Below are 56322 nucleotides of genomic sequence, written 5' to 3'. Positions count from 1 at the left end.
GATCGACTATGTCGCCAAGAGCTATGGCGCCGAGTCCGATGCCAACGCGCTCTACACCGCCAATGTCATCGCCAACAAGGAAATCGAGATCAACGGCAAGAAGGTCGACGCCTCGAAGCTGTCGCCGGAGTTCCTCTCCGGCACGCTGCAGGAGGCCGGCGGCATCGAAGCCAATGTCGCGACCGGCTATCACGCCATCGAATTCCTGCTCTGGGGCCAGGACCTGCATGGTACCGGCCCTGGCGCCGGCGAGCGTCCCTACACCGACTATGACCTGAAGAACTGCACCGGCGGCAATTGCGATCGCCGCGCAGAGTATCTGAAGTCGGCCAGCGACCTGCTGGTCTCCGACCTGCAGGAGATGGTCGGCAACTGGAAGGAAGACGGCGCCGCCCGCAAGAACCTCGTCGACGGCCAGCCGAACACCGCCATCTCGGTGATCTTCACCGGCATGGGCTCGCTGTCCTACGGCGAACTGGCCGGCGAGCGCATGAAGCTCGGCCTGTTGCTGCACGATCCGGAAGAGGAGCACGACTGTTTCTCCGACAACACCTACAACTCGCATCTCTATGACGCGATCGGCATCCGCGCCGCCTATCTCGCCACCTACACCCGCCTCGACGGCACCGTCGTTTCGGGCCCGTCGGTGCACGATATGGTCAAGGCAGCCGATCCGGCGATCGACAAGGAACTGTCCGACAAGCTCGACGTCACCGTCGCCAAGATGGAGGCGATCAAGGCGCGGGCCTTGGCCGGCGAGGCCTATGACCAGCAGATCGCCGAGGGCAACACCGAAGGCAACGCCACCGTGCAGGCAGCGATCGATGCGCTGGTCGACCAGACCAAGTCGGTCGAACGCGCCGTCGGCGCGCTGAAGCTCAGCAACATTGCCTTCGAGGGGTCCGACAGCCTCGACGCACCGGACAAGGTGTTCAAGTAGCACCCCAACCAACCACCAGCCAAACGGCGCGGAGGAGGCGCCGTCAGCCAGAGCCAATCCATGCTGATCTGCCATTGCAACATCATCACTGAAAGGGAGATTGAGCAGACGATCGTCGATCTGCTGGATCAGGATCCCTGGCAGCTCATCGTGCCGGCGAAGGTCTATCACACCATGCAAAAGCGCGGTCGCTGTTGCGGCTGCTTCCCAAATGTGGTCGAAACGATCATTCGGGTTACCGAAAATTACCACACCCGCTCGGAGGCGAGCGGCGCGGACATCGTTTCACATCTGGATCGCGTCAGAGGCCTGCGCGTCCAATACGGGAGCAGAACCCATGAAAGGCGAAAAGCAGATCATCGAGCGGCTTAACGAGGCCCTTTTTCTGGAGCTCGGCGCCGTCAATCAATATTGGGTGCATTTCCGTCTGCTGGAGGACTGGGGATACGCCAAGCTGGCAAAGAAGGAACGCGCCGAATCGATCGAGGAGATGCACCATGCCGACCGGCTGGTGGCCCGTATCATCTTCCTCGAAGGGCATCCCAACCTGCAGTCCGTGGCGCCGTTGCGCATTGGCCAGAACGTCAAGGAAGTGCTCGAATCCGATCTTGCCGGCGAGTATGACGCGCGCACCGCTTACAAGCGTTCGCGCGAGATTTGTGAAGAAGCAGGCGACTACGTGACAATGAAGCTGTTCGAGGAATTGCTGTCGGACGAGGAAGGTCACATCGACTTCCTCGAGACGCAGCTCGACCTGCTGGCTTCGATCGGCGAGGAAAAGTACGGCCAGCTCAACGCCGCATCGGCGGACGAGGCGGAATAGGACCATGCAGGAATGCGGCGCCCCCTAGATCTTCTGCGCCGCTTGCGGCGGGCCAACGGCCCGCTGCCCCTCAAAAACCCGCGATATCAGGCGTTTCGTGGGTTTGTGCTCGTAATCCTCGCGATAATTTCTGCCCCTTCCATGGCCGGCTCGCCGGAACCGGTTGGCCTCGCCACCAACCGCACCGACCTGACGCCGAAGGACCAGGGCCGCGTCCTCGCCGTAACTCGGCCGACCACGGATTTCTCGAAGCCCGAATCCTTCGAAACGATGCAAGGCGGCGCCGGCACGTCGAGAAAGGACGTCAACCGCGACGCCTTCTCGCAGCCCTCTGAAAACATCACCTTCGAGGAACAGGGCACTTTCAAGCTCGGCAATGCGCTGTTTCGCAAGAACTGGGTGTCGTCGCCGTCCTCGACCCAAGCCTCGGATGGCCTGGGGCCGCTGTTCAACGAGCGCGCCTGCCAGAATTGCCATCTGAAGGATGGCCGCGGCCGGCCGCCGACACCAGACAGCCGCACCACGTCGATGTTCCTGCGGCTGGCGCGCGATGCGAGCACGGCTGAGGAGAAGGCAGAGATTGCCGGACACAAGGTGCTGAACTTCCCCGATCCGGTCTACGGCACGCAATTGCAGGAACTGGCGGTCCCCGGCCTCAACGGCGAAGGCCGCATGCATGTCGACTATGGCGACGAGAAGGTCACACTTGGCGACGGCAGCACCGTTTCGCTGCGCAAGCCGAGCTATTCGGTCGACGGCCTTGGCTACGGCCCGCTTGACCCTCGCACCACACTGTCGCCGCGCCTGACGCCGCCGATGATCGGGCTTGGCCTGATCGAACAGATCGTGCCGGCCGACATTCTCGCCCATGCCGATCCGGACGACCGTGACGGCGACGGCATTTCCGGCCGGCTCAACATCGTGCGCGACGGCACGAGCGGCGAACTGACGCTCGGCCGTTTCGGCTGGAAGGCGCAGACCGCGTCGATCCGCCAGCAGGCGGCGGATGCCTTTGCCGGCGATATCGGCATTTCGACGACGGAAGAGCCCAACCATTGGGGCGATTGCACCGCAGCCGAAAAGGCCTGCCTGGCCATGCCGAATGGCGTCCAGAAGCGGCTTGGCCCGGTCGAAGCGCCGCCGCCTGTGATGGACCTCGTCACCTTCTATTCGCAGAACCTTGCCGTGCCGGCGCGGCGCGATGTGGCTGCGCCCGATGTGCTCGCCGGTAAAAAACTCTTCTATGAGATGGGCTGCATTGCCTGCCACACGCCGAAATTCGTCACCATGCGCGGTACGCCGAACAAGGCGCAGGCCTTCCAGCTGATCTGGCCTTATTCCGACTTTCTGCTGCACGACATGGGGCCTGGTCTCGCCGATGGCCAGGTTGTGGGGGATGCCACCGGCAGCGAGTGGCGTACCCCGCCGCTCTGGGGCATCGGGCTTACCAAGACGGTCAACGGCAACAGCTTCTTCCTGCATGACGGGCGTGCGCGTACGCTTACCGAAGCGATCCTCTGGCATGGCGGCGAGGGGCAGAAGGCGCGGGATCGCTTTGCCGCCGCCGATTCCGCCGACCGCGATGCTCTCATCAAATTCCTGGAGTCACTCTGATGCTGAAGCGCTTCCTGCCTGCCCTCGCTCTGGCGCTGGCCATGTCCTCCCCGGCATCGGCATCGGTGACGGCCTCCGATGTCATCCAGCGCGCGATCGACGGCTTTGTCCGCCCCGCCTATGCCAGCCTGCATGACCATGCCGGCGGCCTGGCCAAGGCCATGGACACGCTTTGCCAGGCGCCCTCGCAGGGCAATCTCGATGCGGCACATGCGGAATTCTCGGCCACGGTCGCAGCCTGGTCGTCGGCCGAAATCATCGGCTTCGGGCCGATCAAGGAGAACAACCGGCTGGAACGCATGCTCTACTGGCCGGACCGCAAGAGCATCGGCCTGAAGCAGGTGCAGGCCGCGCTCGCCGGCAGGGATCCGACCGCCACCGATCCGGCGCAGCTGGCCGGCAAGAGCGTCGCCATGCAGGGGTTAGGGGCGCTGGAGTTCGTGCTTTATGGCGACGGCTCCGAGGCGCTGGCCGGTAAGGACGATCCCTATCGCTGCGCCTATGGCGCGGCAGTCGCCAAGAATATCGCGACGATGGCGGCCGACGTCAACGCGGCCTGGAAAAAGCCGGACGGTTTTGCCGCCCTGTGGGCCAATCCGGGACCCGGTAACGCGCTCTACCGCGACGGCGCCGAGGCGGTGACCGAACTGCTCGGCGTCTTCATCAATGAGTTGGAGATGGTCCGCGACGTGCGCCTCAAAGGCTTGCTCGGCGCCAAGCCGGATGCCGACAAGCCAAGGCAGGCAATCTACTGGCGCTCGCAAAACACCGCTGCGTCGCTGGCTGGAAATCTCTCGGGCATCGATACGCTGTTCCAGGCCTCGAAGCTCGGCGACGCGCTGCCCGAGGATGCGCGCTGGATGGCGGAATCGATCCATATCCAGCTCACCAATGGCGTCGCCACCGCCAGGTCCATCCAAGGTCCGATCGACAAGGCGCTCGCCGATCCGGCTGAGCGCGAAAAGCTCGACCATTTCGCGCTGATCACATCCAGCCTGTCGGGCCTGATCGGCGCCAGGCTTACAGCCGAATTCGGCCTGACCGCCGGCTTCTCCTCGCTCGACGGAGACTGATCATGAGGACGCCGCTGATCGACCGCCGCGACTTTCTGAGGGCTGCCGGCGCCGGCTTCGTCGCGGCTATGGCGCCTCAGGCCTGGGCGGACACGCTTGCCGCGGATGCGGTCTTTGCCACAGCCTTCGTCAAGCGCGACGGCAGCTTTGGCGCGGCGGTGTTGTCGGAAGCCGGCAAAGTACTGCATGCGATCGATCTGCCTGATCGCGGTCACGACGTCACCTTCGATTCGGTATCGAAGCGCTCGGTGGTCTTCGCCCGGCAGCCCGGCACTTTCGCCGTGGTCTTCGACCACACCGGCCGCGAAGCGCCGCTGACCATCGCCAGCATCACCGGCCGGCATTTCTTCGGCCATGGCGTCTTCTCCACGGACGGGGCGCTGCTTTATGCCACCGAGAATGACTTCGACAATGCCGCCGGCGTTGTCGGCGTCTATGATGCGCGTGCCAAATTCAGCCGGGTCGGAGAGTTCCCGACCTATGGCATGGGGCCGCACGAACTCCTGCTGCTCGGTGACGGCAGGACGATCGCCATCGCCAATGGCGGCATCGAGACCCATCCCGACTATGGCCGCGCCGAACTCAACATCGCGACGATGAAGCCGTCTTATGTGCTGGTCGACCGCATCACCGGCGATCTGATCGAAAAGCACGAACTGCCGGCGTCTCTGCACCAGCTGTCGATCCGCCACATGGATGCCGATCCGTCCGGCGCCATCTGGTTCGGCTGCCAGTATCGCGGGCCGGGCACCGACCGTCCGTTGCTGGTCGGCCGGGCCGCGCGCGGCAAGGAATTGCAGCTGCTCGACATGCCACAGGACGTGCTTTCCGGCTTTAGAAACTATATCGGCTCGGTTGCCGCCAATCCGGTCGCCGGAACCATCGCGGTGTCTTCGCCGGAAGGCAATTCGCTGGCCGTGATCGATGCCGCCAGCGGCAAGATCGTCGCCACCAAGGCGGTGGTCGAGGTCTGCGGCCTGGCGCCCGACGGCCCGGGCTTCATGGCGACAACGGGTGCAGGCGAGATCATCGAAGGCAGCGGCACGACGCGCTCCGAGCCCGACTATGTCTGGGACAACCACATGCTGCGCATAGCGCAGACGGCATAGGCCCGAAGCGAAGCCGCTTAACAATTTACGCGCTGGCTCTTGCGGCGACGCGCCGTGGCGGGCAGAGGGAGACTGTTTTTCGAACCGGTCGCCCATGAAACTGCTCGCCATCGACTGTGCCGCCAATCTTTGCGCCGCCTGCGTCTACGATGCAGTGGCTGGCAAGGAACTCGGCCGCTCCGTGCGCGACCTCGGCAAGGGCCATGCCGAACACCTGATGGCCGTCATCGACGAGGCGCTGAAGGCGGGCGGAACCGACTATGCCGGCCTTGGCGCAGTCGCGGTCTCCGTAGGCCCGGGCTCGTTCACCGGTCTGCGCGTCGGCGTCTCGGCGGCGCGCGGCCTGGCGCTGGCGCTGAAGATCTCGGCAATCGGGGTGACGACGCTGGACGCGCTGGCAGCCGAGGCGAGGGCGGCATTCCCCGGCCGCCCGGTCCTGGCCGCGCTCGATGCCGGCCGCGAGGAGATCCATGCCGCGTTTTACGATGCGGAAGCGATTTTGCGCTATGGTCCGGCGGTGACCACACTTGCGCAAGCCGCGGGAATGGCGGCGGACAATCTTCCGGTGCTAGCCGGCACTGCCGCCATGCAAATTGCGACCGCGACTGGACGCCACCTCGATATCGGCCCGACCTCGGCCACTGCCGACATTGCGATCTATGCCCGTTTGGCCTCTGCCAAGGGCGAGGGGGAGAAGCCGAAACCGCTTTATCTGCGCGGCGCTGACGCCAAACCGCAGGCGGGTTTCATTCTTTCACGGCAGGAAAAGTAATGCGCATTCCTTTCCTCCAGCCGCGCCGCAGGGACTATGCGCTCGAACCGCTGACCATCGCCGACAGCCCGGCGGTGTCGGCGCTGCATCGCGAGGATTTCGTCCGGCCGTGGACCGATGGCGAATTCGCCTCGCTGCTCGAGCAGGACACGGTGTTCGGCTATGCCGCGCGTGAGATCGGCCAGGGCGCCAAGCCGCCGGTCGGCTTCGTGCTGGCCAGGCTCGCCGCCGGCGAGGGCGAGATCCTGACCGTGGCGGTGGCGCGCTCGCATCGCCGCCAGGGGCTCGGCTGGCAGTTGATGGACGCGGTGCTGCGCGAACTGCATGCGCAGCGCGCCGAGGCGCTTTTCCTCGAGGTCGACGAGACCAATGTCGCTGCGATCGCACTCTATCGCAGGCTCGGCTTCCGCCAGGTCGGGCACCGCGCCAATTATTACCGCTCGACCGAACATGGCCCGACCGGCGCGCTTGTCATGCGCCGCGATCTTCGCTAGCCAAAGTTTTGAGGCAGGGCCAAGCCGCATGATCGGAAAAATCAGGATTTTCCTGGCGCTGAGCCTCGTTGTCGTCGGCTCCCTGGTCTTTGTGCCGTTGCAGCTCCTGTCGATGAAGACCGGCATCTGGCGCGAGACGGTCATTCTGAAGGTCTGGCACAAGCTCATCGTGCGGACGCTCGGACTGCGCATTCATGTCAAAGGCGCGCTGTCCAGCCGGCGCCCGCTGCTGGTCGCCTCGAATCACATCTCCTGGACCGACATCATGGTGCTCGGCTCCTTTGCCGATGTGACGTTCATCGCCAGGGCGGATATGGAAGGATGGCCGCTGATCGGCTGGCTGTCGAAACTACAGCGCACGGTCTTTATCGAACGCGAGCGTAAGCGCACTGCAGGCGATCAGGCCAGCGAGATTGCCAGCCGCATGGCCAAGGGCGACGCCATGGTGCTGTTCGCCGAGGGCTCGACCGGCGACGGCAACACCATCCTGCCGTTCAAGAGCACTTTGTTCGGTGCCGCCTCGATGGCAATCTCGGAAGGTGCGGCCGAGCAGGTCTTCATCCAGCCGCTGGCGATCGCCTACACACGGGTGCATGGCGTGCCGCTCGGCCGCCGGCACCGGCCGCTTGCTGCGTGGATCGGCGATCAGGACCTGATGCCGCATCTCAAGGTGCTGATGGCCGAAGGCGCGCTAGACGTCGAAGTGCATTTCGGCGAGCCAATCGCCTTCTCCAAAGGCTCGAACCGCAAGGAAACGTCGAAGCTGATGGAAAGCCAGGTGCGCGCGATGATGCAGGCCGCGCTCGCCGACCCCCGCCCGAGCAGCTAGGCCGCGGCCAGAATCGTCTGTTTTTTGTCACGGAAAGGCGTTAGAAGCCGCCGGATGGATTTAAACACGATAGAGCGGAACGACGCCGATAGTGCCGCGCAAAGCGTTGGCGTGGCGTCTGCCCCGGCCAAAAAGGTCTTCGTCAAGACCTATGGCTGCCAGATGAATGTCTATGACTCCCAGCGTATGACCGATGCGCTGGCCGCCGACGGCTATACCGCGACCGACGCCATCGCCGAGGCCGATCTGGTTCTGCTCAACACCTGCCACATCAGGGAAAAGGCGGCGGAAAAGGTCTATTCCGAGCTTGGCCGCATCCGCGACATGAAAGCAGAACGCGCGGCAGCCGGGCGCGAAATGCTGATCGGCGTCGCCGGCTGCGTCGCGCAGGCCGAAGGTGCTGAAATCATCCGCCGTTCGCCGGCTGTCGACCTTGTCATCGGCCCGCAGACCTATCACCGGCTGCCGGATGTACTGGCGCGGGTGCGCGGCGGCGAGAAGATCGTCGAGACCGAATACGCCGTCGAGGACAAGTTCGAGCATCTGCCGCAGCCGAAGCGCGCCGAAGTGATCAAGCGCGGCGTCACCGCCTTCCTCACGGTGCAGGAAGGCTGCGACAAGTTCTGCACCTTCTGTGTCGTGCCCTATACCAGGGGATCGGAAGTGTCGCGGCCGGTGGCGCAGATCGTGGCTGAAGCCGAGCGGCTGGCCGATGCCGGCGTGCGCGAGGTGACGCTGCTTGGCCAGAACGTCAACGCCTGGCACGGCAAGGGCGAGGACGGCACGGAATGGGGCCTTGGCCGGCTGCTGTTCCGTCTGGCCGAAATCCCCGGCCTGGCGCGATTGCGCTACACCACCAGCCACCCGCGCGACATGGACGACGAGTTGATCGCTGCCCATCGCGACCTGCCGGCATTGATGCCTTATCTGCATCTGCCGGTGCAGTCGGGGTCTGACCGTATCCTCAAGGTGATGAACCGCAGGCACACCGCCAGGGACTATCTGGCGCTGCTCGAGCGCATCCGCGCTGCCCGTGCTGACATCGCGCTGTCCGGCGACTTCATCGTCGGCTTCCCCGGCGAGACCGAAGAGGATTTCGAGGCGACGATGGAGCTGGTGCGCCAGGTGAACTACGCCTCGGCCTTTTCGTTCAAATATTCGCCGCGTCCCGGCACGCCGGGCGCCGAGATGCCCGATCATGTGCCGGAGGCAGTCAAGGATGAGCGCCTGCAGCGCCTGCAGGCCCTGCTGCTCAAACAGCAGCAGGATTTCGGCCTGAGCCTGGTCGGCAACACCATCGATACGCTGATCGAGAAGCCAGGCCGTCAGGCCGGCCAGAAGGTCGGCCGCTCGCCCTGGCTGCAGCCGGTTATTGTTGATGAAAAGGCCGGCGAAATCGGTGACATTATCCGGGTGCGAATCACGAAGACGGGCTACAATAGCCTGTTCGCCGAGTTGGCCTGATGCATGTCGCTCAAAGTGGTCCCGGTTTTGGGACGACGACATGCATAGCAACAGACCTCGGCAGATGAGGAGAGACGGTTGAGCGCTGCTGAAGTGAAGACTCTGCCCCAGAACCAGACATCCGGGGCCTCTGACATGGCGCACATCGTTCTGACTTTCGACAACAACAAGCTTGCCAGCGCCCTGTACGGCCAATTCGACGAGAACTTGGCCCGGCTCGAGCAGAAGCTCGGCGTCGACATCCGCTCGCGCGGCAACCAGCTGACCATCAAGGGCTCGGCCTCCGCGGCCGAGCAGGCGCGCCGTGCGCTCGACAATCTCTATGGCATTCTCCAGAAGGGCACCGATATCGGCCAGTCCGACGTCGATGGCGCCGTGCGGATGGCCATCGCCGCCGACGACCAACTGACGCTGCCGACGCTGGAACGCAAGGGCAAGGTCTCTGCCGCCCAGATATCCACTCGCAAGAAGACCATCTATGCCCGTTCGCTCAACCAGGACGCCTATATGCGGGCGCTGGAGCGTTCGGAACTGGTGTTCGGCATCGGCCCGGCCGGCACCGGTAAGACCTATCTGGCGGTGGCGCATGCGGCGATGCTGCTCGAACGCGGCATGGTCGAACGCATCATCCTGTCGCGCCCGGCGGTCGAGGCCGGCGAGCGGCTCGGCTTCCTGCCCGGCGACATGAAGGAGAAGGTCGATCCGTATCTGCGGCCGCTCTACGATGCCCTCTACGACATGATGCCGGCCGACAAGGTCGAGCGTGCTATCGCTGCCGAAGTCATCGAAATCGCGCCGCTCGCCTTCATGCGCGGCCGCACGCTGGCGCACGCCGCCGTCATCCTCGACGAGGCGCAGAACACCACGCCGATGCAGATGAAGATGTTTTTGACCCGCCTCGGCGAGAATTCGCGCATGATCGTCACCGGCGATCCGACGCAGATCGATCTGCCTCCAAGCACCAAATCGGGCCTGGTCGAAGCCTTGCGCGTCCTTGACGGTGTGGCCGGCGCGGTAACCGTGCGCTTCAACGATGTTGACGTCGTGCGCCACCCGCTGGTGGCGGAAATCGTCCGGGCCTATGACCGCGACGCCAAGCTGGCGCGCGGCCTCGGCGCCGAGAACTGATGTGACGATGCGGGCTCATGCCTGAGGATATGAAAGCTGGCGGCGGGGACAGTTCGATCCCCGTCGAGATCGACCTGTCGGTGGAGGCCGGCGATTGGCCCGACAAGACGGCGCTGACGCTGCTGGTCGACCGCGCCGTATCGGCTGCCTTTGCCGAAACCGGCGTTGCGGGCCATTCCGAACTCAGCATCGTTTTTTCCGACGATGCCCATATCCGCACCCTCAATGCCGGCTGGCGCGGCAAGGACAAGCCGACCAACGTCTTGTCTTTCCCGGCTTTTCCGTTCCCCAAGGGGGGCAAGCTGCCGCCGATGCTCGGCGATATCGTGCTCGCGTCCGAGACGGTGACGCGCGAAGCGGCCCTGGAAGAGAAGCCCTTCGAGAACCATATCACCCATCTCGTCATCCACGGCCTGCTGCATTTGCTGGGCTACGATCACGAGACCGATGCAGAGGCCGAGGAGATGGAAGCCATCGAGCGCGCAGCGCTTGCAAGGCTTGCCATTCCCGATCCCTACACGTAATGACAAAAGACCAATTGACCGGACGACGATGAACGACAAACCAGAAACTGCCGCCCGCCCCGAGGCTGGCAGTGCGACCAAGCCTTCCGATACGACGGAAGAGGGATCGAGTCCGAGTACCAGTTCCGGCAGCCCCGTTTCTGGCAACATTGCCAGCGAGCTATCGCCTGCCGGTCCGTCTTTGTTCGACCGCGTTTTGGGCCTGTTCCGGCAGCGCAACGGCACCAGCCTGCGCGAGGAGATCGCTGGCGCGCTTGCCGAAACGACAAGCGATGCCGGTGCTTTTTCGCCCGGCGAACGCGCCATGCTCAACAACATATTGCGCCTGCGCGAGGTGCGCGTCGAGGACGTCATGGTGCCGCGCGCCGACATCGAGGCGGTCGAGATCACCACGACTTTGGGCGATCTGCTCGGTCTGTTCGAGCAGTCCGGCCATTCCCGTATGCCGGTCTATTCCGAGACGCTCGACGATCCGCGCGGCATGGTCCACATCCGCGACGTGCTGGCCCACATCACCAAGGTCGCTCGCGTCAAGAAGGGCAGGACATCGAGGAAGACGCCGGCAACGACGCTTCTCGATCTCGCCCAGGTCGATCTCAGACGCACCATTGGCGACCTCAATCTGATCCGCCCGGTGCTGTTCGTGCCGCCCTCCATGCTTGCCTCCGATCTGATGGGCCGCATGCAGACGACGCGCACCCAGATGGCGCTGGTCATCGACGAATATGGCGGCACCGATGGCCTGGCTTCGCTGGAAGACATCGTCGAGATGGTCGTCGGTGACATCGAGGACGAACATGACGAGGACGAACCGCTGATCACCCAGACCGGCGAGGGCGTCTTCGTCGTCGACGGCAAGGCCGAGATCGACGAGGTCGCCAAGATGATCGGCGAGGATTTTACCGCCGGCGAGCATGGCGAATATGTCGATACGATCGGCGGTATGATCTTCAACACGCTGGGCCGCGTGCCGGCGCGTGGCGAAGTGGTGCAGGCCATACCAGGCTTCGAGTTCCACGTGCTCGACGCCGATCCGCGCCGCGTCAAGCGGGTGCGCATCGTCCAGAACCAGAAGGGCGAGCGCCGCCGCCGCGCAACCGCGCGCACCGAGCAGGCCTGATTTCGCGCCGCATGACGGTCGACGACCCGTTCAAGCACGCCGCTTTCGGTTCCGGGGTTTTCTATCGGAATCCAAGGGCGGCGTTGATCTGGCTTGAAGCGGCCTTCGGTTTCGAACCGGGCATGGTGGTCAGCGACGCCGACGGACGGCTGGTCCATGCCGAAATGCGTTTCGGCGACGGCTACATCATCGTCGATTCCGAATGGGCCGATCACGTCGCCAGCCCGGCAACCGTCGGCGGCAAGAACACCCAGTCGGTCTGTGTGCGGCTGAAAGACGGCCTGGACGCGCATTGCGAACAGGCGAGGGCGGCCGGAGCCGAGATTGTCGAGGAACCCGCCGACCAGTTTTACGGTGAGCGGCAATATCGCGCCCGCGATCCTGAAGGTCATGTCTGGACCTTCACCCAGACCTTGCGCGCCGTTCCGCGCGAGGAGGCCGAGCAGCTGAGCGGCCTCAGCATAGAAGGCTGGCACCGGTAACATCAGATTGCGCTTATCGATGTTTGGAGCACGGCGCGCGGCCTGATAAATCTTGGCTCCTGATTCGCACGACTTGGGAAGTCTGCATGGAGCGCCTGGCCGGCCGGATAATTCTGCTTTGGGGCTGGCGGCGTGCGCTGGTGGCGTTTCTCGCCGGCGCGCTGGCGGTGCTCGCCCAGGCGCCTTACGATTTCTTCGCCGTTTGTTTCGTCTCGTTTCCGTTGCTGGTCTGGCTGCTCGACGGCGCCACCGGCGAGGCCTCCGACAGCTGGCTCAGGCGCCTGCGGCCGGCTTTCGCCATCGGCTGGTGGTTCGGCTTCGGCTATTTCCTTGCCGGCCTGTGGTGGATCGGCGAGGCGCTTCTGGTCGAAGCCGACAGTTTCGCCTGGGCCTTGCCGTTCGCGGTCGTCGGCATTCCTTTGGCGCTGGCGTTTTTCTACGGCTTCGCCACGGTCGTCGCCCGGCTGTTGTGGACCAACGACATTGGCCGCATCGCCGCTCTTGCCTTTGCTTTCGGCCTGACGGAATGGCTGCGCGGTTTCCTGTTCACCGGCTTTCCCTGGAATGCCGTCGGCTATGCGGCAATGCCCGTGCCGCTGTTGATGCAAAGCGTGTCGGTGACCGGCATGATCGGCATGAACGCGTTGGCGGTGTTTGTCTTCGCCATGCCGGCTTTGCTCGCCGCGCGCCGGCATCTGCGCCTCGGGCTGGTATTGCTTGCCGCTCTCGTCGCGGCCCATGCCGGCTTCGGCTATTTCAGGCTGGCAACCCCCGACAGGCCGGCAACGCAAAATCTCGATGTCCGCATCGTGCAGCCGGATGTCGATCTCAGCGAGAAGTGGGACGCTTCGGTGCGCGACCGCATCTTCGCCACCATGATGGGCCTGTCGGCCGCGGCACCTGATCCTGGTCACAACAAACCGCAGTTGATCCTGTGGCCGGAGACCTCGGTGCCGTTCCTGTTCACCGAGCGCCCGGACGCGTTGACGGCGCTCGGCGACATGCTGCAGCCCGGGCAGATGCTGATTGCCGGCGTCGTGCGCGAGGAAGGCGGATCGGGAGCGGATGCCGGCAGCCGCTATTACAATTCCGTGGTGGCGATCGACGACAAGGGCGAGATTGCCGACGCCGTCGACAAGGTCCATCTGGTGCCCTTCGGCGAGTATCTGCCGTTTTCCGGCCTGCTCAGCCGCTTCGGCATCGAACAGCTGGTCGCCGGGCCGATGAACTTCGCCGCCGGCAATGAACGCCACCCGATTGTCTTGCCCGGCGGTATCAGCGCCTTGCCGTTTATTTGCTACGAGGTGATCTTTCCCGATCTGGTTGCAGTTGACGCTACGTCATCCCAGCTTATTGTAAATGTCACAAACGACGCCTGGTTCGGCGACACGCCCGGGCCGTACCAGCATTTCAGGCAGGCACAGATTCGCGCGGTGGAAAATGGATTGCCCCTGTTGCGCGCAGCCAACAACGGCATTTCGGCCGTTGTCGATACGCGCGGACGCATCGTTGACGCGCTGGCGGTCGATGCGCGCGGCGCCATCGACGTGCGGGTGCCCATCTCCGGCCAGGCCTTCATCTCCGCCGCTCAACGGCGCATTAACGGAATGCTGATCATGTTCCTGTTTGCCGCGATCGCCTTCAGCTTGAACGTAAGGCAACGGCTACGGGTGAATTGACAGTCGACACATTAGAAACTCATACTGTTATCGCCTAATTTTCTCGAAGTCGGTTGGTGTTTCTGTTGGGGCAGGTGGCTCCGGCTTCGTTTGGGCGAGAAAAATAGAAAAGGCCGGAAAAATTCGGCGAGGAAAAAATGACAGAAGAAAACAAGAAAAAACCGAATCCTATCGACATCCATGTCGGAAGTCGCGTCCGGCTTCGGCGCAATATGCTTGGAATGAGCCAGGAAAAGCTGGGTGAAAATCTCGGTATTACGTTTCAGCAGATCCAAAAATATGAAAAGGGAACGAACCGCGTCGGCGCCAGCCGTCTGCAGGCAATAGCCTCGATACTCAGCGTGCCTGTCGCCTTCTTTTTCGAGGATGCGCCAGGGCAGGAGCCGGTGGGTAACAGAGGATTTGCCGAGGACGCTTCGATGGCTTTCGCCGTCGAATTCTGCGGCAGTCCGGAAGGACTTCAGCTCAACCGCGCCTTCGTCAAGATCGCGGACGTAAAGGTGCGCCGCCGAATCATCGATCTGGTGAAATCCCTTTCTGCCGAAGGTGCGGAGTGATCCGCTGGGTCGATTGACGCATTGGCCCGAGTAGCCCCAGAGGCTCGACCGCCGGCGGCGCCAAAGCCGCCGGTGGTACAAGATATATTGCTGCGACATTCATGCCAGAACCGCGGCACCGCTTGACGAGCGGCGCCCGGCACCGTTAACACGTGGCGCGCCAAAATCGGCAGCCCTGCCGATCGTTTTTTCAAGAGGGGACACCCGTGACGCGGCAGAACTACTTCTTCACCTCGGAATCCGTTGCCGAGGGCCATCCCGACAAGGTTTGTGACCGCATCTCCGACGAGATCGTCGATCTGGTCTATCGCGAGGCCAAGAAGACCGGCATGGACCCGTGGAAAGTCCGCGTCGCCTGCGAGACGCTCGCAACCACCAATCGCGTTGTCATTGCCGGCGAGGTGCGGGTTCCCGAGACGCTGCTGAAGAAAGACAAGGCCGGCAAGATCCTGATGGATGCCGCCGGTCATCCGGTCGTCAATCCGGCCAAGTTCAAGTCGGTCGCCCGCAAGGCGATCCGCGAAATCGGCTACGAGCAGGCCGGCTTCCACTGGAAGACGGCAAAGATCGAGGTTCTCCTGCACGGCCAGTCGCCCGACATCGGCCAGGGCGTCGACAACGCCGCCGATCGCCAGGGCGAGGAAGGCGCCGGCGACCAGGGCATCATGTTCGGCTATGCCTGCCGCGAGACGCCGGACCTGATGCCGGCGCCGATCTACTACAGCCACAAGATCCTCGAACTGCTGGCCGCTGCCCGTCACGAAAACAACGGCGAGGCTGGCAAGCTCGGACCCGACGCCAAGAGCCAGGTCACAGTCCGCTACATCGACGGCAAGGCGGCCGAGGCGACGCAGATCGTGCTGTCGACCCAGCACCTCGATTCAAGCTGGGACTCCAAGAAGGTCCGCAAGGTCGTCGAACCCTACATTCGCGAGGCGCTCGGCGATCTCAAGATCGCCGACGACTGCATGTGGTACATCAACCCGACCGGCAAGTTCGTCATCGGTGGCCCGGACGGCGACGCCGGCCTTACCGGCCGCAAGATCATCGTCGACACCTATGGCGGTGCGGCCCCGCATGGCGGCGGCGCTTTCTCCGGCAAGGACACCACCAAGGTCGACCGCTCCGCCGCTTATGCGGCGCGCTACCTCGCCAAGAACGTCGTGGCGGCGAAGCTCGCCGACCGCTGCACCATCCAGCTTTCCTATGCTATCGGCGTCGCCCAGCCGCTGTCGGTCTATGTCGACCTGCACGGCACCGGCAAGGTCGATGAAGCCAAGCTCGAGGAAGCGCTGCGAACCGTGATGGACCTTTCGCCGTCCGGCATTCGCCGTCATCTCGACCTCAACAAGCCGATCTATGCCAAGACCTCGTCCTACGGCCATTTCGGCCGCAAGGCCGGTCGCGACGGGTCCTTCTCCTGGGAGAAGACTGATCTGGCCAAGGCGCTCAGGGACGCGGTCGCCGCCTAAGGGCGGCGCGCGACCCGGCCATGGACCCACAGGACAGGCGGAGCCGCGCGACCGAAGGGTTCTTCGGCCGCCGGCACGGCAAGACCATTCGCCCGCAGCAGGCGGCGGCGCTGGAAAGCGGTCTTGGGGCCTATGGCCTCGACCTCTCCAATGAGGCGCCGGCAGAATTGCGCACCCTGTTCAGCGCGGATGTTTCAACGGTTCGGCTGGAAATCGGCTTCGGCGGCGGTGAGCATCTGCTGCATCGGGCCACGGAGGCCCCGGCGGCCGGCTTCATCGGCGTAGAACCGTTCGTCAACGGCATGGCCAAGCTGATGATGGCGGTGCGGGAAAAGCCGCTCGCCAATCTTCGCGTTCACAATGACGACGCCACGCGCCTGCTTGATTGGTTGCCGCAGGCCTCGCTCGACGGCATCGACCTGCTCTATCCCGATCCCTGGCCGAAGAAAAAGCACTGGAAGCGGCGCTTTGTCAGCCCGCTCAACCTCGATCGCTTCGCGCGGGTGCTGAAGCCGGGCGGAAAATTCCGCTTCGCTTCCGATATCGACACCTATGTGAACTGGACCTTGTTGCACTGCCGGGCGCATGGCGCGCTCCTATGGCAGGCGCAAGATGCGGCCGATTGGCATCGGCCCTATGAAGGCTGGCCGAGCACGCGCTACGAGGCAAAAGCCATTCGCGAGGGCCGGCGGCCGGCCTATCTCACCTTCATCAGAAAATGACCGGACACGGGACCAAGAGGTCCCGCATCGTCAGTTTGTCCGGCTTTAGAAACGGCCGATCCTGTTGAAGACGGCTGGATCCATACCGAGCCGGCGCAAATCGTTGGCGCGCGGCTTGCGGCCGGCTTCGACGGCTCGCGAGGCGGCAACGGCGCTGCCGAACAGGGCAAAGGCGTCGCCTATGGCGGAAAACACGGTACGGTTGCTCATTGTCTTGACCTTTCGCGCGCCACCGCGCGCCATCTCTGTTTGTGCGGTGCAACATAGATAGGGATGCGATGTCCGAGATCACAGGGCCGTTGCCGCATAGGCGGCATGCGCTCCACGCAATGCAACTTGTCCATTGACGAACCGGGTTGGTTCTACCACATTCGACATGAACCAAATTGGTTTCAACCGGACCGGAATGGAGGCGCCGATGGCTGCTTTTACGGTAAGACTCTCTGATGAGACGGCAGCCAAGCTCGACCACTTGGCGGGTAAAGTTGACCGCTCCCGCTCCTACGTCGCGGCTCAGGCGATCGAAGACTACGTTGCCAGGGAAGAATGGCAACTTGCAGAGATCGAGGCTGGGCTAAGCGAGGCCGACCGCGGTGAATTTGCAAGCGAAAAAGAGTTGGCCGATGTGGTGGCGAAATACGTCAAGCCGTCTCTCGGCCGATGAGCCGGGTCCGCTGGACGATCCGCGCACTGCGACGGCTCGATCAGATTGGCGCCTTTATAGAAAAGGATAACCCCAACGCCGCCGCACGGGTCGTTGCCCGCATCGTTTCTGCGGCGGACAACCTTGCCCAACAACCGGCAATGGGACGCATCGGGCGAATAAGAGGCACGCGAGAGCTTGTGCTGACCGATATCCCGTACCTCATTCCGTATCGGGTGGTCGGTCGCGAGATCGAGATCATCGCAGTCATGCATGCATCCCAGAAGTGGCCGCGGCAGCTATAAGCATCGGCCGTCACGATCGGCGCTGGCATCGAGACTTGAAACACCGGCCGGGATCGTCTATATCAGCGTCAAATTCTTGGTCGGTATGACGAAGAGTGGGTCCACCCGGTCCCGCTCTTTTTTATTACCTGCCGGTCAGCCATCTGAGCATGATCCCGAAAAGTGGGAACCGGTTTTCGGAAAAGATCATGCTCCAGCAAGATAGACCAGAATGACGACCGAACGTCATCCTGATCTGTAGAACGACAGGAACCGCATGACTGCAACGGCAAGCGAAGCCGACGACCGCATCATCCGCGAAAGCGGCATCGATGCGCGCATCGCGCTGATCGTTCAGCCGGTGTTGCGCGGCATCGGTTTCCGCCTCGTGCGGGTGCATCTGTCGGGCCAGAACGGCCTGACGCTGCAGATCATGGCCGAACGCGAGGACGGCACCATGACCGTCGAGGACTGCGAAGAGGTCAGCCGCGCCGTGTCGCCGGCGCTCGACGTCGATGATCCGATCGAAAAGGCCTATCACCTCGAAGTGTCGTCGCCAGGCATCGACCGGCCGCTGGTGCGCAAGTCGGATTTCGTCACCTGGACCGGCCATCTGGTGAAGATGGAAACCTCGGTGCCGGTCGCCGACCGCAAGCGCTTCAAGGGCAAGATCGCCGAAGCCGGTGAAGACGATATTCTGCTCGAGCGCGACAAGGCCGCCTATGGCGAAGAGCCGACGGTCCGCATTCCTTATGACACGATCGCCGATGTGCGGCTGATCCTCACCGACGACCTCATCCGCGACGCCCTGTCGAAGGACAATAGGGAACGCAAGGAAGCCAAGAAACGCCGCGGCGAGCCGGAAGACGATGTTTCCGAAGACGCCACGGAAGAACACGAACAGGAATAACGATTGAGCTGCCGGGCCAAAGCTCCGGCACCCAGTTCGGGAGATAAAGACATGGTTGTAAGCGCCAACAGACTTGAACTGCTGCAGATCGCCGACGCGGTCGCGCGTGAAAAGTCGATCGACAAGTCGATCGTCATCGCCGCCATGGCCGATGCGATCCAGAAGGCCGCGCGCTCGCGCTACGGCCAGGAAACCAACATCCGCGCCGACATCAACGCCACCACCGGCGAGATGAAACTGCAGCGGCTGATGGAAGTGGTCGAGAAGGTCGACGACTACGCCACCCAGATCGCCATTTCCTCGGCGCGCGAGCGCAATCCCGACGCCCAGCTCGGCGACTTCATCGCCGAACAGCTGCCGCCGATGGATTTCGGCCGCATTGCCGCCCAGTCGGCCAAGCAGGTCATCGTGCAGAAGGTGCGCGAAGCCGAGCGTGACCGCCAGTATGACGAATACAAGGACCGCATCGGCGAGATCGTCAACGGCACGGTCAAGCGCGTCGAGTATGGCAACGTCATCGTCGATCTCGGCCGTGGCGAGGCCATCATCCGCCGCGACGAGCTGATCCCGCGCGAAAACTACAAATACGGTGACCGCGTCCGCGCCTATGTCTACGACGTGCGCCGCGAACAGCGCGGCCCGCAGATCTTCCTGTCGCGCACCCATCCGCAGTTCATGGCCAAGCTCTTCACCATGGAAGTGCCGGAAATCTATGACGGCATCATCGAGATCAAGTCGGTTGCCCGCGATCCGGGCTCGCGCGCCAAGATAGCCGTCATTTCGCGTGACTCGTCCATCGATCCGGTCGGTGCCTGCGTCGGTATGCGCGGCAGCCGCGTTCAGGCCGTGGTCGGCGAATTGCAGGGCGAAAAGATCGACATCATTCCGTGGTCGCCTTCGGCCGCCTCCTTCATCGTCAACGCACTGCAGCCGGCGGAAGTCGCCAAGGTCGTGCTCGACGAGGATGCCGAGCGCATCGAGGTGGTGGTTCCCGACGACCAGCTGTCGCTGGCCATCGGCCGCCGCGGCCAGAACGTGCGTCTTGCCTCGCAACTCACCGGCTGGGACATCGACATCCTGACCGAGGCCGAGGAGTCCGAGCGCCGCCAGAAGGAATTCGTCGAACGTTCGTCGCTGTTCATGGAAGCGCTCGATGTCGACGAGATGGTCGGCCAGGTGCTGGCCTCCGAAGGCTTCACCAGCGTCGAGGAAGTCGCCTATGTCGATTCGGGCGAGATCGCCTCGATCGACGGCTTCGACGAAGACACCGCTTCGGAAATCCAGACCCGCGCCCGCGAATATCTGGAGAAGATCGAAGCCGAGCATGACGACAAGCGCAAGGCGCTGGGCGTCACCGACGAGCTGCGCGAAATCCCCGGCGTCACCACCGCCATGATGGTGACGCTCGGCGAGGACGGCGTGAAGACGATCGAGGACTTCGCCGGCTATGCCGCCGACGACCTCACCGGCTGGAAGGAACGCAAGGACGGCGAGACCAAGGTCTATCCGGGTGTGCTGGCCAATCACGGCGTGTCGCGCACTGACGCCGAGCAGATGGTTCTGGCAGCCCGCCTCAAGGCCGGCTGGATCACCGAAGACGAGCTTGCAGCCGAACAAGTCCCGGCCGACGAAGCCGTTGGTGCGTGAGGTGAAACCGCATCGCACACAACCCGCCCCAGGACGAGATGAACGATCGCACCTGCATCGTCACCCGCAAGCAAGCCGAGCCGGATGAGCTGATCCGTTTCGTCGTCGGCCCGGATTCGGCCGTCGTTCCTGACATCAAGAGAAACCTGCCCGGCCGTGGTTGTTGGGTGAGCGCCGACCGCCTACATATTGAGAAGGCGGCGGCGAAGAACCTGTATGCCCGCGCCTTCAAGGCGCAAGTGACCGTGCCGCCCGATCTTGGCGGCATGGTCGACGGACTGCTTTCACGATCCGCTTTGGGCATGCTCGGCCTTGCCCGCAAGGCCGGCGCGATCGCTCTCGGCGCCACCAAGGTCGAGAGCGCGGTGCGCAGTGGACTGGCGCTTTTCGTGCTCCACGCGACCGAAGCGTCCGACGATGGCGTGCGCAAGATCAGCCAGGCGCGGCGGGCAACTGTCCACCTCGGCGGGCCTGCAGTCCTTGCCTACAAACTTTTCCCCGAGGCCGAGTTGAGCTTGGCATTGGGGGGCACAAATGTGATACATGCTGCCGTTCTCGCGGGAGACGCGGGCAAGGCGGTTGAGAAGCGCATGGTTGCGCTCGACCGATATCGGGGCGGAACCCCCGACGATCTGGCAATGCTTGCGGCCGTTGCTGACGAAGATGATGCTGCAGAGGATATGGAATGAGCGATACGAAATCGGGCGACGACAAGACGTTGAGTGTTACACCGAAGAAGACCTTGACGCTGAAGCGCCCCGGTACCGAGCAGAGCGTCGTGCGCCAGAATTTCTCGCATGGCCGCACCAAGCAGGTCCAGGTCGAGATCAAGAAGCGCAAATTCTCCATGCCCGGCGACAAGCCGGAGCCGGTGGCTGCACCCGTTTTGACGCCCAAGCCCGCGGTTGTGGCAGCCCCCGTCGTGCAGGAAGCGCCCAAGGCGCCGCCTCCGCCGCCGCCGGTCGAACGCAGCGGCATGGTGCTGAACGAATTGTCGCGTGGCGAGATGGAAGCCCGGCGCAGGGCGCTTGAAGGCTCCAAGGTGCGCGAAGTCGAGGATCGCCAGCGCGCCGCCGAAGACGCCAAGCGCCGCGCCGAGGATGAGGAACGCCGCAAGCGCGAGCGCGAGGACTCCGCGCGCCGTCAGGCCGAGGAAGAAGCCCGTCTGCAGACCGAGGCCGAGTCCCGCCGCCGTGCCGAGGAAGAGGCGCGCCGTCGCGCGCCGCTGGCCGCCGAACTGGCGACGGTCGACGACGAGGAAGAGGCCAAGCCGAAGCGCCCCGGCGCCGGCGCCCCGGTTCGCCGTCCGGTCACGCCCGAAGTGGCGCGTCCGGCCAAACCGACCAAGGCCGAGGAAGACCGTCGTCGCGGCAAGCTGACCCTCAATACGGCGCTTTCCGACGAGGATGCGCGCGCCCGCTCGCTGTCGTCGATGCGTCGCCGCCAGGAAAAATTCAAGCGCGCGATGCACAATGAGCCGCGCGAGAAGGTTATGCGCGAAGTGATCCTGCCCGAGACCATCACCATCCAGGAACTGGCGCAGCGCATGTCCGAGCGCGCCGTCGATGTGGTCAAGTACTTCATGAAGCAGGGCCAGATCCTGAAGCCGGGCGACATCATCGACGCCGACACGGCCGAGCTGGTCGCCACCGAATTCGGCCACACGGTCCGCCGCGTCGCCGAGTCCGACATCGAGGAAGGCCTGTTCAACATCGCCGATAACGCCGAGGACCTGGTGTCGCGGCCGCCGGTCGTGACCATCATGGGCCATGTCGACCACGGCAAGACCTCGCTGCTCGACGCCATCCGCAATGCCAATGTCGTCTCCGGCGAGGCCGGCGGCATCACCCAGCATATCGGCGCCTACCAGGTCGAGAAGAACGGTCAGAAGATCACCTTCATCGACACGCCCGGCCACGCCGCCTTCACGGCGATGCGCGCCCGCGGCGCCCAGGCCACCGACATCGCCATCTTGGTGGTGGCGGCCGACGACAGCGTCATGCCGCAGACGATCGAATCGATCAGCCATGCCAAGGCAGCCGGCGTTCCGATCATCGTGGCGATCAACAAGATCGACAAGCACGATGCCGATCCGCAGAAGGTGCGCTCGGAACTGCTGCGCCATGAGGTGTTCGTCGAATCGATGGGCGGCGAAGTGCTGGACGTCGAAGTGTCGGCAACCAAGGGCACCAATCTCGACAAGCTGCTGGAAGCGATCCTGCTGCAGGCCGAAATCCTCGACCTCAAGGCCAATCCGGACCGTACCGCCGAGGGCGTCGTCATCGAAGCCCAGCTCGACAAGGGCCGCGGCCCTGTCGCCACCGTGCTGGTGCAGACCGGCACGCTGATGCCGGGCGACATTCTCGTCGCCGGCAACGAGTGGGGCCGGGTGCGCGCGCTGGTCAACGACCGTGGCGAACAGGTCAAGGAAGCCCCGCCGGCAATGCCGGTCGAGGTGCTTGGCCTGCAAGGCACGCCTCAGGCCGGCGACCGCTTCGCGGTCGTCAACAACGAGGCTCGCGCCCGCGAGATCACCGAGTATCGTCAGCGTCTGGCGCGCGAGAAGGCGGTGGCAAAGCATGCCGGCCAGCGCGGCTCGCTCGAACAGATGATGTCGCAGTTGCAGACGAGCGGGCTGAAGGAATTCCCGCTGGTCATCAAGGGCGACGTGCAGGGTTCGATCGAGGCGATCAACGCGGCGCTCGACAAGCTCGGCACCGACGAGGTGCGTGCGCGCATCGTTCATGCCGGCGCCGGCGCCATCACCGAAAGCGACGTGTCGCTGGCGGAGACCTCGGGCGCCGCCATCATCGGCTTCAATGTCCGCGCCAATGCGCAGGCACGTGCCGCCGCCGTCGCTGCCGGTATCGAGATCCGCTACTACTCGATCATCTACAACCTCGTCGATGACGTGAAGGCGGCGCTCTCGGGCCTGCTTTCGCCGGAACGCCGCGAGACCTTCATCGGCAATGCCGAGATCCTCGAGATCTTCGACATCACCAAGGTCGGCAAGATCGCCGGCTGCCGTGTCACCGAAGGCAAGGTCGAGCGTGGCGCGGGCGTGCGCCTGATCCGCGACAACGTCGTCATCCACGAAGGCACGCTGAAGACGCTCAAGCGCTTCAAGGACGAAGTTGCGGAAGTCCCAGGCGGCCAGGAATGCGGCATGGCCTTCCAGAACTACGAAGACATGCGCGTCGGCGACATCATCGAGTGCTTCCGCGTCGAGATGGTGACCCGGACGCTCTGAGTTCGTATACTGTCGATACGACCGGGCGGTGGTCGAAAGACCGCCGCCCAAATTTAATGCCTGTCGCCCAAAAGTGCGTAGCGGTTTTGGGATAAACGACATGCATAGAACAAGTATGAGACGTGCGGCACGGTCCCATCCCGCGCCTCACGCTTTCAGGATTGAGAAAAATGCCCCGTCCAACCGTCTCCAGCCCATCCCAGCGCATGCTGCGCGTCGCCGAACAGGTGCGCCATGCGCTGTCCGAAACCTTGCAGCGCGGCGAGATCATCGATCCGCTGATCGAAAATACTGTGGTGTCGGTCTCCGAAGTGCGCATGTCGCCTGACCTGAGGGTTGCCACCGCTTTCGTGTCGCCGCTCGGCGCCAAGGATACCGGCGCGGTGATCGATGCGTTGAACAAGCATGCGAAATTCGTCCGCGGCCGCGTCTCAGGGGCGCTGCGGCAGATGAAGTTCATGCCGGAGTTCCGCTTCAAGCTCGACACTTCGTTCGACAATTTCGCCAGGATCAACGATTTGCTGAAATCGCCCGAAGTCGCGCGAGACTTGGGTGCCGATGGCGAAGACAACGACAAGGACGAGAAATAGTGGGGCGCCGCGGCAAGAAGAAGGGGCGGCCGATTTCCGGCTGGGTGGTATTGGACAAGCCTGTCGGCATGGGTTCGACCGAAGCCGTCTCCAAGATCAAATGGCTGTTCCAGGCCGAAAAGGCCGGCCATGCCGGCACGCTCGACCCGCTGGCCTCGGGCATGCTGCCGATCGCACTCGGCGAGGCCACCAAGACCGTGCCTTATGTGCAGGACGGCGCCAAGATCTACCGTTTTACGGTCGCCTGGGGCGAGGAGCGCTCGACCGACGACCTCGAAGGCCCGGTGACCAACAGTTCCGACAAGCGTCCGGCGGAAGTCGACGTCAGGGCGCTGCTTCCGAAATACACCGGCGTCATCATGCAAACGCCGCCACAATTCTCGGCCATCAAGATATCAGGCGAGCGCGCCTACGACCTCGCCCGTGGGGGCGAGACCGTCGACATTCCCGCGCGCGAAATCGAGATCGGTCGTTTGGACATCGTCGAGCACGCCGCCGACCACACCATTTTCGAAGTCGAATGCGGCAAGGGCACCTATGTGCGCTCGCTGGCCCGCGACATGGGCCGCGACCTCGGCTGTTTCGGCCACATCGCCGAATTGCGCCGGGTCGAGGTCGAGCCGTTCACCCCGGAGGATTTTGTCACGGTCGCTGAACTGGAGGCCGCCCGCTTCGGCGAACAGCGCGAAGCTGACGGCGATGGCGACGCCGATGTTGTCGATGCGCCGATCGACTTCGGCGCCATCGATGCGCTGCTTGTCGACACGGCCGCCGCGCTCGACTGCCTGGCGCAGATCGCCATCAGCGACGATGCGGCAACCAAGATCCGGCTTGGCAATCCCGTCATCATCCGCGGCCGCGACGCGCCCGTGGAAGCCGAGGAAGCCTGCGCCACCGCCCGCGGCAAGCTAGTCGCCATCGGTGCCATCGAGCAAGGCATGTTCAAGCCGAAGCGGGTCTTTGCCGGCTGATTCCTGTCGTCTAATCTCAATCGGACGTTACACCCGAGGGGCACATGGCAAAGGCTGATACGGTGAAGAAGCGGGCGCCGGTCAAAACACGGCGGCCGCCGGTCGGCGCCTCGCCCGGCACGCTGATCGCCGATCCTGCGGCCCGCCGCTCCGAACTCAGGCTGACGCTGATCTCGCCCGAAAAGTTCAAGACCATCGACAAGGCTAGCATCGATGATCTCAACACCCATTGCGACAACTGGCCGGTCGTCTGGCTGGACTGCACCGGGCTTGCCAACATCCAGCTGATCGAGGAGATCGGCCGGATTTTCAATTTGCATCCGCTGGCGTTGGAAGACGTGGTCAACACCGGCCAGCGGCCGAAGGTCGACTTCTTCGAAGACCACGCCTTCGTCGTCATGCGCATGATCGACGACGTCAAGGTGCATCGCTATGAGCAGATCGCGGTGTTCTTCGGCAAGAATTTCGTCGTCACCTTCCAGGAACGCGAAGGCGATCCCTTCGATCCCGTGCGCAAACGCATCGCGGCGGCGCTGCCCAACCGCTTGCGGTCGCGCGGCGCCGACTATCTGGCCTATGCGCTGATCGACTCCATCGTCGACAGCTATTTCCCGCCGATAGAGGCCGCGAGCGAGGAGGTCGACGGCATCGAGGACGAGATGCTCAACACGCCGCACAAGCATCAGATGCGCCAGCTGCACGAATTGCGGCGCGACGCCAATGTACTCAAGGGTGTGCTGTGGCCGATGCGCGATGCGCTGGCGACGCTGATCCGCAACGACGTGCCCTATGTGAAGCCCGAGACGAAGATCTTCTTCAACGACACGCTCGACCACGCACTGCGGCTGATCGAGCTGGTCGAGAACCAGCGTGATATGCTGACCGGCCTGATCGAGATGCACCTGTCGCTGAGCCAGGCGCGCACCAACGATGTCATCTCTTATCTGACCATCGTCTCGGTGATCTTCATGCCGCTAACCTTCCTGGTTGGTATATGGGGGATGAATTTCGACCCCGAAAGCTCGCCATGGAACATGCCGGAACTGAAGGCCTATTATGGCTATCCGGCTTCGCTGCTGTTCATGCTGGCCGTTGCTGTCGGCCTGATCGCCTTCTTCAAAAGCAAGAAGTGGCTCTAATGCATGTCGCCCAGAAGTGTCAGCGGTTCTGGGTCAACGACATGCAGAACAAAGACCTCGAGCGCGTAACCCCACGCGCTTGAGCCTTCTGGCATCAGGGAAATCTTGGTTTCCGAGCAAAAACCTGCGACAAGCCGGCTTTATGAATTGGGCTGGTGTTTTCCGGGGAATTGCCCTATATGCCCCGCAGCATCGCGCCGTGTCGCGTTGCTTGCACCGGCCCCTGCTGGACGACATCCCGGCTGAGGGCGACCCGTTTCCTCAAACAGATAAGGAAAAACACGATGTCGATTACTGCCGAGCGCAAACAGGAATTGATGGGTGAATTCGCAACCGCCAAGGGCGATACCGGGTCTCCGGAAGTCCAGGTGGCCATCCTTTCCGAGCGCATCAAGAACCTGACCGACCACTTCAAGGACCACAAGAAGGATAACCATTCCCGCCGTGGTCTGCTCGCTCTCGTCTCCCAGCGCCGCAGCCTGCTTGATTATCTCAAGCGCAAGGATGACGCGCGCTATCAGACGTTGATCGAGAAGCTCGGTCTGCGCCGTTGACGAATTGACCGGCGGGCTTTCGAAGGAGAGTCCGCCGGTCGCGCATTCTGCCAGTCGCATCGATTGGCCAGACCCGGTTTCGAGCGTGCAGAGGGCCACTCGAAACCGCCCATGGACGGTCATGGGGCAGGATTGCAGGACGCTCGTGCGCTCGCCAGCGCCGAAATTTACCCGAGCTTCCCGTTGTCTTGCCCGTGGCTGCCCGAGAAAGGAAGCCAGGGAAAGGGCATCCGCGCACCGTGAAACGGCGCGGCCCTTTCCGCTTATTAAGGACAAGACATGTTCAACTACCACAAAGTGGAAATCGAATGGGGCGGCCGTCCGCTCATCCTGGAAACCGGCAAGATCGCACGTCAGGCTGACGGCGCGGTGCTCGCGACCTACGGCGAAACCAAGGTTCTCGCCACCGTCGTTTCGATGAAGGAGCCGAAGCCAGGTCTCGATTTCTTCCCGCTGACCGTCAACTACCAGGAAAAGACCTACGCCGCCGGCAAGATCCCGGGCGGCTATTTCAAGCGCGAAGGCCGTCCGAGCGAAAAGGAAACGCTGGTTTCCCGCCTGATCGACCGCCCGATCCGCCCGCTCTTCGCCGACGGCTACAAGAACGACACCCAGATCGTCGTCACCGTCGTCCAGCATGACCTCGAAAACGATCCGGACATCCTGTCGATCGTTGCCACCTCGGCCGCTCTGACGCTCTCCGGCGTGCCCTTCATGGGCCCGGTCGGCGGCGCTCGCGTCGGTTACATCAACGGCGAATATGTGCTCAACCCGCATGTCGACGAGATGCAGGAATCCAAGCTCGACCTCGTTGTCGCCGGCACCGCCGACGCCGTTCTGATGGTCGAGTCCGAAGCCAAGGAACTTGGCGAAGAGCTGATGCTCGGCGCCGTCATGTTCGGCCACAAGGGCTTCCAGCCGGTCATCGACGCCATCATCAAGTTGGCCGAAGTTGCCGCCAAGGAGCCGCGCGATTTCACTGCGCCGGATTATTCCGCGCTTGAAGCCGAAATGCTGAAGATCGTCGGCGACGAGCTCAGCAACGCCTACAAGAATGTCGACAAGCAGAAGCGCTACGCCGCCGTCGACGCCGTCAAGGCGAAGGTCAAGGCAGCATTTGCCCCGGCCGAAGGCGAAGACGCCAAGTACACCTCCGAGCAGATCGGTTCGGTGTTCAAGGAACTCCAGGCCAAGGTCGTGCGCTGGAACATTCTCGACACCGGCTCGCGCATCGACGGCCGTGACCTGAAGACGGTCCGCAAGATCGTCTCCGAAGTCGGCGTCCTGCCGCGCACCCATGGTTCGGCGCTGTTCACCCGCGGCGAGACCCAGGCGCTGGTCGTTGCCACGCTCGGCACCGGCGAGGACGAGCAGTATGTCGATTCGCTGACCGGCATGTACAAGGAGAAGTTCCTCCTTCACTACAACTTCCCTCCCTACTCCGTCGGTGAGACCGGCCGTATGGGTTCGCCGGGCCGCCGCGAAATCGGCCATGGCAAGCTCGCCTGGCGCGCCATCCGTCCGATGCTGCCGAGCGCGGACCAGTTCCCCTACACGCTGCGCGTCGTCTCAGAGATCACCGAGTCCAACGGCTCGTCGTCGATGGCCACCGTCTGCGGCACCTCGCTGGCGCTGATGGATGCCGGCGTTCCGCTGGCCAAGCCCGTCGCCGGTATCGCCATGGGCCTGATCAAGGAAGGTGAGCGCTTCGCGGTTCTCTCCGACATCCTGGGTGACGAAGATCACCTCGGCGACATGGACTTCAAGGTCGCCGGCACTGCCAACGGCATCACCTCGCTGCAGATGGACATCAAGATCGAGGGCATCACCGAGGAGATCATGAAAATCGCGCTGGACCAGGCCAAGGACGGCCGCCAGCATATCCTCGGCGAAATGGCGCATGCTTTGACCGGCGCCCGCCCCGAACTCGGAGAGTTCGCACCGCGCATCGAGGTCATGCACATCCCGACCGACAAGATCCGCGACGTCATCGGCTCCGGCGGCAAGGTTATCCGCGAGATCGTCGAGAAGACCGGCGCCAAGATCAACATCGAGGACGACGGCACGGTCAAGATCGCTTCGTCGAACGCCAAGGAAATCGAGGCGGCCAAGAAGTGGATCCACACCATCGTCGCCGAGCCGGAAGTCGGCGAGATCTACGAAGGCACGGTCGTCAAGACCGCCGACTTCGGCGCTTTCGTCAACTTCTTCGGTCCGCGTGACGGCCTCGTCCACATCTCGCAGCTTGCCAACGACCGGGTCGCCAAGACCTCGGACGTCGTCAAGGAAGGCGACAAGGTCTGGGTCAAGCTGATGGGCTTCGACGAGCGCGGCAAGGTCCGCCTGTCGATGAAGGTCGTCGACCAGGCCACCGGCAAGGAAATCGCCCGCGACAAGAAGGCCGAAGGCGAAGAAAACGCCGCCTGAGCGGTCTGAGAATGACATTGAAACGGGCGCGGCATATGTCGCGCCCGTTTTCGTTTAAGGCATGAGATCGAAGAATGGCCGCTGAGCCGCTGAAGACATTGTTCCATCCGTTCGAGGCCGAGGCGCTCCCTCTCCCGCAAAAGGGCGAACGTGTGCTGTTCCTGGGTGCGGAACCTGGTTTCCGTTTGCCTGAAGGTTTCGAGGCGGCGCTTCATCTCGTGCAGGGTTTCCGGCCGCATTTCCGCGTGCTGGAGCGTGCCGGCCACACGGTGACGCCGCGTCCGGAAGGCGATGCATTCGATGCGGGCCTCGTCCTCGTCGGCCGCCATCGCGGCCAGAACGAGACGCGCATAGTCGAGGCGATCGAACGCGTCGCACCTGGGGGTCTGATCGTTGTCGCCGGTGGAAAAGAGGACGGCATCGACAGCCTGCGCAAGCGCATTGACGAGCTTGTGCCGCTCGAAGGGCACCTGCCGAAACATCACGGCATTGCCTTCTGGCTTCGCCGTCCTGTCGATCTGGCCGCTGCGGAAAAACTCCGGACCGCCAATCCTGTGGCGCTGATCGAAGGCCGTTTCCGCACCGCGCCCGGCATGTTTTCCTTCGACCGCATCGATGCCGGCTCAAAACTTCTGGTCGATAACCTGCCCAAAGATTTGCGCGGCAACATCGCCGATTTCTGCGCCGGCTGGGGTTATGTTGCGGCCGAGGTCGCAGCCCGCTCACCTGGTCTGACGGGGCTCGACCTCTACGAAGCGGATTTCGACGCGCTTGAGGCCGCCAAGGGCAATATCGGCCAGACGGGCTTCGAGCCGGGCTTCTTCTGGATCGATCTGCTGAGCGAGCCGGTCGAGCGCCGCTACGACGCCATCGTCATGAACCCGCCCTTCCATCGCAGCCGGGCGGCCGAGCCGGAAATCGGCGCCGGCATGATCCAGGCGGCGGGCAAGGCGCTGAAGCCGGGCGGGCGGCTGTTCATGGTGGCAAACCGCCAGCTGCCTTACGAACCGGTTCTGAAGGCTGTCTTCTCCAGCCATGCCGAGATCGCCCGTGACGGAATGTTCAAGGTCTTTGTCGCGCGTCGCTGAGACGCCTCAATGCATGCTGACGATGCGCGCCGGCTCGTGGACGGGAATGGTCGCTCTGATCTCGCCGGGCTTGATCTTGAGCGGCGCCGGCCTGCCGAACAGATAGCCCTGCACCATCTCGCAGCCGGCCGCTCTCAAAAGCGTCGCCTGGTTCTCGGTCTCGACGCCTTCGGCGATAATGCCAACGCCGAGCGCCCGTGACAGGCCGACGATGGTGGAGACGACGGCACCCGAATTCGAATCGGTGTCCATGCGGCTGATGAAGGAGCGGTCGATCTTCAACTTGCCGAAGGCGAAGTCGATCAGATAGCTCAGATTGGAATAGCCGGTGCCGAAATCGTCGACGGCCACCGAAATGCCCATGTCGGCAAGCTGCTGCAGGATGATGGCGGCGCGGTCGCGATCCTGCATCATCGCAGTCTCGGTGAGTTCGAGCTCCAGCCGTGACGGCTTGATGCCGGTACTGGCCATGGTGTCGCGCACGATGCCGACGAAATCCTTGGTCATGAACTGGACCGGCGAGATGTTGACGGCAACGAAGCAGTCCTCGGGCAAATGGCGGGCGTCGCTGCAGGCCTTGTGCAACACCCAATTGCCGATCGGGTGGATCATGCCGGTCTCTTCGGCGATCGGAATGAACTCCATCGGCGGGATCATGCCGCGTTCGGGATGCTTCCAGCGGATCAGCGCCTCGTAGCCGACGATGCGGCCGCTCCGCAGGTCGAGCTGCGGCTGGTAGTGGAGGTCGAAATCGCCGCGGTCGAAAGCAATGTGCAGTTCGGATTCGATCCAGTGGCGGTAGTCGGCGACCTGGCCCATGTCGGAATGGAAGACCGACCAGTTGCCCACCCCGCCGGCGCGGGCATTCTGCAGCGCCAGGTTGGAGCGGCGCAGGACGAGGACCGGATCGACGCCGTCCTTCGGCATCGCCACGATGCCCACCGACAGGCCTACCGTTTGCAGGTGGGAATCGAGCTGATAGGGCTTCAGCATCTCCTCGATAAGGGTTTCGACAGTGGCTTCCATCGATCCCTCGATCTCATGTTCCGAGACGAGAATGGCGAATTCGCCGGCGCCGATGCGCCCCATCACCGTGCCCTCGGGCATGCAGGCCCTCAGCCGCTTGGTAAAGACGCGGATCAGTTCGTCGCCATGGCTGTAGCCGATGGCGTCGTTGATCTGCTTGAAGCGGTCGATGTCGATATCGATGAGGAACACCGGCTCGCCGGTCTTGATCGTCGCCGACGCCGCGTCGGCAACCTTGCCAACCATGGCCGGCCGCGCCAAAAGCCCGGTCAGCTTGTCGAAATGGGTTTCGTTGAAGACGTAGTCCACCGATTCATCAACGCCGGCGAAGAAGGACAGGGCCGCACCGGCGGCGGCCAGCGCGCACAAGGCCGACGCGATGCCGACCATGGTTCCCGCCTGCATGCCGGCAAAGCCGTCACCGAAACCGAACTGGAGACCCCACAGGCCGAGAATGAAACTGCCAAGCCCCGAGGCGGCGACGGTGAGCAGCCGGAACACAGGTGTTCGCTTCGGGTTGCTGACAGCAGGCATTGCTCAGTCCCTGTTGCATGATTCCAAAAAACCAACTCGACTTTCCGGAAAGATCACACGCAAATTCATAGATCCTAAAGCATCCTTTGCGCCCAGAAAGAACGCGCGGTGCCCTAGCCATAGGACTTATAGCGGATATCTCCTTAAAATGAGTTTCCGCCAATGCATCTAATTTTACTGGAAGAACTGGAGCATAATCCCGAAAAGCGGTCTCAGGTTTTCTCGGACAAGCGGGAACCGTTTGTCCAGAGATCATGCTTAACCAAACGAGATAGAGTCACATCCCCTTTCCATTGGGATGGAACAGATCTAATCGCGTCCGCTGTCGGTCTGCTTCAACTCATCCAGTGTTGGCATGGACACGATGTGATAGCCAGAATCGACATAATGGATCTCGCCGGTGACGCCTGACGAGAGGTCCGACAAAAGATAGAGCGCCGAGCCGCCGACCTCGTCGATGGTCACGGTGCGGCGCAGCGGCGAGTTGCGCTGCTGGTAGGAATACATGTGCCGCGCATCCGAAATCCCCGCGCCGGCCAGCGTGCGCACCGGCCCCGCAGATATGCCGTTCACCCTGATGCCGCGCGGGCCGTAATCATTGGCAAGATAGCGCACGCTGGCTTCCAGCCCGGCCTTGGCGACGCCCATGACGTTGTAGTTTGGCATGACGCGGACAGAGCCGGCATAGGTCAGCGTGATCATCGCGCCGCCGTCGCTCATCAGCGGGGCGGCGTGGCGGGCGATCTCGGTGAAGGAATAGCAGGAGATCACCATGGTGCGGACGAAGTTGTCGCGGCTGGTGTCGGCGTAGAGCCCCTTGAGCTCGTTCTTGTCGGAAAAGCCGATGGCGTGGACGACGAAGTCGAGCCCGCCCCATTCCTTGCCAAGTGTCTCGAAGGTGGCCGCGACCGATGCGCTGTCCTCGACGTCACATGGCACGACCAGCGACGCCCCGAGCTTTTCGGCGAGCGGCTTGACGCGGCGCCCGAAGGCGTCGCCCTGATAAGTGAAGGCGAGGTCTGCGCCATGCTCGGACAATTTCTTGGCGATGCCCCAGGCGATCGAATGATCGTTGGCGACGCCCATGACAAGCCCGCGCTTGCCCTTCATCAGTCCGTCCATGCCCGGCAAATCCTTATGCGGAATAGCGCTGGAAAATCAGCGTTGCGTTGGTGCCACCGAAACCGAACGAATTGGACAAAACCGTGTCGATCCTGGCGTCGTCGATGCGCTTGCGCACGATCGGCATGCCCTCGAATTCGGGATCGAGGTTTTCGATATGGGCGCTTTCGCCGATGAAGCCGCCTTGCATCATCAGGATCGAGTAGATCGATTCCTGCACGCCGGCCGCGCCCAGCGAATGGCCGGTCAGCGACTTGGTCGAGGTGATGAACGGCATCTTGTCGCCGAACACCTCGCGGATGGCGCCCATTTCCTTGGAATCGCCGACCGGCGTCGAGGTGCCGTGGGTGTTGATGTAGTCAACCGGCGTGGACACCGTTGCCAGCGCCTGGCGCATGCAGCGCACCGCGCCTTCGCCCGACGGCGCCACCATGTCGTAGCCATCCGACGTCGCGCCATAGCCGACGATCTCGGCATAGATCTTGGCGCCGCGCGCCTTGGCGTGTTCGAGTTCCTCCAGGATGAGGACGCCCGCGCCGCCGGCGATGACGAAGCCATCGCGATTGGCGTCATAGGCGCGCGAAGCGGTCGACGCCTTGTCGTTATACTTTGACGACATGGCGCCCATGGCGTCGAACAGGTCCGACATCGTCCAGTCGAGGTCTTCATGGCCGCCGGCAAACATCACGTCCTGCTTGCCCCACTGGATCAGTTCGTAGGCATTGCCGATGCAATGCGCCGAGGTCGAGCAGGCCGACGAGATCGAATAATTGACGCCGTGGATCTTGAACCAGGTTGCGAGCGTCGCCGAAGCGGTCGACGACATCGCTTTCGGCACCGCGAACGGGCCGATGCGCTTGGGGCTGTTATTCTTGAGGGTGATTTCGGCTGCCTCGACGATGGTGCGGGTCGAGGGGCCACCAGAGCCCATGACGATGCCGGTGCGCTCATTGGTGATGTCGCTTTCGCCAAGCCCCGCATCGGCGATCGCCTGGTCCATTGCGACATGATTCCAGGCAGCGCCCTGGCTCAGGAAGCGCATGGCGCGGCGGTCGATCATGGCCGACGGGTCGAGCGTCGGTGCGCCCCAGACCTGACAGCGGAAGCCGTGTTCGGCGAAGGAATTGGAGAAGCTGATGCCGGATTTGGCATCGTAGAGCGAGGATTGCACCTCGTTGGCATTGTTGCCGATCGACGATACGATGCCGAGGCCTGTGACGACGACCCTTCTCATTCGCAACTCCTTCCAGCGGATGATCCCGAAACCGTAGTCGGTTTTCGCCGGCGATCATACGCAAAATCAAAGTGCTGCAGCGTCTTTGCGCGTCTCAGAAGAAACGCCCTGCTGCAGTGGCGCCGGTCAGGCGGCCGATTGCTTGGACAGCCCCACCTTGAGGTCTGTCGCCGCGTATATGGATTCGCCGTCGGCCTTAAGCCAGCCATCGGCGATGCCGAGCACCAGGCGCCCGCGCATGACGCGCTTGAAATCGATGCCGTATTCGACCTTCTTGACCGACGGTGTCACCATGCCCTTGAACTTCACTTCGCCGGTCGACAGCGCCATGCCCTTGCCTGGTTCGCCGAGCCAGCCGAGATAGAACCCCGTCAACTGCCACATGGCGTCGAGGCCCAGGCACCCCGGCATGATCGGATTGCCGATGAAATGGCAGGCGAAGAACCACAAGTCCGGCTTGATGTCGAATTCGGCGCGGATGAAGCCCTTGTCGTGGGCGCCACCGGTCTCGCTGATCTCGGTGATGCGGTCGAACATCAGCATCGGCGGGTAGGGCAGCTGGGCGTTGCCAGGCCCGAACAGCTCGCCGCGGGCGCAGGCAAGCAATTCCTCATAACCGTAGCTGGATTTCGAACCCGCCATATGTCTCGTCCCCATAATCGTCCCGGGCGGTGGGGCGCCCTTGTCGTTGGTTTCCTAACACAATCCCTTTCGGGCCGGAAACCGGCGTTTGCGCTTAACCCGCCCGTCTGCCCGGGTCAATGCGCGCTATTGATCGTATTCGGCCAACAGAATATATGTCGCGAGGTATCCAGTTTCGGCCGATGACGTTTTTTCGCCACTCTGGGCGTGTCTTGAGGCAGAACTGTGGGCTTGGACGGATAGATGGATCTGGGCTGCCGGAAGGAAAATGTCGCTGTGGACAAGCGGGTTCGCGAAGCCGGCCTGAGGCCGACACGCCAGCGCATTGCGCTGGCCGATCTGCTGTTTGCCAAGGGCGACCGCCACCTTTCGGCCGAGGAACTGCATGAGGAGGCGACCGCCGCCAGCGTACCGGTCTCACTCGCCACCGTCTACAACGCGCTTCACCAGTTCACCCAGGCCGGCCTGCTGCGCATCCTGGCGGTCGAGGGGTCGAAGACCTATTTCGACACGAACACCTCCGATCACCATCATTTCTACATCGAAGGCGAAAACCGGATCTTCGACATAGAAAGCGGTCCGGTGACCGTCTCCAACCTGCCGGAGCCACCCGCAGGCATGGAGATCGCCAATGTCGACATCGTGGTTCGGCTGCGCCCGAAGCGCGGCGTCTGAATAGAAATTCGATGAAACCTGTGGATCTGGCGGTCCGGCTCGAATGGCCGCTGTCGCCGTAGTGGCTATCGTCCTTTACGCGCTGTCGGGTGCATCCTGGTGGCTGTTTGCCCTGCTCATCCTGGCGCCTGACCTGTCGATGCTGGGTTATCTCGCCGGGCCGTGCGTCGGCGCCGTCGCTTATAACGCGTTGCACATATTGATCGTCCCGCTGCTGCTGGCGCTCGGTGGATATGTGCTTGGCAAGTCGATGGCGACCGCGATCGCGCTGATCTGGATTATCCACATCGCCATCGACCGCGCTCTCGGCTATGGCCTCAAGCTGTCGACCGGCTTCCAGGACACCCATCTCGGCCGGATCGGCCGTTAGCGGCCTTCCACCAATCTCAGTTCTTGACGTGCTCGCCGGGATAGGCGCCCCAGACCTGCGACTGGGCGATCCAGCCGGTGTGGCCGTCGAAGGTCATCTCGCACCACTGGCCATCGCAGGTTTTGATCGTGCCCGTCACGCCGGGCTCGATGATGGCGATGACGCTCGCATCCCTGTCCGCATCGTCGAGCAGATTGATTCGGCCCCCTTTGGTGCGCTGCCAGGGCGCGACGATCGCGGTGCGGCGACCCGACAGCAGCGACTGGTTGATCCAGCCCTCCGAGCCATCGGCATCGCGCACGCGCCGCCAGGTGTCGAATTCCTGGATGATTTCCATCGGCAGGCCGGCCTTTGTGTACATCCAGTCGACGGAATAGTTGGCGCCGGGTCCGACGCGCGAGTTGACGCGGGCCGATTTCAGGCTGACGAAGCGCGGCAGCGGCAGGCCGCTGGGCCCAAGCGTCACCGTCTGCACAGGTGCGGCGGCACCTTGCGCCGCGGCGTGCGGAGAATGCAGGAGAGCGCCGAGAAGCGCTGCGCTGAGGATCAGGCGAAGCGACGCGAAACCAGACACTTTCATTCCTTTCGGCGCGTGCCTGTTGGCCTGGGCGCCCCTTTTTCTTTGTCTTCGGCGGCACCGCTTGTTACAGGAGTGGCAGGCACCGCGACCGGTATTCAGTTTCGCCTGTCTTGGTTAAAGAGGTCTCAACGAGATCGGGTTCGAGGAAACAATGGCAGGCAAAAAACGGCCTCTCGTCGTCATCACGCGCAAGCTCCCCGATCCGGTCGAGACCCGCATGCGCGAACTGTTCGACGCCAGACTGAATGTCGAGGACAGGCCGATGACGCAGCCGGAGCTGGTCGCGGCGATCAAGGAAGCCGACGTGCTGGTGCCGACCATCACCGACCAGATCGACGCCGCGTTGATCGCCCAGGCCGGCGACAATCTCAAGCTGATCGCCAATTTCGGCAATGGTGTCGACAAGATCGACGTGGAGGCGGCAGCCAAGAAAGGCATCACCGTCACCAACACGCCGAACGTACTGACTGAAGACACCGCCGACATGACCATGGCGCTGATGCTGGCGGTGCCGCGCCGCCTGGCAGAAGGCGCAAATGTGCTGACCAGCGACAAGAAATGGGCTGGCTGGTCGCCGACCTGGATGCTCGGCCGGCGTATCTGGGGCAAGCGGCTCGGCATTGTCGGCATGGGCCGCATCGGCACTGCGGTTGCGAGACGCGCCAAGGCCTTCGGCCTGTCGATCCACTATCACAACCGCCATCGCGTGCTGCCGGCAGTCGAGGAAGGACTGGAGGCAACCTATTGGGAAAGCCTCGACCAGATGCTTGCCCGCATGGACATCATCTCGGTCAATTGCCCGTCGACGCCGGCCACCTTCCATCTTCTGTCGGCGCGGCGGCTGGCGCTGATGCAACCCACCGCTTACATCGTAAACACCGCGCGCGGCGACATCATCGACGAAGAGTCCCTGGTCAAGCTGATCCAGGACGGCAAGATCGCCGGCGCCGGCCTCGATGTCTACGAGCATGAGCCGGCGCTGAACTCGAAGCTTTTGAAGCTCGCCGCCAAGAACAAGGTGGTGCTGTTGCCGCATATGGGCTCGGCGACACTCGAAGGCCGCATCGACATGGGCGAGAAGGTGATCATCAACATCCGCGCCTTCTTCGATGGCCACCGTCCGCCGGACCGCGTGCTGCCGCTCAGGACCTGACCCACCCGGGTTAGAAGTCGCGCTTCATCATCATCCATTCCCTCGGCCCGCTCCTGGCACCATATGCGATCCATGGGAGACGGTCGGTAATGGCGAAGCCCAGTTTCTCGTAGACGGAAATTGCCGGAAGGTTGGTGTCTTCGACGACAAGACACAGCCCCTTCGCCCCAACATTCCGGGCCACCTCATCAGCATGATGGATCAGCTTTGCCGCAAGCCCCTTGCCGCGAAACTCCCCATAGACCGCGACGCCGAGAATAGACCAGTATCCGATCAATCGCGTTTCCAGTGTCACGAGTGGCGCCAGAGCAGGCGAAATCTCGGCAGCGTAGTCCTCGTTTTGTGAAATCAGTTCCCCGACCAATCCACCGGCGATCACGCCCTCCACCTCGATGAGGTAAGCCTTGGAGAAATGATAGGGTGAATTCGGGTCTTCGGAGGCTGCGCGTCGTGCGGCATCCAGAACCGCGTGATTGTCGCCGCTGTTCTTGATCCAGCTTTCGAGGTCGATGCCGTGCCCGGCAATGTCAACGATCGCTGCGACGTGGAGTGCGTCGTTGGCGCCAGCGGGGCGGATCCGGCCGCTCACAGAGTTGGGCTCGAAGTGGTGTTTTGAGTGTCGATGTCGATCGACCCTTCTAATCCAACATTCAGCCTTTTGCCTCGGAAACGTTCAAACTGGTCGCATCCGAGCCGCAAAGCCAGTGGCGTCTGCCAGCCCATTTCCCGGGCCACGATCAGCCCCAGCAGCAGGATCGCGTCCGGCTCGTGCAGCACGAGGGCCGCCGGCGCATGGCCATTGTGGACAAGCTCCAGCAGCACGGCCGACGCGGAGGACGAGCCGATCGTGCCCGGCAGGAACAGTACACGGCCGGCAATGCTCTCGCCATGCTGCGGGTGGCGGACATCGGCGATGCGGCCGTTCTTCGGATCGACGCCGCCCCAGAAGCTGATCGGCGCGGTCAGCACCAGGGCTGCGCCTTTGCCGCCGCTGCCCGGCACCAGGATTTCCGCGGCGGCGCTCATGCGGCGATATCCGTAAAGCGTGGCTTACCGATGACGGCGCTTTCGACGCAGTCGGCCAGCGAGCCGTAAAGCACGGCGTAGCCGGTATTGCCTGGCGCGTATTGCGCGAATTTTCCCGAATTGGTCATCAGCACGCCGTTGCCGAGCTCCGGCAGGATCGGCGTCACCACCACGCAAGTGTCGGCGACGATGACGACGCCGCTTGCCTCGAGCGTCTTGCGGCGGCCGCTCTGTTCGAGCGTCGTGAGCACATGGCGGCCGGTGCAGGCGTAGATCGGTACACGGAGTCGCCGCCCGCTGATCAACTGCTCCAGCGCTTCGAATTCGGCCGAAGACAGGTGCGGACTGCCGATCGCCACCGCATCGATGGCGTTTTGCGTAGCTGCGGTGGACAGGCCCGCGCGGGCTTTGGCGACCATCTCCGGCGTGACTCGGATCACCGTCTCCGGCCTGCCGCCGGCCAGGACGGTCTCGGCGTCGGGCGCCTCAGGCGTCACGCCGGCAATGTGGAACAGGCCGACCGCGCCCGATGATGCCGCAGCAGCGCCAAAAGCTTTCAGCGCATCCTCGCCGGGATGGCTGGATATTCCGGTGACGACGCCGACCGCGTTGCCAACCTCTCGGCCATAAAGGCTGCCCAGCACCGGCCAGGCGATCTCCGAGCCAAGGAAAGATGCGGAAAGGCAGGAGACGTCGAACACCAGCCGCGCCCGCCGGTTCTCGGCGCGGTGCAGGCCGTAATCCGGCGCGCGGCCCGATATGGCGCAGGCGATGTCGAGGAAGTCGCCATAGCGGTTGGTGCGCGCGCCGAGCACCGAATTGCAGAACACCACGGCGTTGGATTCGCCCCAGGCGACATCGCTGCCCTGGGCTGGCCTGTGGCCGGCCTGATAGGGCGCGCAGGTCCAGCTCTGCTCGCAGCCCAGTTTGCGGTAGGCTTCCATCATCCGCCGCGCCATGCCGCGCGCCGGCTCTTCGAGGCGCACGCGCGAGCAGCCCATCAGGTCGAGCGCGCCGACATTGAGCGTCGAACGCACGGCAACCTCGGCGCCGCCATCGACCAGCCTTTCGGCAAACAGCGTGCCGGAATCGCCGTGATAAAGCGCCCCGTCTATATGCGCCGAGGCGATCGGTATTAGCCGCGGCGCACCCAGCAGCCTGGCGCTTTCGGCAACAATGCGCATCGCCATTGCCGCCCCGTCATGGCCGGAGGCGACTGCCTTCTCCTGCGCACTGAGAGCGAGGCTCACGCCAGCACCTTGCGCATGGTGATCGAGGTCGGCCGGTCATAGCCCTCATGTGCGGTGCGTTCGGTTTCGCGAAAGCCGAGACGGGCAAAGGTCGCGTGATTTGCCGTGAGTTCGATCCGCGTCTGCAGTTCGATGGCGGGTTTGCTGCAGCGGCGGGCAAAATCCTCGACAGCCTGCATCAACTGTCGGCCGATGCCTCGTCCCTGAAGCTCAGGTTCGACGGCGAGCTTGCCGACATAGAAATCATCTGTTCGCTCCAACGCGAAGACGCAGCCTTCAATCCGACCGTCCTGCAGCGCCAGGAACGCTATCTCCCGGCCGGCCTTGTCCCGGAGGTTTTCGACGTTCAGCAGATGCGCTGAGGAGGGCGGGTCGATGACGCCGTCCATCGGTGCGAAGGCGCGCATGATTAGGGTGAGCAACTCGTCCCAACGTTCAAAGCCGGGGGCAAGTTGCGTTATGAAAACGCCTGCGGGCTGATCCATGCGCTCAGCTTCTCTTGTAACGGATCGTATCGAAACGCGCCGACAGCGCATCGTAGAGCAGCAGCCGGCCGACCAGCGGTTCGCCGATGCCGGTGATCAGCTTGATCGCTTCCATCGCTTGCAGCGTGCCGACGACGCCGGTCAGCGCGCCGACGACTCCGGCGACAGCGCAGGATGGCACCAGCCCTTCCGGCGGCGCTTCCGGAAAGAGGTCGCGATAGCCAGGGTTCGGCTTGCCGTCGGCGCCGGTCGCGAACGGCATCAACACGGTTACCGAGCCGTCGAAGCGGCCGACGGCGGCATGCACCAGCGGCCGCTTTTCCGCGGCGCAGGCATCGGCCACGACATAGCGCGTCTCGAAATTGTCGGAGCCGTCGACGACGATGTCGTAGCGCGCGATGAGTGCAGCGGCATTGTCGGCCGTCAGCCTGAAATCGTGCAGTTCCACCGTCACATTGGGATTGATCCGGGCGATCGCCGCCTTGGCGCTCTCTGTCTTCGCCGTGCCGATCGTGTCTGTGGCGTGGATTACTTGCCGTTGCAGATTGGAAAGCGAGACGGTGTCGTCATCGACGATGCCGAGCGTGCCGACGCCGGCGGCGGCGAGATATTCCAGCACCGGCGCGCCGAGCCCGCCGGCGCCGATGACCAGCACCCGCGCCCGCTTCAGCCTCTGCTGGCCGGCGCCGCCGATCTCCGGCAGCACGATGTGGCGCGCATAACGCTCAAGCTCTTCGTCGGTGAAGGCGGCAGGGGTCATTGCCGGATCATATAGCGGCTAAAAAACCTTGTCAGGTCCCTTCGGTTGGCCCAACCGTGCCGTGGTCGACGGTGAGGAACTGCGCGCGTCCCCTGAGGCTGGAAAACAGCGCCGCATCGGTTCCGGTCATGAAGGCCTGGCAGTTCAGCTCTTCCAGGATCGAAAACAGCGCGGCGCGCCGGCCGGCGTCGAGATGCGCGGCGATCTCGTCGAGCAGCAGGATCGGCGTCATCCCCGACATCTCGCCGGTCAGCCTGGCATGCGACAGCACGATGCCGACCAGCAGCGCCTTCTGTTCGCCGGTCGAGCAGAGTTCGGCCGGCATCGCCTTGGGGCGGTGGCGCACGAGAAGATCCGAACGGTGCGGGCCGTCCAGCGTGCGTCCGGCAGCGCGGTCACGCTCGCGGCCTTCGGCAAGCGCGGCGCGGTAGCGTTCCTCGACATCCACCGCTGGCGCATTGGCGACTTGTTCTTCCAGGTCGCCGGAAAGACGGATGTCGGCCTGCGGAAACGGCCCGCTGCTGGGCAGCCTGTCGATCATGGCCGCGAGCAGGCGCACCAGTTCGGCACGCGCCGCGGCGATTGCCACGCCGGTTTCTGCCATCTGCATCTCGATGGCCTCGAACCAGCCACCGTCGCGCGAGCCGTCCGTAAGCAATCGGTTACGTCCGCGCATCGCCTTCTCATAGTCGAGCGCACGTTGGCCATGGCCAGGATCGATCGCCAGCACCAGCCGGTCGAGAAAACGCCGGCGGTCGGCGGCAGGTCCTGGAAACAGGCCGTCCATGGCCGGCGTCAGCCAGACGACGCGCAGCCACTCGAGCATGGCGTCGGCCGACCGCGCCGGTGCACCATTGATCCGCACCTTGCGGCCGCCTTCGCCGGCGGCTTCGCCACCGGTGATGCCGGTGCCGATCTCGACCTGGCCATCGGGCCCGTCGAGCCGGGCGTGCAGCGCAAAGCCGCCATCGCCGCCTTCTCGGGCCACGTCGGCATAAGGCGCGCGACGCAGGCCGCGGCCCGGCGTCAGCAGGGAGATGGCTTCCAGGAGATTGGTCTTGCCCGCACCATTGTCGCCGGAAAACACCACGGCGCCCGGAGAAAGGTCGATCGTCAGGGACGCATAGTTGCGGAAATTCGTAAGTGTTAGCTTACTTATATGGCTTTGCTCGGGCAACCGCTATCCGCCTGTAGAAGTCGCCGCAATCGTCACGCCGAAGGTTTGCCGCAGCGCGGCTACACCCGCATCGGCATCAGCACGTAGAGCGCGGTCTCGTCAGCCATGTCGTGGATCAGCGTCGGTGAACCGGCATCGGCCAGCATGAACTTCGCTTCCGTGCCGGTCAGCTGCGCGGCGACGTCGAGCAGGTATTTGGCGTTGAAGCCGATCTCGATCGGGTCGGACGAATAGTCGGCCGCCAGTTCCTCGGTGGCGCTGCCCGAATCCGGATTGTTGACGGCAAGCGTCACCTGGCCTTCGGTGATCGAAAGCTTCACCGCGCGGCCACGCTCGGAGGAGATGGTCGAGACGCGGTCGACGGCGGCAGCGAAACTCTGGCGGTCGATGATCAGTTTCTTGTCGTTGCCGGTCGGGATGACGCGCTGATAGTCCGGGAAGGTGCCGTCGATCAGCTTCGAGGTCAAAACCACGCTGCCGATGGTGAAGCGGATCTTGGTGTCGGACAATTCGGTGGTGACAGCGACATCCGGGTCGTCGACCAGCTTCTGCAACTCGCTGACCGTCTTGCGCGGAATGATGATGCCCGGCATGCCTTCGGAACCCGCCGGGGCGTCGATTTCGGCGCGCGCCAGGCGATGGCCGTCGGTCGCCACCGAGCGCAGCTTCAGCTTGCCGCCGGTCTCATGCGTGTGCAGGTAGATGCCGTTCAGATAATAGCGCGTCTCTTCGGTGGAGATGGCGAACTGGGTCTTCTCGATCAGCCCTCTCAAGGCGACGGAATCGAGCCGGAAGATATGCGAGAAGGATCCGGCCGAAAGCTCGGGGAAATCGGACTGCGGCAGACACTGCAGACGAAAGCTCGAGCGACCCGACGTCACCGTCATGGCGTTGCCGTCCTCGTCGGTCTTCAGCATCACTTCGGCGCCGTCGGCCAGTTTGCGCACGATGTCGTAGAGCAGGTGCGCCGGGACCGTCGTCGCCCCGCCGCGCTCAACCTTTGCGGGTGTCGCTTCGGTCACTTCGAGGTCGAGGTCGGTGGCTTTCATTTCAAGGCTGGCGCCCTCGGCGCTGAGCAGCACGTTCGACAGGATCGGTATGGTGTTGCGCCGTTCGACCACGCGATGAACGTGGTTGAGCGACTTCAGGAGATTTGACCGTTCCAGGATAACACGCATGACGAAACAGGCTCGCTTGAATGAATGAACGGGTCACCAGTGGGCGGCGCCCCGCGAAAGGTCTGAACAGGCTCAGAATCTATGCAAACTGACAGGAAAAAGCCAGTAAAGGCAAGCCCGCGCCACCGGTTCGCGCCGGTTACGCGGGCTTTCTGGGGATAAAGCTGGCAACGACTGCCAACCGGCGTTTCCTGGGCCGATCAGGCCTGGTCGTTGATCAGTCTGCGCAACAGTTCCAGCTCCTGCGCCAGCGTATTGTCGACGCCGGAAAGGTCCTCGATCTTGCGCACGGCATGCAGCACCGTGGTGTGATCGCGACCGCCGAAACGCCTGCCGATCTCCGGCAGCGAACGTGGCGTCATCACCTTCGACAGGTACATGGCGACCTGCCGTGGCTTGACGATGGTGCGCGTGCGCCGGTTGGACAGAAGCTCTGTCTTCGAAACATTGTAGTGGCGCGCCACGATGCGCTGGATGTCCTCGATACGCACCCGCTTCGGCTCGCCCGAGCGATAGATATGGCCGAGGATTTCATCGATGCGGTCGATGGTGATCGCCGGCTCGAACGACTGACGAAACAGCAGCTGGTTGAACGCGCCTTCCAGTTCACGACCGCTGCCGGTCACAGTGCGGGCGACATGGTTGAGGATCTCCTCCGAAATATTGAGTGACGCATCGTCGACCTTGGCGGTGGCAAGCCGCAGCTTGAGCATGCCGATGCGCATGGCGAAGTCCGGCGCCGACATTTCAAGCGCGACGCCGCCATTGAGGCGCGAGCGCACGCGCGGCTCCAGCGATTCCAGTTCCGACGGCGGCCGGTCGGCGGCAACCACCACCTGCTTGGCGCTGTCGAGCAGCATATTGATAAGATGGCAGAATTCATGCTGGATCGACTTGCCCTGCAGAAACTGCATGTCGTCGATGATCAACAGGTCGATGTCGCGCAGTTGCTCCTTGAGCGTCAGCGCATTGTTGTCGCGGATCGCGGTGGCGAAGCGCCACATGAAATACTCGGCCGTCAGGTAGACGACGCGCGATTTCGGGTTCTGCTTGAGCGACTCGGCTGCGATCGCCTGCAAAAGGTGCGTCTTGCCGAGGCCGACGGTGGCATGGAGGAACAACGGATTGAAGCGCACCGCGCTCGACTGCGATTCCGCCACGGCTTTGGCGGCAGCGAAGGCCACCCGGTTCGACGGTCCTTCGATGAAGGAGCCGAACGTGTAGCGCGGGTCGAGCGGTGACCCCAGCACATTGTGCCGGAACTCGGCCTCGATCGGCGTACCCGGGCGAGGGGCAGGCGCCCGCTCCACCCGGCCTGGACCCGCCGTGCCGGCCGCCAGTGCGGTCTGCGTCTGGGTCATCTTGCGCGCAGGCACGGCTTCGGGCTCGACGCCATTGCGGGCCGGGCGGGTCGCGGTGCGCACGACGATCTCGATCTTCAGGATCTCGGGATCCTCGTGCTTCCACAGATCGGCGATGAGATCGAGATAGTGACCATTGATCCACGAGCGCAGGAACGCCGTGGGTACAGAGATGCGTATAATGCCCCGGGAAGCCTCCGCCACCTTCATCCGCCCGAACCAGCTCGAATAGACCTCGGTTCCCAGACGCGCCTTCAACTGAGCCTTGACCCGGTCGAACTTTTGTTCCGCGTCGCTGGAAGCCGCCATGTCGTTCGTTCCGACCAATGTTCCAGGAAATGGCAGGTCGCCCGTAAGCTCCCGCTCGATGCCGCTCTGCATGATTGTGCGTCCCTTGCTCTTTTGTACCTTTTTTCCGCCGGGAGTGCGCCTCCTGCACCCATGTTTCCAGCGACCGTATCTTCGCTACAACACCACCGCCGCCGCTGGCGGATGACGTTGCCTCGTCAGCAAGGGATCGGTCCCGGCTGCTTAAAGCCAGTCCGTCTGACATGTTCGGGCAAAGCAACACCACCCGGCGAAAACGCCGGTGCGCCATCAACCTGCCATGTACAATTACGCCAGTCCCCTACCGCACGGAAAAGACAAACCATACCCGTTCGCGGAATTGATCCACGTCATGAATTCTGCCACTGTGAGCTGGCCGATTCAGGCTGGGTTATATGGGCTAATGGCCCGTCCCTTTCGATGGACAGACACTACCGAAATCGCTGTGGATAGGGCAAGGCCACGTCTAACGGATTTTTAAGGAATCTGGTTACTGATGAAGGGTTCGGGTCCCGTCCTGGAACCGCAGATTTTGACAAAGCCATTGTGATTCAAACCCTTTTGCCGCGAATATGAAAATGGCTGTGCGGTTTGAAATTTTCTGAAATAATTCGCTTGACACCAACTTGCCGCCTGTCGCCCACAGGCTATGTGAACAAGCTGTGGATCACCGGCCGCAAGTATTTGAAAAATATCAGTAATTTGTGACAGCCAAATTTATTGGCGTGGGCCGTTTCGGCGGATTGGACTATCAGTGGGAGTGTATATGCCGGCAAAGCATTCCGAACTCTGGAATGCGGACCGGGCGCGCTTTGCGGGCGTTCTTTTAAGTACTTGCCGGCAAACGAAAAAACCCGGCACAATCGGCCGGGTTTGAAAGAACGACAGTTCAGGAACAGTCGATCAGGCCGACAGCACCTTGAGACGGTGAGCCAGACGCGACACCTTGCGCGATGCCGTATTCTTGTGGATCACGCCCTTGGTCGCGGCGCGCATCAATTCCGGCTCTGCGGTCTTGAAGGCTTCCAGCGCGGCTGCCTTGTCGCCGGCAGCCAGTGCCTCTTCGACCTGGCGGACATAGGTACGCGCGCGCGAGCGGCGGTTCTTGTTGATCGCTGCGCGGCGGGCGATCTTGCGCGTTGCCTTTTTGGCCGAGGAGGTATTGGCCATGGTGCCTCTCTTCTGATCTGGTGAGCGCATGCGGGATGCCGCAGGGCGCAAAAAACAAACGGGCAGCCAACGGCCGCCTCGGTTGGAGCGGCTTATAGTTCAGCTTTCCCGGCACGTCAACGCCGCTTTGGCTTCTTTTTGGCCTCTGCCGCCGGAGCATGATGCCGAAAAGTGTGAAGCGGTTTTTCGGAGGGCATCATGCTCTAACGCGTTGACGCTAGCGATTGGTGAAATTCGGCTTCCGCTTCTCGGCAAAGGCCGCCATGCCTTCCTTCTGGTCGTCGAGCGCAAACAGCGAGTGGAACAGCCGGCGTTCGAAGCGCAGTCCCTCGGCCAGAGTCGTCTCGTAGGCGCGGTTGATGGCCTCCTTGGCCATCATCACCGAGGGCAGCGAAAATTCGGCGATCCGGGCCGCGGCCTTCAGTGCCTCCTCGACCAGCTCGGCGGCGGGCACGACGCGCGACGCCAGGCCGCTCCGCTCGGCCTCGGCGGCATCCATCATCCGGCCGGTCAGGCACATGTCCATCGCCTTCGACTTGCCGACAAAGCGGGTCAGCCGTTGCGACCCGCCCATGCCGGGAATGACGCCGAGCGTGATTTCGGGCTGGCCGAACTTGGCCGTGTCGGCGGCAATGATGAAATCGCACATCATCGCCAGCTCGCAGCCGCCGCCCAGCGCATAGCCGGCGACAGCCGCGATCATCGGCTTGCGCGTGCGTGTGAAGTCCTCCCAGCCGACGAAAAGATCCTGCACATAGGCGTCGGCGTAGGCGATGGTCTGCATTTCCTTGATGTCGGCGCCCGCCGCAAAGGCCTTCTCGGAACCGGTGATGACAATGGCGCCGATGCCCGGATCGGCGTCGAACCCCTTTGCCGCCACCAATATGTCCGCCAGCACCTGGGCATTCAGCGCGTTGAGCGCCTTGGGCCGGTTCAGCGTGATCAGGCCGACCTTGCCGCGGGTCTCCACGATGATGGTTTCATAGTCCATGGGCTGGCCTCCTCGTTCCGGCAATGAAGAGACCGGTCTAGCTCACCGCTGACAGGTCCGGCAATAGAAGGTCGAGCGGCCGCTTTGCACGACGCGCTCGATGTGGCCGCGGCAGCGGGGCGTCGGGCAGGGCTCGCCCTCGCGATCGTAGACCGCGAAGGAATGCTGGAAATAGCCCAGCGACCCGTCTGTGTGCACATAGTCGCGCAGCGACGACCCGCCGGCGGCGATCGCATCGGCGATGACCGAACGGATTGCCTCGGCCAGTCGTTCGCTCTGTTCCTTGGCCTTCTTGCCGGTCCCGGCGATGGTGCCTGCCTCGCGCAATGGCGACAGGCCGGCGCGCCACAGCGCCTCCGACACATAAATGTTGCCGAGTCCGGCAATCAGCTTCTGGTCGAGCAGCGCCGCCTTCAACGGCGATCTGCGGCCCTTCAGCAGCGAGGCGAGCAGGGAGCCGTCCAGCGCATTGCCGGTCGGCTCGACGCCCAGTCCCGCCAGCATCGGATGCGCGTCGGCCAGCCCTTCGGCAAACAACATGAAGCCGAAGCGGCGCGGGTCGTTGAAGACCACGCGAGACTGGACGCCGGCTGGCGACACGACATGGAACACGACATGGTCGTGCTTGGCATCCTTCGAGCACTCGTGATGGAATGCGCCCGGTGTCTCGCTATCATCGACGGTTTCGATACGGAAAGAGCCCGACATGCCGAGATGGCAGATCAGCACCGGGCCGCCGTCCAGATGCATGGTCAGATATTTGGCGCGGCGGCCAAGCGCGGTGATGGTCTTGCCGGTCAGCCGCTGCGCAAATTTCGTCGGAAACGGAAATCTGAGATCGGGCCGGCGTGCCTCGACGCGCACGATGCGCGCGCCTTCCAGAACCGGCTGAAGGCCACGCCGGACCGTTTCGACCTCGGGCAGCTCAGGCATGGCCGCCTATCGTCGCATGAAAGGAAGTACCGTGTCGGCCTTGCGCCAGCGCGAGGTGTTCGGCCACGGTTTCACCGATGTCGGCGAAGGTGGCCCTCAGCCCGATGTCGCCGCCCGTGAGACCCGGTGCGGTGCCGATCACCGGAATGCGCTCGCGCGTGTGGTCGGTGCCGCGCCATGTCGGATCGTTGCCATGGTCGGCGGTGAGGATGAGCAGGTCGCCCGGCCTCAGTTTCGCCAGCGCCTCGGGCAGCCGCCGGTCGAAGGCTTCGAGCGCCGCCGCATAGCCGGCGACGTCGCGGCGATGGCCGAACTCGGTGTCGAAGTCGACGAAATTGGCGAACACCAGGTCGCCGTCGCCGGCCTCGTCCATCGCGCCCAGCGCCTTGTCGAACATCGCCATGTTGCCGGGCGCCTTGCGCACTTCCGAGATACCGCGATGAGCGAAGATGTCGCCGATCTTGCCGACCGCTATCACCCGGCTGCCGCGCGCTGTCAGCCGGTCGAGCAGCGTCGGTTCGGGCGGCGGCACGGCGTAGTCATGGCGGTTGTAGGTGCGCTCGAAGGTGGCTGATGTTTCGCCAAGGAAGGGCCGTGCGATCACCCGTCCGATTTTAAGCGGGTCGACCAGCCGGCGCACCGTCTTGCAGAACTCGTAGAGCCGCTCCAGGCCGAAATGGACCTCGTGCGCTGCTATCTGCAGGACGGAATCGACCGAGGTGTAGCAGATCGGCTTGCCGGTACGGATATGCTCCTCGCCGAAGCGCTCGATGATCTCCGTGCCCGGCGCATGGCAGTTGCCGAGAATGCCCGGCACGTTGCCCTCGCTGATCATCGCTTCGGTCAGTTCGGCAGGGAAGGCAGGCACCGTATCGGGGAAATAGCCCCAGTCGAAGCGCACCGGCAGGCCGGCGATTTCCCAGTGACCCGACGGCGTATCCTTGCCGCTTGAAATCTCCTGCGCCGCGCCGTGGAAGGCGGAGGCTAAGACAGCGCCGGCACTACTGTCGAATCGAAACCCGGTCGCAGTGTGCGCGGCGCGGCCTAGACCGAGTGAAACCATGTTGGGCACCAGAAGCGGTCCCTTGCGCAGGCCTTCGCGATCGGCGCGGCCTTCCGCGCAGGCCTGGGCGATATGTCCGAATGTGTTCGAGCCGGCGTCGCCATAGCGTTCGGCATCGGCCGCGCCGCCAATGCCGAAGGAATCGAGAACGAAGAGGAAAGCGCGCGCCATCGGTGCCGTCATTGCCAGTCTGGGTGACCAGACATAAGGTCCCGTCGCGGCATTGGCAAATCGGAAACCAGGCAGCAGCTGCCTGGCACAATAGTCGCGATGGCAGGCAGGCGCGCTGCACGGATTCTTGCGAGATGCGACGTGCTTCGAGGAACGGCGGTACGAGGCATGAAACGATGAGACGGGCGGATCTCGCCACGGGGCCGGCCATGGGGCCGGGTTGGAGGGCATTGGCGACCACCGTGGCGTTGCTGGCCTTGCCGTACACCGCGCACGCCGACTGGCGCGACCAGATCGGGACGTTTCGGATCGGCATCGTTGCCGAGCCGGGAGCCGGCAACACGGTTCCAGGCCTGGCTCTGCTGACAGATGCCTACGGCAAGGCGCTCGGCATGAAGGTGGAATTCGTCGTCGCGCATGACTATGCAGCGCTGATCGAGGCACAAGCCAATGCCCGGATTCAGTATGCGGTCTATTCGGCGACCGCCTACGCCACCGCCTCGGAGCGCTGCGGCTGCGTCGAAGCTCTGGTGGCGCCGGTCGATGCCGACGGCGCCACCGGCATTCGCTCCGTGCTTTTTGACGCGCGACGGCAAGCTTCCTGATCTCGCAGCCATGCAAACGCACCGCATCGCCATGGCGCCTTCCGACAATGTCGGCGGTTCTCTCCTGCCGCTTGCCGGGCTGGCGGCCGATGGCATCAAGATCAGCCAGGATGCGCCATTCCTCACTCATGCCGGCTCGGCTGCCGCTGCCGAAGCGATGCTTGTCGATGGCCAGGCCGATGCCGTGTTCGGCTGGGAGCGGGCCGCGGTGGAAAACCGGACGGCGATTGCTGGCGATCAGCCGGCTGATCCGGACGGCACGGCGGAGCGGCTGGAGGCGGCGGGAATTCCGAAAGCCGCGCTCCAGACCATCTGGACCTCCGCTGTGTTGCGATACGGACCCCATGCCGTCCGCAGCGATCTCGACCCCGAAGCCAAGCGCCGGCTGACCGTCTTCCTCACCAATCTCAGATCGCAGTCGCCGGAAGTCTACGATCTCGTGGAATCGAAACATTCCGGCGGCTTCATATCAGCCGCCGCTGGCGACTATGCGATGGCAATAGCCATCGTGCGCCTGCTGTCGGACAGCAGCGGTCAATAGATCCGGCGCTTCAGCAGTTGCCGCAGGGGATCGTCGTGCTCCGGCGCGGCCTGAGGTAGTAGGTCTCGCCCATCGTTATCGAGTCGAAGGCCGAGGTCAGCCCAAGTCGCTTTTCGCTGTCGGCAGACCAGGTGACGATGGGCTTGTAGGCGAGCTGGCTTTCGACGCGGATGAGAAAAGTGTCAGCGATCTTGAGCGTTGCGGGGACTGTCGTGATGGTGTCCTTGGCGGCGTCGACGATATTGGTGCCAGCGACCAGCTTGCGCGACCACACGACCTTTACCTTCGGCGGCGTCTCGGTCGTGACCTGTATCGCCGTGACGATGATGGTCGGCGTTGAGCGGTTGTAGGGCTGCAGGGTCGAGGTGCCGATCTTCATGATCGCATCGATGTCGGCGGCCACGACTGTCTGCTGCTGTGTGATCAGATCCGCAACCATGGAGCCGATGCGGCTGACCTTCTTGCTGGTCTCGATGGCCTGCGAGGCCTCCATGGTTACGAAATACATGATCAGGAGCACAGGCACGATGAAGGCGAACTCGATGGCCGCGATGCCGCGGCGATCCGAGCAGAACCGCGTCGCTCTTGCCCAGATACCCGAAAATCCCCGATGTGCCCCCGCACGATACATGCCTGTTTCCCTTTAAGCCAAAATAACGCTGAGTTCTCAGTCGTCGAACGGTTCGTTCTGCCAGGTCACCGATGCGAAATGCAGCGTGTTGCCGTCTTTCAGATTGGCCATCGACTTGGCCATGAAATCGGTCATGACCGGCCATTTGTAGAAGACCCTTAGCATGTTCTTCGTTTCCGCCAGGCCCGGCGTCACGGCGAAGCTCATCGAATTCGTGCCTTGCGTCAGCACGATCTCGCCATCGACGATCTTGAAGCCAGCCGTAGCGGCATCGGCAAAGGTCGGATATTCGCGCAGATCCACCAGCAAGCCCGGGCAGGTCTTGGCGACCATGATCTCCAGCCGGGTGCAAATGATGTCCCTGAGCTTGGTCCCGGTCAGGTCGGTCGGCTTTAATTGGCCGGTGCGCACCTGGCGGGCGACATCGTCAGTGATGTTGGCCATCACCTCCTGTCCGGCAAATGAAATGCAGCTCTCGAGGATGGCGAAGACGAGAAGCGCAAACGGGATCGCCAGCATGGCGAATTCCATCGCCGTGCTGCCGCGACGATCGCCAAGGAAGCGGCGGCCGAGCTTCGCCGGTCCTGCACTTGCCTTGCCGATTTCGGGTGTTGAATCCTCGCCCATGTTCCGTCCCTGCCGATCCTGATGCGGTGCCAGCAGCCACATTTAGCGAGAACCCATTGAGGCCCGGTTTGGATGACCGCTAAATTCGGCGGGAAGGCATTAACCCGCCGCTAACCGAAGCGACATTTCGGGGAAACAGCGAGCACCCCAGGCGCTTACTGGCCGGCGCTCATTTCGGCTTCGGAGGTCTTCTCCGACTCGCTTTTGAACGAGCTCTCGCAATAGGGCGTGCAGGACATGGTCTGTACCGAAGCGCGCCTGTAGATACGCACCGACGATGCGTCCTGGCGTACCACGGTTACCTGCTCGTCGACGATTGGGCTACCATCCTGATCGAGCACAACCAGATTGGTGACGCCGAACCCCTTGCCCGTCAGCACGATGGTCGATGCATCCTGGACGGAGGCATCGGCAATCGCCGGATTGCCGATGACGATGGTGTCGGCCGGGCGTGTCAATTTGACGATCTTGGCCTGGTTCATCGTGACTTCGATGCCGGCTCCGGCCTTGGCCGGCAGCACAAAAGCCGGGACGGCGAGGAGCGCGGCAAGCAGGAATGACGATTTCATGGCGGTCATCGAGGCGCTCCACGGCAAACTTGTTCAACGGAACATGAACGAGATTGGTGAACCAACGGTTAAGCCGATGACCGGGCCTGGGATATCCGCCGGCATTTTGCCGCTAGCTAATATAAAGAGCGTCCTGCCGATAGCCGCGAAGCCCTAGCTTTCGCGGCCTTTTGACGGGCCGGCGAGCCGCTGTCAGGCGTTTAGTTTACGGTTAACCACGCACGCTGTTCGAAGCGCGAAAGGAATCGGTAAGGCTGTTTATTAAGCCGATTGAAAGAGCTTCTCCCTAGATTGGCAGCATCCGATCAACCACCACAGAAGTTGACGGAAGTGCTGTAACACGTGGAGTAGGAGCTCTCGAATGTCTAATCTCATCGCACGTTTCGTGAAGGACGAGTCCGGCGCGACCGCTATCGAATACGGTCTGATCGCCGCTCTCATCGCGCTTGCCATCATGGTCGGTGCTGGTTCGCTCGGCAACGCCCTGGGCGTCAAGTTCAATGACATCGCCACTGCCGTCTCGACCGGCGTCGCTCCGTAATACTTACGGATCAACGATTGTTTGGGAACAAGGGCCGCTCTTTGCGGCCCTTGTTTCATTTGTGCGATGCGCAGGATCTGAATCCGCAATTCGCAGGCGACACCAGTAAATTTGAGATCGCTGCCTCATCAATCGTTAATCGAACCTGTCTAGGCTGAAGTCCGATACAATTTGACCAAGGCGCCGCGCCGATGCTTGAAGCCCTGATCTTTGTCGTCTTTCCCTTCTGCATGCTCTTTGCCGCGATCTCCGACATGCTGTCGATGACGATCGCCAACCGCGTACCGGTGTTGCTGCTGGCGGTGTTTGCCCTGGTTGCGCCGCTGACGGGCATGGACTGGGCAACCTATGGCTGGCATTTCGCTGCCGGCGCCCTGGTGCTGGCCGTGACGTTCGGCCTGTTTGCGCTTGGCGGCATGGGGGGCGGCGACGCCAAGCTGCTCGCCGGCACCGCCGTCTGGATGGGGTTCAACCCTCACCTCGTCGAGTATCTGGTGATCTCGACGTTCATCGGTGGCCTGCTGACGCTCGCCATCCTTGTCTATCGGAAATCGCCGCTGGCGACTTACACCAGCCACAATCCGTTCCTGCGCCATTTTGCCGACGACACGACCGGCGTTCCCTACGGCATTGCACTCGGCATTGGCGGGCTGCTGACCTATCCAGATTCACCTTTGATGGTATGGGCACTGGCAAGGCTGGCGGCCTGATACAGCGAGCCTCTTTGCCGCTCCGGGATCGGTGAAAAGAGGCGGCTTGGCCGCCTTTCTGTTTGTCGCAGCATTGGATGCGTCTAATTTATGTAAACCTTAAATTAATCACGATCGTAAGCATTACATTAACCTTGTTTTGACGATTGCCGCTGCAAAGTCCGGCCTGGCTAGGTGTATTGCCTAAAGGCGAGGGTTCGGACAGATGCCAGCATCCCGACTGATCATTCTGGGCGTGGCGGTGGCTGCGGCGGGTGGTGCAGGTTACGTTGCGAAGAACATGGTGGCGGTCTCGCCGCCCCAGCAGGTCGTTGCCGACGCGCCTCAGGCGCCTGCAATCGCCTTGCAGGACGTGCTCGTGCTTTCCGGCGACGTCGCCATGGGCAGTCCGCTTGAGAACAACATCAGCTGGGAGTCCTGGCCGGCCGAAGGGATCAACGCGAATTTCATCACCCGTGCCGTCGAACCCGACGCGCTGGACAAGCTGAAAGGCTCGGTCGCCCGCGTCGCGATGTACACCGGTGAGCCGCTGCGGCGCTCCAAGCTGATCGGCGAGGGGCAGAGCTTCATGTCGTCGATCCTGCCTACCGGCAAGCGGGCCGTCGCCACCGCGATCTCGGCCGATACGTCGGCAGGCGGCTTTATCCTACCCAACGATTTTGTCGACGTCATCATGACCCGCAGATCCGACACCGGCAACGCCGGCAGCGGATTCACCACAGAAACCATCCTCAAGAACATCCGCGTCCTGGCGATCGACCAGACCATCCAGGAGGACGAGGAAGGCAAGAAGACCAGGGTGGGACAGACGGCGACGCTGGAGCTGACGCCGCAGCAGGCCGAGATCATCACGGTCGCTCAGCAGATGGCCGATCGCCTGACGCTGGCACTGCGCTCGATCACCGACAACAAGGAACAAGGCACCGATGAAGCCGACTACCTCGTTTCCGGCAATGGGCGGCGCGGAACGGTGCGGTTGATCAAATCGGGCGAAGTTTCCGAAGTAGGGGCAAGGAAATGAGGTTAATCGCTAAACTGCCGGTCACCATGGCTGCGGCAATCGGCCTGCTTTTCCTCGGCGCCCATGCAAGTGGCCTCCTCGAGGCCAAGGCCGCCGGCAAGAGCGCCGGTGTCACGGCTTCAACGGCCACGCAACGCGTCAAGCTCGGCCTCAACAAATCGGTGGTCATCGACCTGCCAAGCGACGCCTACGACATCCTTGTCGCCAACCCCGCGGTCGCCGACGCGGTGACGCGCACGGCAAGGCGCATCTATCTGTTTGGCAAGGCAGTGGGCGAAACCAACATCTTCGTCTTCGGTCCCAATGGCGAGCAGATCGTCAGTCTGGATCTGGCCGTCGAACGCGACGTCGCCGGGTTGGACGACTATCTCAAGCGCTTTCTGCCGACGGCCGACATCAAGGTCGAGTTGCTGAACGACAACGTCGTCCTGACCGGCACCGTGGATACGCCGCTTGATGCCAAACGCGCCGTCGATCTGGCAACCATCTTCGTGTCCGGCGGTGAAGCGACGACCGGCCAGTATTCGCAGACCGCGGCCGGTGGCAATGCCAATGGCGGCGTCGACATCAACAATCCGGATGCCGAGCGCCGGGTCTCGAAGATCGTCAACCTGCTGCAGATCATCGGCGACGACCAGGTGACGCTGAAGGTGACCGTGGCCGAAGTCAGCCGCTCGGTGATGAAGCAGCTCGGCGTCAATATGGTCGGCAACGGCAGCATCGACGGCATTTCCTACGGTGCGCTGAGTTCGCCCAACTACGGGCTGGGCAAACCGCTTTCGCAGAATTCGGCGCTGAATCTGCTGGGTGACGGGAAAGGCAATGGCCTTCAAGCCTACATCAACGCCATGGAGCAAAGCGGCGTCATGAAGACGCTTGCCGAACCGACCCTCACGGCGGTTTCGGGCGAGAAGGCAACATTCAGGGCCGGCGGCGAATTCAATCTTATCACCGCACGTACGAACAACGTTTCGACCGACAACCAGACCGGCCAGGTAACCTACACCAATGAAAAGCTCGAATACGGCATCGGCCTCGAGTTCCAGCCCGTTGTGCTGTCGGCGGGCCGGATCAGCCTCAAGGTCAGGACCTCCGTGTCAGAGCCGACCATGGAAGGTGCGACCACCCTGGAAGGCGCCGCCAACTTGCCCGGCACGACGCTCCTGTCGATCCGCAAGAGGCTTGCCGACACCACCGTCGAATTGCCGTCAGGCGGCTCGATGATGATCGCCGGCCTGGTTCGCGACGACGTCCGCCAGGCGGTCTCGGGCCTGCCCGGCCTGGCCAAGATCCCGGTGCTCGGCACGCTGTTCCGTAGTCGCGATTTCGTCCGCAATGAAAGCGAGCTGGTGATCATCATCACCCCCTATCTGGCGCGGCCGGTGGCGCGCAACGACCTGGCCAAGCCGGACGACAATTTCAACGCCGCCGGCGATGGCCCGGCCATGTTCCTTGGCCGCGTCAACCGCGTCTACGGCACCATGCAGACCGACAAGCCCAACGGCCGCTACCACGGCGTTGTCGGCTTCATCTACAAGTAAGCG

General features: G+C 63.0%; 58 protein-coding genes and 1 pseudogene (1 of these 59 cut by a window edge). 38 read left to right on the top strand and 21 right to left on the bottom strand.

Annotated features, from left to right (window positions below):
- From H0241_RS05185 to trmB, 18 genes are all read left to right on the top strand, one after another.
- Window positions 1-940 carry the 3' portion of an imelysin family protein gene (locus H0241_RS05185; RefSeq protein WP_181056336.1) on the top strand. Its footprint begins 353 nt before the window's first position, so the window shows 940 of its 1293 coding nt (coding positions 354-1293); its start codon lies beyond the left edge, outside the window; the stop codon is at window positions 938-940.
- Window positions 941-1000: 60 nt separating this feature from the next.
- The gene (locus H0241_RS05180) at window positions 1001-1312 is read left to right on the top strand and encodes a (2Fe-2S)-binding protein (RefSeq protein ID WP_181056335.1); all 312 of its coding nucleotides are present in this window, start codon (window positions 1001-1003) and stop codon (window positions 1310-1312) included.
- Window positions 1278-1763 (top strand): bacterioferritin, encoded by a 486-nt coding sequence (gene bfr, locus H0241_RS05175; protein ID WP_181056334.1) that lies wholly within the window; start codon window positions 1278-1280, stop codon window positions 1761-1763. Before H0241_RS05180 ends, bfr begins: the two co-directional genes overlap by 35 nt.
- Window positions 1764-1775: 12 nt before the next feature.
- A complete protein-coding gene (locus tag H0241_RS05170) occupies window positions 1776-3377 on the top strand; it encodes a di-heme oxidoreductase family protein (protein WP_181056333.1) in 1602 nt (533 codons plus the stop codon).
- Window positions 3377-4450 (top strand): imelysin family protein, encoded by a 1074-nt coding sequence (locus H0241_RS05165; RefSeq protein ID WP_181056332.1) that lies wholly within the window; start codon window positions 3377-3379, stop codon window positions 4448-4450. Before H0241_RS05170 ends, H0241_RS05165 begins: the two co-directional genes overlap by 1 nt.
- 2 nt (window positions 4451-4452) lie before the next feature.
- Window positions 4453-5559, top strand: coding sequence for a DUF1513 domain-containing protein (locus H0241_RS05160; RefSeq protein ID WP_181056331.1), 1107 nt, complete (start codon window positions 4453-4455; stop codon window positions 5557-5559).
- A gap of 94 nt (window positions 5560-5653) precedes the next feature.
- Complete coding sequence (gene tsaB / locus H0241_RS05155; RefSeq protein ID WP_181056330.1) at window positions 5654-6331, top strand: tRNA (adenosine(37)-N6)-threonylcarbamoyltransferase complex dimerization subunit type 1 TsaB; 678 nt, start codon at window positions 5654-5656, stop codon at window positions 6329-6331.
- The gene (rimI, locus tag H0241_RS05150; protein ID WP_181056329.1) at window positions 6331-6825 is read left to right on the top strand and encodes a ribosomal protein S18-alanine N-acetyltransferase; all 495 of its coding nucleotides are present in this window, start codon (window positions 6331-6333) and stop codon (window positions 6823-6825) included. Before tsaB ends, rimI begins: the two co-directional genes overlap by 1 nt.
- Window positions 6826-6853: 28 nt before the next feature.
- Window positions 6854-7654 (top strand): lysophospholipid acyltransferase family protein, encoded by an 801-nt coding sequence (locus H0241_RS05145; RefSeq protein ID WP_181056328.1) that lies wholly within the window; start codon window positions 6854-6856, stop codon window positions 7652-7654.
- Window positions 7655-7708: 54 nt separating this feature from the next.
- Window positions 7709-9118: a tRNA (N6-isopentenyl adenosine(37)-C2)-methylthiotransferase MiaB gene (gene miaB / locus H0241_RS05140; RefSeq protein ID WP_181056327.1), complete on the top strand. Its 1410-nt coding sequence runs from the start codon at window positions 7709-7711 to the stop codon at window positions 9116-9118.
- A 135-nt stretch (window positions 9119-9253) separates the two neighbouring features.
- A complete protein-coding gene (locus tag H0241_RS05135; RefSeq protein ID WP_235984004.1) occupies window positions 9254-10246 on the top strand; it encodes a PhoH family protein in 993 nt (330 codons plus the stop codon).
- Between the two features lie 17 nt (window positions 10247-10263).
- On the top strand, window positions 10264-10770 hold the full coding sequence (gene ybeY / locus H0241_RS05130; RefSeq protein WP_181056326.1) for an rRNA maturation RNase YbeY: 507 nt from the start codon (window positions 10264-10266) through the stop codon (window positions 10768-10770).
- Window positions 10771-10798: 28 nt separating this feature from the next.
- A complete protein-coding gene (locus H0241_RS05125; protein ID WP_181056325.1) occupies window positions 10799-11890 on the top strand; it encodes a hemolysin family protein in 1092 nt (363 codons plus the stop codon).
- 11 nt (window positions 11891-11901) lie between these two features.
- Window positions 11902-12372, top strand: coding sequence for a VOC family protein (locus H0241_RS05120; protein ID WP_181056324.1), 471 nt, complete (start codon window positions 11902-11904; stop codon window positions 12370-12372).
- Window positions 12373-12458: 86 nt separating this feature from the next.
- The gene (gene lnt, locus H0241_RS05115) at window positions 12459-14051 is read left to right on the top strand and encodes an apolipoprotein N-acyltransferase (RefSeq protein WP_181056323.1); all 1593 of its coding nucleotides are present in this window, start codon (window positions 12459-12461) and stop codon (window positions 14049-14051) included.
- A gap of 137 nt (window positions 14052-14188) precedes the next feature.
- Window positions 14189-14608 (top strand): helix-turn-helix domain-containing protein, encoded by a 420-nt coding sequence (locus H0241_RS05110; RefSeq protein ID WP_181056322.1) that lies wholly within the window; start codon window positions 14189-14191, stop codon window positions 14606-14608.
- Window positions 14609-14814: 206 nt separating this feature from the next.
- Entirely contained in the window at window positions 14815-16080 is a 1266-nt protein-coding gene (gene metK, locus H0241_RS05105; RefSeq protein ID WP_181056321.1) for a methionine adenosyltransferase, read from the top strand.
- 20 nt (window positions 16081-16100) lie between these two features.
- Window positions 16101-16802, top strand: a complete 702-nt coding sequence (trmB, locus tag H0241_RS05100) for a tRNA (guanine(46)-N(7))-methyltransferase TrmB (RefSeq protein ID WP_181056320.1) — start codon at window positions 16101-16103, stop codon at window positions 16800-16802.
- A gap of 45 nt (window positions 16803-16847) precedes the next feature.
- On the opposite strand, the gene H0241_RS05095 is transcribed toward trmB, so the two are convergent.
- Window positions 16848-17012: a hypothetical protein gene (locus H0241_RS05095; protein WP_181056319.1), complete on the bottom strand. Its 165-nt coding sequence runs from the start codon at window positions 17010-17012 to the stop codon at window positions 16848-16850.
- A gap of 208 nt (window positions 17013-17220) precedes the next feature.
- Between H0241_RS05095 and H0241_RS05090 the strand changes: the two genes are divergently transcribed.
- The 12 genes from H0241_RS05090 to H0241_RS05035 all read left to right on the top strand — a co-directional run bounded on the left by H0241_RS05090 (window position 17221) and on the right by H0241_RS05035 (window position 30305).
- Window positions 17221-17466, top strand: a complete 246-nt coding sequence (locus tag H0241_RS05090; protein WP_181056318.1) for a CopG family ribbon-helix-helix protein — start codon at window positions 17221-17223, stop codon at window positions 17464-17466.
- Window positions 17463-17750, top strand: a complete 288-nt coding sequence (locus tag H0241_RS05085; RefSeq protein WP_181056317.1) for a type II toxin-antitoxin system RelE/ParE family toxin — start codon at window positions 17463-17465, stop codon at window positions 17748-17750. The genes H0241_RS05090 and H0241_RS05085 overlap by 4 nt, the downstream gene beginning before the upstream one ends.
- A 256-nt stretch (window positions 17751-18006) precedes the next feature.
- The gene (gene rimP / locus H0241_RS05080) at window positions 18007-18639 is read left to right on the top strand and encodes a ribosome maturation factor RimP (protein WP_181056316.1); all 633 of its coding nucleotides are present in this window, start codon (window positions 18007-18009) and stop codon (window positions 18637-18639) included.
- A gap of 51 nt (window positions 18640-18690) precedes the next feature.
- On the top strand, window positions 18691-20286 hold the full coding sequence (gene nusA, locus H0241_RS05075; protein WP_181056315.1) for a transcription termination factor NusA: 1596 nt from the start codon (window positions 18691-18693) through the stop codon (window positions 20284-20286).
- A gap of 38 nt (window positions 20287-20324) precedes the next feature.
- Window positions 20325-20975 carry an RNA-binding protein gene (locus tag H0241_RS05070; RefSeq protein ID WP_181056314.1) on the top strand — a complete coding sequence of 217 codons (651 nt, stop codon included), beginning with the start codon at window positions 20325-20327 and terminating at the stop codon, window positions 20973-20975.
- Window positions 20972-23536: a translation initiation factor IF-2 gene (infB, locus tag H0241_RS05065; RefSeq protein ID WP_181056313.1), complete on the top strand. Its 2565-nt coding sequence runs from the start codon at window positions 20972-20974 to the stop codon at window positions 23534-23536. The genes H0241_RS05070 and infB overlap by 4 nt, the downstream gene beginning before the upstream one ends.
- 170 nt (window positions 23537-23706) lie before the next feature.
- Window positions 23707-24126: a 30S ribosome-binding factor RbfA gene (rbfA, locus tag H0241_RS05060; RefSeq protein WP_112623870.1), complete on the top strand. Its 420-nt coding sequence runs from the start codon at window positions 23707-23709 to the stop codon at window positions 24124-24126.
- Entirely contained in the window at window positions 24126-25097 is a 972-nt protein-coding gene (gene truB, locus H0241_RS05055) for a tRNA pseudouridine(55) synthase TruB (protein ID WP_181056312.1), read from the top strand. Before rbfA ends, truB begins: the two co-directional genes overlap by 1 nt.
- Window positions 25098-25141: 44 nt before the next feature.
- Window positions 25142-26236 (top strand): magnesium/cobalt transporter CorA, encoded by a 1095-nt coding sequence (corA, locus tag H0241_RS05050; protein ID WP_181056311.1) that lies wholly within the window; start codon window positions 25142-25144, stop codon window positions 26234-26236.
- Window positions 26237-26415: 179 nt separating this feature from the next.
- Window positions 26416-26790, top strand: coding sequence for a 30S ribosomal protein S15 (gene rpsO / locus H0241_RS05045; protein WP_328824621.1), 375 nt, complete (start codon window positions 26416-26418; stop codon window positions 26788-26790).
- A gap of 279 nt (window positions 26791-27069) precedes the next feature.
- Window positions 27070-29217, top strand: coding sequence for a polyribonucleotide nucleotidyltransferase (gene pnp, locus H0241_RS05040; RefSeq protein ID WP_181056310.1), 2148 nt, complete (start codon window positions 27070-27072; stop codon window positions 29215-29217).
- A gap of 74 nt (window positions 29218-29291) precedes the next feature.
- Entirely contained in the window at window positions 29292-30305 is a 1014-nt protein-coding gene (locus H0241_RS05035) for a class I SAM-dependent methyltransferase (RefSeq protein ID WP_181056309.1), read from the top strand.
- 6 nt (window positions 30306-30311) lie between these two features.
- On the opposite strand, the gene H0241_RS05030 is transcribed toward H0241_RS05035, so the two are convergent.
- From H0241_RS05030 to fabA, 4 genes are all read right to left on the bottom strand, one after another.
- Window positions 30312-31865, bottom strand: coding sequence for a putative bifunctional diguanylate cyclase/phosphodiesterase (locus H0241_RS05030; RefSeq protein WP_181056308.1), 1554 nt, complete (start codon window positions 31863-31865; stop codon window positions 30312-30314).
- A 309-nt stretch (window positions 31866-32174) separates the two neighbouring features.
- Complete coding sequence (gene fabI / locus H0241_RS05025; RefSeq protein WP_181056307.1) at window positions 32175-32987, bottom strand: enoyl-ACP reductase FabI; 813 nt, start codon at window positions 32985-32987, stop codon at window positions 32175-32177.
- 13 nt (window positions 32988-33000) lie between these two features.
- Window positions 33001-34221: a beta-ketoacyl-ACP synthase I gene (fabB, locus tag H0241_RS05020; protein WP_181056306.1), complete on the bottom strand. Its 1221-nt coding sequence runs from the start codon at window positions 34219-34221 to the stop codon at window positions 33001-33003.
- Between the two features lie 126 nt (window positions 34222-34347).
- The gene (fabA, locus tag H0241_RS05015; RefSeq protein WP_181056305.1) at window positions 34348-34863 is read right to left on the bottom strand and encodes a 3-hydroxyacyl-[acyl-carrier-protein] dehydratase FabA; all 516 of its coding nucleotides are present in this window, start codon (window positions 34861-34863) and stop codon (window positions 34348-34350) included.
- Window positions 34864-35106: 243 nt separating this feature from the next.
- On the opposite strand from fabA, the gene irrA reads away from it, so the two are divergent.
- Window positions 35107-35538, top strand: a complete 432-nt coding sequence (irrA, locus tag H0241_RS05010) for an iron response transcriptional regulator IrrA (RefSeq protein ID WP_181056304.1) — start codon at window positions 35107-35109, stop codon at window positions 35536-35538.
- Between the two features lie 43 nt (window positions 35539-35581).
- The gene (locus H0241_RS05005) at window positions 35582-35908 is read left to right on the top strand and encodes a DUF4260 domain-containing protein (protein WP_407941717.1); all 327 of its coding nucleotides are present in this window, start codon (window positions 35582-35584) and stop codon (window positions 35906-35908) included.
- A gap of 16 nt (window positions 35909-35924) precedes the next feature.
- Here H0241_RS05005 and H0241_RS05000 read toward each other — a convergent pair whose 3' ends face one another.
- Complete coding sequence (locus tag H0241_RS05000; protein ID WP_181056303.1) at window positions 35925-36482, bottom strand: SH3 domain-containing protein; 558 nt, start codon at window positions 36480-36482, stop codon at window positions 35925-35927.
- Between the two features lie 157 nt (window positions 36483-36639).
- Here H0241_RS05000 and H0241_RS04995 point away from each other — a divergent pair, with 157 nt between their 5' ends.
- On the top strand, window positions 36640-37641 hold the full coding sequence (locus H0241_RS04995; protein ID WP_181056302.1) for a 2-hydroxyacid dehydrogenase: 1002 nt from the start codon (window positions 36640-36642) through the stop codon (window positions 37639-37641).
- Between the two features lie 10 nt (window positions 37642-37651).
- On the opposite strand, the gene H0241_RS04990 is transcribed toward H0241_RS04995, so the two are convergent.
- The 12 genes from H0241_RS04990 to H0241_RS04935 form a co-directional block, all read right to left on the bottom strand.
- Window positions 37652-38230 carry a GNAT family N-acetyltransferase gene (locus H0241_RS04990; RefSeq protein ID WP_181056301.1) on the bottom strand — a complete coding sequence of 193 codons (579 nt, stop codon included), beginning with the start codon at window positions 38228-38230 and terminating at the stop codon, window positions 37652-37654.
- A complete protein-coding gene (locus H0241_RS04985; RefSeq protein WP_181056300.1) occupies window positions 38227-38667 on the bottom strand; it encodes an aconitase X swivel domain-containing protein in 441 nt (146 codons plus the stop codon). The genes H0241_RS04990 and H0241_RS04985 overlap by 4 nt, the downstream gene beginning before the upstream one ends.
- Window positions 38664-39917, bottom strand: coding sequence for an aconitase X (locus H0241_RS04980; RefSeq protein WP_181056299.1), 1254 nt, complete (start codon window positions 39915-39917; stop codon window positions 38664-38666). The genes H0241_RS04985 and H0241_RS04980 overlap by 4 nt, the downstream gene beginning before the upstream one ends.
- Window positions 39914-40402: a GNAT family N-acetyltransferase gene (locus tag H0241_RS04975; RefSeq protein WP_181056298.1), complete on the bottom strand. Its 489-nt coding sequence runs from the start codon at window positions 40400-40402 to the stop codon at window positions 39914-39916. The genes H0241_RS04980 and H0241_RS04975 overlap by 4 nt, the downstream gene beginning before the upstream one ends.
- A gap of 4 nt (window positions 40403-40406) precedes the next feature.
- Window positions 40407-41162 carry a molybdopterin-synthase adenylyltransferase MoeB gene (locus H0241_RS04970; RefSeq protein ID WP_181056297.1) on the bottom strand — a complete coding sequence of 252 codons (756 nt, stop codon included), beginning with the start codon at window positions 41160-41162 and terminating at the stop codon, window positions 40407-40409.
- A 31-nt stretch (window positions 41163-41193) separates the two neighbouring features.
- On the bottom strand, window positions 41194-42339 hold the full coding sequence (gene recF / locus H0241_RS04965; RefSeq protein WP_181056296.1) for a DNA replication/repair protein RecF: 1146 nt from the start codon (window positions 42337-42339) through the stop codon (window positions 41194-41196).
- Window positions 42340-42398: 59 nt separating this feature from the next.
- Window positions 42399-43517, bottom strand: coding sequence for a DNA polymerase III subunit beta (dnaN, locus tag H0241_RS04960; RefSeq protein ID WP_023669575.1), 1119 nt, complete (start codon window positions 43515-43517; stop codon window positions 42399-42401).
- Between the two features lie 200 nt (window positions 43518-43717).
- Window positions 43718-45259: a chromosomal replication initiator protein DnaA gene (gene dnaA, locus H0241_RS04955; RefSeq protein WP_181056295.1), complete on the bottom strand. Its 1542-nt coding sequence runs from the start codon at window positions 45257-45259 to the stop codon at window positions 43718-43720.
- An 849-nt stretch (window positions 45260-46108) separates the two neighbouring features.
- Window positions 46109-46375: a 30S ribosomal protein S20 gene (rpsT, locus tag H0241_RS04950; RefSeq protein WP_181056294.1), complete on the bottom strand. Its 267-nt coding sequence runs from the start codon at window positions 46373-46375 to the stop codon at window positions 46109-46111.
- A gap of 217 nt (window positions 46376-46592) precedes the next feature.
- Window positions 46593-47366, bottom strand: a complete 774-nt coding sequence (locus tag H0241_RS04945; protein ID WP_181056293.1) for an enoyl-CoA hydratase — start codon at window positions 47364-47366, stop codon at window positions 46593-46595.
- A 42-nt stretch (window positions 47367-47408) separates the two neighbouring features.
- Entirely contained in the window at window positions 47409-48299 is an 891-nt protein-coding gene (gene mutM / locus H0241_RS04940) for a bifunctional DNA-formamidopyrimidine glycosylase/DNA-(apurinic or apyrimidinic site) lyase (protein WP_181056292.1), read from the bottom strand.
- On the bottom strand, window positions 48292-49533 hold the full coding sequence (locus H0241_RS04935) for a phosphopentomutase (RefSeq protein WP_181056291.1): 1242 nt from the start codon (window positions 49531-49533) through the stop codon (window positions 48292-48294). Before H0241_RS04935 ends, mutM begins: the two co-directional genes overlap by 8 nt.
- A 209-nt stretch (window positions 49534-49742) precedes the next feature.
- Between H0241_RS04935 and H0241_RS36585 the strand changes: the two are divergent.
- Window positions 49743-50738 (top strand): annotated as a pseudogene (locus tag H0241_RS36585) (phosphate/phosphite/phosphonate ABC transporter substrate-binding protein).
- Here the strand turns inward: H0241_RS36585 and H0241_RS04925 are convergent.
- The 3 genes from H0241_RS04925 to H0241_RS04915 all read right to left on the bottom strand — a co-directional run bounded on the left by H0241_RS04925 (window position 50690) and on the right by H0241_RS04915 (window position 52515).
- Complete coding sequence (locus tag H0241_RS04925; protein WP_181056290.1) at window positions 50690-51310, bottom strand: TadE/TadG family type IV pilus assembly protein; 621 nt, start codon at window positions 51308-51310, stop codon at window positions 50690-50692. The pseudogene H0241_RS36585 and the gene H0241_RS04925 sit on opposite strands and share 49 nt — an antisense overlap.
- Window positions 51311-51346: 36 nt before the next feature.
- Window positions 51347-51937 (bottom strand): TadE/TadG family type IV pilus assembly protein, encoded by a 591-nt coding sequence (locus tag H0241_RS04920; protein WP_181056289.1) that lies wholly within the window; start codon window positions 51935-51937, stop codon window positions 51347-51349.
- A 155-nt stretch (window positions 51938-52092) separates the two neighbouring features.
- A complete protein-coding gene (locus tag H0241_RS04915; RefSeq protein WP_181056288.1) occupies window positions 52093-52515 on the bottom strand; it encodes a pilus assembly protein N-terminal domain-containing protein in 423 nt (140 codons plus the stop codon).
- A gap of 352 nt (window positions 52516-52867) precedes the next feature.
- Here H0241_RS04915 and H0241_RS04910 point away from each other — a divergent pair, with 352 nt between their 5' ends.
- The 4 genes from H0241_RS04910 (at window position 52868) to H0241_RS04895 (ending at window position 56319) form a co-directional block, all read left to right on the top strand.
- A complete protein-coding gene (locus H0241_RS04910; protein ID WP_142868381.1) occupies window positions 52868-53047 on the top strand; it encodes a Flp family type IVb pilin in 180 nt (59 codons plus the stop codon).
- 191 nt (window positions 53048-53238) lie between these two features.
- Window positions 53239-53757 carry an A24 family peptidase gene (locus H0241_RS04905; protein WP_181056287.1) on the top strand — a complete coding sequence of 173 codons (519 nt, stop codon included), beginning with the start codon at window positions 53239-53241 and terminating at the stop codon, window positions 53755-53757.
- Between the two features lie 205 nt (window positions 53758-53962).
- Complete coding sequence (gene cpaB, locus H0241_RS04900) at window positions 53963-54778, top strand: Flp pilus assembly protein CpaB (protein WP_181056286.1); 816 nt, start codon at window positions 53963-53965, stop codon at window positions 54776-54778.
- Window positions 54775-56319: a type II and III secretion system protein family protein gene (locus tag H0241_RS04895; RefSeq protein WP_181056285.1), complete on the top strand. Its 1545-nt coding sequence runs from the start codon at window positions 54775-54777 to the stop codon at window positions 56317-56319. Before cpaB ends, H0241_RS04895 begins: the two co-directional genes overlap by 4 nt.
- The last annotated feature ends 3 nt before the right edge of the window (window positions 56320-56322 follow it).

The organism is Mesorhizobium neociceri (assembly GCF_013520985.1).
GTDB lineage: Bacteria > Pseudomonadota > Alphaproteobacteria > Rhizobiales > Rhizobiaceae > Mesorhizobium > Mesorhizobium neociceri.
The sequence above is the reverse complement of the archived record's forward strand: the minus strand, read 5'-3'. Positions and strand labels throughout refer to the sequence as shown.

Coding starts and splice junctions, on each gene's coding strand:
- rpsT (WP_181056294.1), bottom strand. CDS start 46,375: ATGGCCAATACCTCCTCGGCCAAAAAGGCAACGCGCAAGATCGCCCGC.
- H0241_RS05160 (WP_181056331.1), top strand. CDS start 4,453: ATGAGGACGCCGCTGATCGACCGCCGCGACTTTCTGAGGGCTGCCGGC.
- dnaA (WP_181056295.1), bottom strand. CDS start 45,259: ATGCAGAGCGGCATCGAGCGGGAGCTTACGGGCGACCTGCCATTTCCT.
- H0241_RS05030 (WP_181056308.1), bottom strand. CDS start 31,865: ATGCCTGCTGTCAGCAACCCGAAGCGAACACCTGTGTTCCGGCTGCTC.
- H0241_RS04970 (WP_181056297.1), bottom strand. CDS start 41,162: ATGACCCCTGCCGCCTTCACCGACGAAGAGCTTGAGCGTTATGCGCGC.
- H0241_RS05120 (WP_181056324.1), top strand. CDS start 11,902: ATGACGGTCGACGACCCGTTCAAGCACGCCGCTTTCGGTTCCGGGGTT.
- cpaB (WP_181056286.1), top strand. CDS start 53,963: ATGCCAGCATCCCGACTGATCATTCTGGGCGTGGCGGTGGCTGCGGCG.
- corA (WP_181056311.1), top strand. CDS start 25,142: ATGGCAAAGGCTGATACGGTGAAGAAGCGGGCGCCGGTCAAAACACGG.
- H0241_RS04975 (WP_181056298.1), bottom strand. CDS start 40,402: ATGGATCAGCCCGCAGGCGTTTTCATAACGCAACTTGCCCCCGGCTTT.
- rbfA (WP_112623870.1), top strand. CDS start 23,707: ATGCCCCGTCCAACCGTCTCCAGCCCATCCCAGCGCATGCTGCGCGTC.
- H0241_RS04895 (WP_181056285.1), top strand. CDS start 54,775: ATGAGGTTAATCGCTAAACTGCCGGTCACCATGGCTGCGGCAATCGGC.
- nusA (WP_181056315.1), top strand. CDS start 18,691: ATGGTTGTAAGCGCCAACAGACTTGAACTGCTGCAGATCGCCGACGCG.
- rimI (WP_181056329.1), top strand. CDS start 6,331: ATGCGCATTCCTTTCCTCCAGCCGCGCCGCAGGGACTATGCGCTCGAA.
- H0241_RS05170 (WP_181056333.1), top strand. CDS start 1,776: ATGCGGCGCCCCCTAGATCTTCTGCGCCGCTTGCGGCGGGCCAACGGC.
- H0241_RS05110 (WP_181056322.1), top strand. CDS start 14,189: ATGACAGAAGAAAACAAGAAAAAACCGAATCCTATCGACATCCATGTC.
- dnaN (WP_023669575.1), bottom strand. CDS start 43,517: ATGCGTGTTATCCTGGAACGGTCAAATCTCCTGAAGTCGCTCAACCAC.
- fabI (WP_181056307.1), bottom strand. CDS start 32,987: ATGGACGGACTGATGAAGGGCAAGCGCGGGCTTGTCATGGGCGTCGCC.
- pnp (WP_181056310.1), top strand. CDS start 27,070: ATGTTCAACTACCACAAAGTGGAAATCGAATGGGGCGGCCGTCCGCTC.
- tsaB (WP_181056330.1), top strand. CDS start 5,654: ATGAAACTGCTCGCCATCGACTGTGCCGCCAATCTTTGCGCCGCCTGC.
- H0241_RS05005 (WP_407941717.1), top strand. CDS start 35,582: ATGGCCGCTGTCGCCGTAGTGGCTATCGTCCTTTACGCGCTGTCGGGT.
- H0241_RS05135 (WP_235984004.1), top strand. CDS start 9,254: ATGGCGCACATCGTTCTGACTTTCGACAACAACAAGCTTGCCAGCGCC.
- H0241_RS05035 (WP_181056309.1), top strand. CDS start 29,292: ATGGCCGCTGAGCCGCTGAAGACATTGTTCCATCCGTTCGAGGCCGAG.
- lnt (WP_181056323.1), top strand. CDS start 12,459: ATGGAGCGCCTGGCCGGCCGGATAATTCTGCTTTGGGGCTGGCGGCGT.
- H0241_RS04905 (WP_181056287.1), top strand. CDS start 53,239: ATGCTTGAAGCCCTGATCTTTGTCGTCTTTCCCTTCTGCATGCTCTTT.
- H0241_RS04985 (WP_181056300.1), bottom strand. CDS start 38,667: ATGAGCGCCGCCGCGGAAATCCTGGTGCCGGGCAGCGGCGGCAAAGGC.
- H0241_RS04925 (WP_181056290.1), bottom strand. CDS start 51,310: ATGTATCGTGCGGGGGCACATCGGGGATTTTCGGGTATCTGGGCAAGA.
- infB (WP_181056313.1), top strand. CDS start 20,972: ATGAGCGATACGAAATCGGGCGACGACAAGACGTTGAGTGTTACACCG.
- H0241_RS04920 (WP_181056289.1), bottom strand. CDS start 51,937: ATGGGCGAGGATTCAACACCCGAAATCGGCAAGGCAAGTGCAGGACCG.
- irrA (WP_181056304.1), top strand. CDS start 35,107: ATGGATCTGGGCTGCCGGAAGGAAAATGTCGCTGTGGACAAGCGGGTT.
- H0241_RS05070 (WP_181056314.1), top strand. CDS start 20,325: ATGAACGATCGCACCTGCATCGTCACCCGCAAGCAAGCCGAGCCGGAT.
- H0241_RS04915 (WP_181056288.1), bottom strand. CDS start 52,515: ATGACCGCCATGAAATCGTCATTCCTGCTTGCCGCGCTCCTCGCCGTC.
- H0241_RS05090 (WP_181056318.1), top strand. CDS start 17,221: ATGGCTGCTTTTACGGTAAGACTCTCTGATGAGACGGCAGCCAAGCTC.
- bfr (WP_181056334.1), top strand. CDS start 1,278: ATGAAAGGCGAAAAGCAGATCATCGAGCGGCTTAACGAGGCCCTTTTT.
- H0241_RS05180 (WP_181056335.1), top strand. CDS start 1,001: ATGCTGATCTGCCATTGCAACATCATCACTGAAAGGGAGATTGAGCAG.
- rimP (WP_181056316.1), top strand. CDS start 18,007: ATGACTGCAACGGCAAGCGAAGCCGACGACCGCATCATCCGCGAAAGC.
- H0241_RS05085 (WP_181056317.1), top strand. CDS start 17,463: ATGAGCCGGGTCCGCTGGACGATCCGCGCACTGCGACGGCTCGATCAG.
- H0241_RS05125 (WP_181056325.1), top strand. CDS start 10,799: ATGAACGACAAACCAGAAACTGCCGCCCGCCCCGAGGCTGGCAGTGCG.
- trmB (WP_181056320.1), top strand. CDS start 16,101: ATGGACCCACAGGACAGGCGGAGCCGCGCGACCGAAGGGTTCTTCGGC.
- mutM (WP_181056292.1), bottom strand. CDS start 48,299: ATGCCTGAGCTGCCCGAGGTCGAAACGGTCCGGCGTGGCCTTCAGCCG.
- H0241_RS04935 (WP_181056291.1), bottom strand. CDS start 49,533: ATGGCGCGCGCTTTCCTCTTCGTTCTCGATTCCTTCGGCATTGGCGGC.
- rpsO (WP_328824621.1), top strand. CDS start 26,416: ATGCCCCGCAGCATCGCGCCGTGTCGCGTTGCTTGCACCGGCCCCTGC.
- H0241_RS04995 (WP_181056302.1), top strand. CDS start 36,640: ATGGCAGGCAAAAAACGGCCTCTCGTCGTCATCACGCGCAAGCTCCCC.
- H0241_RS04945 (WP_181056293.1), bottom strand. CDS start 47,366: ATGGACTATGAAACCATCATCGTGGAGACCCGCGGCAAGGTCGGCCTG.
- H0241_RS05145 (WP_181056328.1), top strand. CDS start 6,854: ATGATCGGAAAAATCAGGATTTTCCTGGCGCTGAGCCTCGTTGTCGTC.
- fabA (WP_181056305.1), bottom strand. CDS start 34,863: ATGGCGGGTTCGAAATCCAGCTACGGTTATGAGGAATTGCTTGCCTGC.
- ybeY (WP_181056326.1), top strand. CDS start 10,264: ATGCCTGAGGATATGAAAGCTGGCGGCGGGGACAGTTCGATCCCCGTC.
- H0241_RS05095 (WP_181056319.1), bottom strand. CDS start 17,012: ATGAGCAACCGTACCGTGTTTTCCGCCATAGGCGACGCCTTTGCCCTG.
- miaB (WP_181056327.1), top strand. CDS start 7,709: ATGGATTTAAACACGATAGAGCGGAACGACGCCGATAGTGCCGCGCAA.
- H0241_RS04910 (WP_142868381.1), top strand. CDS start 52,868: ATGTCTAATCTCATCGCACGTTTCGTGAAGGACGAGTCCGGCGCGACC.
- H0241_RS05165 (WP_181056332.1), top strand. CDS start 3,377: ATGCTGAAGCGCTTCCTGCCTGCCCTCGCTCTGGCGCTGGCCATGTCC.
- fabB (WP_181056306.1), bottom strand. CDS start 34,221: ATGAGAAGGGTCGTCGTCACAGGCCTCGGCATCGTATCGTCGATCGGC.